Source organism: Candidatus Dactylopiibacterium carminicum, from assembly GCF_014736495.1.
Classification (GTDB): Bacteria; Pseudomonadota; Gammaproteobacteria; order Burkholderiales; family Rhodocyclaceae; genus Uliginosibacterium; species Uliginosibacterium carminicum.
Map to the genome: position 1 here is coordinate 1 of NZ_MDUX01000007.1, position 55,767 is coordinate 55,767.

57 protein-coding genes, 1 tRNA gene and 2 pseudogenes (1 of these 60 only partly in view) are annotated in these 55,767 nt (G+C 62.6%); 38 read left to right on the forward strand and 22 right to left on the reverse strand.

The annotated features are described in order from the left end of the window. Positions 1-179 precede the first annotated feature (179 nt). From BGI27_RS03220 to BGI27_RS03245, 6 genes are all read right to left on the reverse strand, one after another. Positions 180-485, reverse strand: coding sequence for an Ig-like domain-containing protein (locus tag BGI27_RS03220; protein ID WP_223871566.1), 306 nt, complete (start codon positions 483-485; stop codon positions 180-182). Between the two features lie 12 nt (positions 486-497). Continuing rightward, entirely contained in the window at positions 498-1,769 is a 1,272-nt protein-coding gene (locus BGI27_RS03225) for a TRAP transporter large permease (RefSeq protein ID WP_095523480.1), read from the reverse strand. Positions 1,770-1,788: 19 nt separating this feature from the next. After that, positions 1,789-2,337 carry a TRAP transporter small permease gene (locus BGI27_RS03230; RefSeq protein WP_095523481.1) on the reverse strand — a complete coding sequence of 183 codons (549 nt, stop codon included), beginning with the start codon at positions 2,335-2,337 and terminating at the stop codon, positions 1,789-1,791. Between the two features lie 147 nt (positions 2,338-2,484). After that, positions 2,485-3,456 carry a TRAP transporter substrate-binding protein gene (locus BGI27_RS03235; protein WP_223871567.1) on the reverse strand — a complete coding sequence of 324 codons (972 nt, stop codon included), beginning with the start codon at positions 3,454-3,456 and terminating at the stop codon, positions 2,485-2,487. 144 nt (positions 3,457-3,600) lie between these two features. After that, the gene (locus BGI27_RS03240) at positions 3,601-4,371 is read right to left on the reverse strand and encodes a FadR/GntR family transcriptional regulator (protein WP_095523482.1); all 771 of its coding nucleotides are present in this window, start codon (positions 4,369-4,371) and stop codon (positions 3,601-3,603) included. Positions 4,372-4,555: 184 nt separating this feature from the next. Beyond that, positions 4,556-5,800 carry an MFS transporter gene (locus BGI27_RS03245; RefSeq protein ID WP_095523483.1) on the reverse strand — a complete coding sequence of 415 codons (1,245 nt, stop codon included), beginning with the start codon at positions 5,798-5,800 and terminating at the stop codon, positions 4,556-4,558. A 106-nt stretch (positions 5,801-5,906) separates the two neighbouring features. On the opposite strand from BGI27_RS03245, the gene BGI27_RS03250 reads away from it, so the two are divergent. The 4 genes from BGI27_RS03250 (at position 5,907) to BGI27_RS03265 (ending at position 9,345) form a co-directional block, all read left to right on the forward strand. Continuing rightward, entirely contained in the window at positions 5,907-7,184 is a 1,278-nt protein-coding gene (locus tag BGI27_RS03250; RefSeq protein ID WP_095523484.1) for a glutamate-5-semialdehyde dehydrogenase, read from the forward strand. 194 nt (positions 7,185-7,378) lie between these two features. Further along, on the forward strand, positions 7,379-7,870 hold the full coding sequence (locus BGI27_RS03255) for a methylated-DNA--[protein]-cysteine S-methyltransferase (protein ID WP_095523546.1): 492 nt from the start codon (positions 7,379-7,381) through the stop codon (positions 7,868-7,870). Next, positions 7,867-8,772: a site-specific tyrosine recombinase XerD gene (xerD, locus tag BGI27_RS03260; RefSeq protein WP_095523485.1), complete on the forward strand. Its 906-nt coding sequence runs from the start codon at positions 7,867-7,869 to the stop codon at positions 8,770-8,772. Before BGI27_RS03255 ends, xerD begins: the two co-directional genes overlap by 4 nt. A gap of 201 nt (positions 8,773-8,973) precedes the next feature. Continuing rightward, positions 8,974-9,345, forward strand: a complete 372-nt coding sequence (locus BGI27_RS03265; RefSeq protein ID WP_095523486.1) for an H-NS histone family protein — start codon at positions 8,974-8,976, stop codon at positions 9,343-9,345. 77 nt (positions 9,346-9,422) lie between these two features. On the opposite strand, the gene BGI27_RS03270 is transcribed toward BGI27_RS03265, so the two are convergent. Then, positions 9,423-9,821 (reverse strand): dihydroneopterin aldolase, encoded by a 399-nt coding sequence (locus tag BGI27_RS03270; protein WP_095523487.1) that lies wholly within the window; start codon positions 9,819-9,821, stop codon positions 9,423-9,425. A gap of 36 nt (positions 9,822-9,857) precedes the next feature. Here BGI27_RS03270 and plsY point away from each other — a divergent pair, with 36 nt between their 5' ends. Continuing rightward, positions 9,858-10,466 (forward strand): glycerol-3-phosphate 1-O-acyltransferase PlsY, encoded by a 609-nt coding sequence (gene plsY / locus BGI27_RS03275; RefSeq protein ID WP_095523488.1) that lies wholly within the window; start codon positions 9,858-9,860, stop codon positions 10,464-10,466. A gap of 3 nt (positions 10,467-10,469) precedes the next feature. Here the strand turns inward: plsY and tsaD are convergent, their stop codons facing one another. Then, positions 10,470-11,498, reverse strand: coding sequence for a tRNA (adenosine(37)-N6)-threonylcarbamoyltransferase complex transferase subunit TsaD (tsaD, locus tag BGI27_RS03280; RefSeq protein WP_095523489.1), 1,029 nt, complete (start codon positions 11,496-11,498; stop codon positions 10,470-10,472). 102 nt (positions 11,499-11,600) lie between these two features. Here tsaD and rpsU point away from each other — a divergent pair, with 102 nt between their 5' ends. The 4 genes from rpsU (at position 11,601) to rpoD (ending at position 16,283) form a co-directional block, all read left to right on the forward strand. Further along, a complete protein-coding gene (rpsU, locus tag BGI27_RS03285; protein WP_095523490.1) occupies positions 11,601-11,813 on the forward strand; it encodes a 30S ribosomal protein S21 in 213 nt (70 codons plus the stop codon). Between the two features lie 103 nt (positions 11,814-11,916). Next, a complete protein-coding gene (locus BGI27_RS03290) occupies positions 11,917-12,363 on the forward strand; it encodes a GatB/YqeY domain-containing protein (RefSeq protein WP_095523491.1) in 447 nt (148 codons plus the stop codon). Between the two features lie 85 nt (positions 12,364-12,448). Continuing rightward, positions 12,449-14,236: a DNA primase gene (gene dnaG / locus BGI27_RS03295; protein ID WP_095523492.1), complete on the forward strand. Its 1,788-nt coding sequence runs from the start codon at positions 12,449-12,451 to the stop codon at positions 14,234-14,236. Positions 14,237-14,288: 52 nt separating this feature from the next. Further along, the gene (gene rpoD, locus BGI27_RS03300) at positions 14,289-16,283 is read left to right on the forward strand and encodes an RNA polymerase sigma factor RpoD (RefSeq protein WP_095523493.1); all 1,995 of its coding nucleotides are present in this window, start codon (positions 14,289-14,291) and stop codon (positions 16,281-16,283) included. 404 nt (positions 16,284-16,687) lie between these two features. On the opposite strand, the gene BGI27_RS03305 is transcribed toward rpoD, so the two are convergent. Beyond that, positions 16,688-17,695, reverse strand: coding sequence for a LacI family DNA-binding transcriptional regulator (locus tag BGI27_RS03305; protein WP_095523494.1), 1,008 nt, complete (start codon positions 17,693-17,695; stop codon positions 16,688-16,690). A gap of 472 nt (positions 17,696-18,167) precedes the next feature. On the opposite strand from BGI27_RS03305, the pseudogene BGI27_RS03310 reads away from it, so the two are divergent. The 9 genes and pseudogenes from BGI27_RS03310 to BGI27_RS03345 all read left to right on the forward strand — a co-directional run bounded on the left by BGI27_RS03310 (position 18,168) and on the right by BGI27_RS03345 (position 26,356). After that, a pseudogene (locus tag BGI27_RS03310) lies at positions 18,168-19,139 on the forward strand (TRAP transporter substrate-binding protein). A gap of 67 nt (positions 19,140-19,206) precedes the next feature. Beyond that, positions 19,207-19,701 (forward strand): TRAP transporter small permease, encoded by a 495-nt coding sequence (locus BGI27_RS03315; protein ID WP_095523495.1) that lies wholly within the window; start codon positions 19,207-19,209, stop codon positions 19,699-19,701. After that, positions 19,692-20,447, forward strand: coding sequence for a TRAP transporter large permease subunit (locus tag BGI27_RS18425; protein ID WP_263406597.1), 756 nt, complete (start codon positions 19,692-19,694; stop codon positions 20,445-20,447). The genes BGI27_RS03315 and BGI27_RS18425 overlap by 10 nt, the downstream gene beginning before the upstream one ends. After that, complete coding sequence (locus BGI27_RS18430) at positions 20,411-21,037, forward strand: TRAP transporter large permease subunit (RefSeq protein ID WP_263406598.1); 627 nt, start codon at positions 20,411-20,413, stop codon at positions 21,035-21,037. Before BGI27_RS18425 ends, BGI27_RS18430 begins: the two co-directional genes overlap by 37 nt. 70 nt (positions 21,038-21,107) lie before the next feature. Continuing rightward, the gene (locus tag BGI27_RS03325) at positions 21,108-22,340 is read left to right on the forward strand and encodes an oligogalacturonate lyase family protein (RefSeq protein WP_170942915.1); all 1,233 of its coding nucleotides are present in this window, start codon (positions 21,108-21,110) and stop codon (positions 22,338-22,340) included. Positions 22,341-22,384: 44 nt separating this feature from the next. Next, positions 22,385-23,893 carry a mannitol dehydrogenase family protein gene (locus tag BGI27_RS03330; RefSeq protein ID WP_095523497.1) on the forward strand — a complete coding sequence of 503 codons (1,509 nt, stop codon included), beginning with the start codon at positions 22,385-22,387 and terminating at the stop codon, positions 23,891-23,893. An 11-nt stretch (positions 23,894-23,904) separates the two neighbouring features. Continuing rightward, complete coding sequence (manD, locus tag BGI27_RS03335; protein ID WP_095523498.1) at positions 23,905-25,119, forward strand: D-mannonate dehydratase ManD; 1,215 nt, start codon at positions 23,905-23,907, stop codon at positions 25,117-25,119. Between the two features lie 76 nt (positions 25,120-25,195). Further along, positions 25,196-25,978 (forward strand): glutamine amidotransferase, encoded by a 783-nt coding sequence (locus BGI27_RS03340; protein WP_223871568.1) that lies wholly within the window; start codon positions 25,196-25,198, stop codon positions 25,976-25,978. 9 nt (positions 25,979-25,987) lie between these two features. Beyond that, positions 25,988-26,356 (forward strand): YbaN family protein, encoded by a 369-nt coding sequence (locus BGI27_RS03345; protein WP_095523499.1) that lies wholly within the window; start codon positions 25,988-25,990, stop codon positions 26,354-26,356. A gap of 133 nt (positions 26,357-26,489) precedes the next feature. On the opposite strand, the gene rsmI is transcribed toward BGI27_RS03345, so the two are convergent. Continuing rightward, positions 26,490-27,356, reverse strand: coding sequence for a 16S rRNA (cytidine(1402)-2'-O)-methyltransferase (gene rsmI / locus BGI27_RS03350; protein ID WP_095523500.1), 867 nt, complete (start codon positions 27,354-27,356; stop codon positions 26,490-26,492). Between rsmI and BGI27_RS03355 the strand changes: the two genes are divergently transcribed. The 6 genes from BGI27_RS03355 (at position 27,355) to cfa (ending at position 32,663) form a co-directional block, all read left to right on the forward strand. Beyond that, positions 27,355-27,774: a YraN family protein gene (locus BGI27_RS03355; RefSeq protein ID WP_095523548.1), complete on the forward strand. Its 420-nt coding sequence runs from the start codon at positions 27,355-27,357 to the stop codon at positions 27,772-27,774. The genes rsmI and BGI27_RS03355 overlap by 2 nt on opposite strands. A gap of 259 nt (positions 27,775-28,033) precedes the next feature. Continuing rightward, the gene (locus BGI27_RS03360; protein WP_095523501.1) at positions 28,034-28,807 is read left to right on the forward strand and encodes an SDR family oxidoreductase; all 774 of its coding nucleotides are present in this window, start codon (positions 28,034-28,036) and stop codon (positions 28,805-28,807) included. Positions 28,808-29,110: 303 nt separating this feature from the next. Then, a complete protein-coding gene (gene argC, locus BGI27_RS03365) occupies positions 29,111-30,061 on the forward strand; it encodes an N-acetyl-gamma-glutamyl-phosphate reductase (RefSeq protein WP_095523502.1) in 951 nt (316 codons plus the stop codon). 6 nt (positions 30,062-30,067) lie between these two features. Continuing rightward, complete coding sequence (locus tag BGI27_RS03370; RefSeq protein ID WP_095523503.1) at positions 30,068-30,661, forward strand: phosphoheptose isomerase; 594 nt, start codon at positions 30,068-30,070, stop codon at positions 30,659-30,661. Then, the gene (locus tag BGI27_RS03375; RefSeq protein ID WP_095523504.1) at positions 30,658-31,293 is read left to right on the forward strand and encodes a BON domain-containing protein; all 636 of its coding nucleotides are present in this window, start codon (positions 30,658-30,660) and stop codon (positions 31,291-31,293) included. Before BGI27_RS03370 ends, BGI27_RS03375 begins: the two co-directional genes overlap by 4 nt. A 200-nt stretch (positions 31,294-31,493) precedes the next feature. Continuing rightward, the gene (cfa, locus tag BGI27_RS03380; protein WP_095523505.1) at positions 31,494-32,663 is read left to right on the forward strand and encodes a cyclopropane fatty acyl phospholipid synthase; all 1,170 of its coding nucleotides are present in this window, start codon (positions 31,494-31,496) and stop codon (positions 32,661-32,663) included. A gap of 51 nt (positions 32,664-32,714) precedes the next feature. Here cfa and BGI27_RS03385 read toward each other — a convergent pair. After that, a tRNA-Met gene (locus BGI27_RS03385) sits at positions 32,715-32,791 on the reverse strand. Between the two features lie 158 nt (positions 32,792-32,949). On the opposite strand from BGI27_RS03385, the gene BGI27_RS03390 reads away from it, so the two are divergent. The 11 genes from BGI27_RS03390 (at position 32,950) to BGI27_RS03440 (ending at position 41,387) form a co-directional block, all read left to right on the forward strand. Continuing rightward, the gene (locus BGI27_RS03390) at positions 32,950-33,387 is read left to right on the forward strand and encodes a hypothetical protein (protein ID WP_095523506.1); all 438 of its coding nucleotides are present in this window, start codon (positions 32,950-32,952) and stop codon (positions 33,385-33,387) included. 26 nt (positions 33,388-33,413) lie between these two features. Then, on the forward strand, positions 33,414-34,748 hold the full coding sequence (gene miaB / locus BGI27_RS03395; protein ID WP_095523507.1) for a tRNA (N6-isopentenyl adenosine(37)-C2)-methylthiotransferase MiaB: 1,335 nt from the start codon (positions 33,414-33,416) through the stop codon (positions 34,746-34,748). Positions 34,749-34,904: 156 nt separating this feature from the next. Beyond that, positions 34,905-35,747: an amino acid ABC transporter substrate-binding protein gene (locus tag BGI27_RS03400; protein WP_223871569.1), complete on the forward strand. Its 843-nt coding sequence runs from the start codon at positions 34,905-34,907 to the stop codon at positions 35,745-35,747. 285 nt (positions 35,748-36,032) lie between these two features. Then, entirely contained in the window at positions 36,033-36,686 is a 654-nt protein-coding gene (locus BGI27_RS03405) for an amino acid ABC transporter permease (protein ID WP_095523509.1), read from the forward strand. Then, positions 36,679-37,443: an amino acid ABC transporter ATP-binding protein gene (locus BGI27_RS03410; protein ID WP_478210095.1), complete on the forward strand. Its 765-nt coding sequence runs from the start codon at positions 36,679-36,681 to the stop codon at positions 37,441-37,443. The genes BGI27_RS03405 and BGI27_RS03410 overlap by 8 nt, the downstream gene beginning before the upstream one ends. 23 nt (positions 37,444-37,466) lie before the next feature. Beyond that, positions 37,467-37,868, forward strand: a complete 402-nt coding sequence (locus tag BGI27_RS03415) for a VOC family protein (protein ID WP_095523510.1) — start codon at positions 37,467-37,469, stop codon at positions 37,866-37,868. A 21-nt stretch (positions 37,869-37,889) separates the two neighbouring features. Then, positions 37,890-38,921 carry a PhoH family protein gene (locus BGI27_RS03420; RefSeq protein WP_095523550.1) on the forward strand — a complete coding sequence of 344 codons (1,032 nt, stop codon included), beginning with the start codon at positions 37,890-37,892 and terminating at the stop codon, positions 38,919-38,921. A gap of 66 nt (positions 38,922-38,987) precedes the next feature. Then, a complete protein-coding gene (gene murU, locus BGI27_RS03425; RefSeq protein WP_272896528.1) occupies positions 38,988-39,668 on the forward strand; it encodes an N-acetylmuramate alpha-1-phosphate uridylyltransferase MurU in 681 nt (226 codons plus the stop codon). A gap of 13 nt (positions 39,669-39,681) precedes the next feature. Then, on the forward strand, positions 39,682-40,401 hold the full coding sequence (gene fabG / locus BGI27_RS03430) for a 3-oxoacyl-ACP reductase FabG (RefSeq protein ID WP_095523512.1): 720 nt from the start codon (positions 39,682-39,684) through the stop codon (positions 40,399-40,401). 188 nt (positions 40,402-40,589) lie between these two features. After that, positions 40,590-41,150, forward strand: coding sequence for a cell division protein FtsI (locus BGI27_RS03435; RefSeq protein WP_095523513.1), 561 nt, complete (start codon positions 40,590-40,592; stop codon positions 41,148-41,150). Positions 41,151-41,177: 27 nt separating this feature from the next. Further along, entirely contained in the window at positions 41,178-41,387 is a 210-nt protein-coding gene (locus tag BGI27_RS03440) for a hypothetical protein (protein WP_095523514.1), read from the forward strand. A 4-nt stretch (positions 41,388-41,391) separates the two neighbouring features. Here BGI27_RS03440 and BGI27_RS03445 read toward each other — a convergent pair whose 3' ends face one another. The 10 genes and pseudogenes from BGI27_RS03445 to eat all read right to left on the reverse strand — a co-directional run bounded on the left by BGI27_RS03445 (position 41,392) and on the right by eat (position 50,133). Further along, on the reverse strand, positions 41,392-42,105 hold the full coding sequence (locus tag BGI27_RS03445; protein ID WP_095523515.1) for a flagellar basal body L-ring protein FlgH: 714 nt from the start codon (positions 42,103-42,105) through the stop codon (positions 41,392-41,394). Positions 42,106-42,308: 203 nt separating this feature from the next. After that, the gene (gene mog, locus BGI27_RS03450) at positions 42,309-42,836 is read right to left on the reverse strand and encodes a molybdopterin adenylyltransferase (protein WP_095523516.1); all 528 of its coding nucleotides are present in this window, start codon (positions 42,834-42,836) and stop codon (positions 42,309-42,311) included. Beyond that, positions 42,833-44,095 carry a molybdopterin molybdotransferase MoeA gene (locus BGI27_RS03455; protein ID WP_095523517.1) on the reverse strand — a complete coding sequence of 421 codons (1,263 nt, stop codon included), beginning with the start codon at positions 44,093-44,095 and terminating at the stop codon, positions 42,833-42,835. The genes mog and BGI27_RS03455 overlap by 4 nt, the downstream gene beginning before the upstream one ends. A gap of 200 nt (positions 44,096-44,295) precedes the next feature. Then, a complete protein-coding gene (locus BGI27_RS03460) occupies positions 44,296-44,634 on the reverse strand; it encodes a molybdenum cofactor biosynthesis protein MoaE (RefSeq protein WP_141239699.1) in 339 nt (112 codons plus the stop codon). 2 nt (positions 44,635-44,636) lie between these two features. Continuing rightward, positions 44,637-44,885, reverse strand: a complete 249-nt coding sequence (locus tag BGI27_RS03465; RefSeq protein ID WP_095529721.1) for a MoaD/ThiS family protein — start codon at positions 44,883-44,885, stop codon at positions 44,637-44,639. After that, positions 44,882-45,385 (reverse strand): cyclic pyranopterin monophosphate synthase MoaC, encoded by a 504-nt coding sequence (gene moaC / locus BGI27_RS03470; protein ID WP_223871571.1) that lies wholly within the window; start codon positions 45,383-45,385, stop codon positions 44,882-44,884. Before moaC ends, BGI27_RS03465 begins: the two co-directional genes overlap by 4 nt. Positions 45,386-45,387: 2 nt before the next feature. Further along, positions 45,388-46,419 carry a GTP 3',8-cyclase MoaA gene (moaA, locus tag BGI27_RS03475; protein ID WP_095523551.1) on the reverse strand — a complete coding sequence of 344 codons (1,032 nt, stop codon included), beginning with the start codon at positions 46,417-46,419 and terminating at the stop codon, positions 45,388-45,390. Between the two features lie 161 nt (positions 46,420-46,580). After that, the gene (gene eutC, locus BGI27_RS03480; RefSeq protein WP_223871572.1) at positions 46,581-47,390 is read right to left on the reverse strand and encodes an ethanolamine ammonia-lyase subunit EutC; all 810 of its coding nucleotides are present in this window, start codon (positions 47,388-47,390) and stop codon (positions 46,581-46,583) included. Beyond that, positions 47,383-48,778: pseudogene (locus tag BGI27_RS18810) on the reverse strand (ethanolamine ammonia-lyase subunit EutB). Before BGI27_RS18810 ends, eutC begins: the two are co-directional and overlap by 8 nt. 14 nt (positions 48,779-48,792) lie before the next feature. Beyond that, a complete protein-coding gene (eat, locus tag BGI27_RS03490) occupies positions 48,793-50,133 on the reverse strand; it encodes an ethanolamine permease (protein ID WP_223871576.1) in 1,341 nt (446 codons plus the stop codon). A 637-nt stretch (positions 50,134-50,770) separates the two neighbouring features. Here eat and BGI27_RS03495 point away from each other — a divergent pair. Then, positions 50,771-51,736, forward strand: a complete 966-nt coding sequence (locus tag BGI27_RS03495) for a helix-turn-helix domain-containing protein (RefSeq protein WP_095523520.1) — start codon at positions 50,771-50,773, stop codon at positions 51,734-51,736. An 11-nt stretch (positions 51,737-51,747) separates the two neighbouring features. On the opposite strand, the gene BGI27_RS03500 is transcribed toward BGI27_RS03495, so the two are convergent. Beyond that, positions 51,748-53,613 (reverse strand): methyl-accepting chemotaxis protein, encoded by a 1,866-nt coding sequence (locus BGI27_RS03500; protein ID WP_170942914.1) that lies wholly within the window; start codon positions 53,611-53,613, stop codon positions 51,748-51,750. Between the two features lie 395 nt (positions 53,614-54,008). Between BGI27_RS03500 and frdA the strand changes: the two genes are divergently transcribed. Then, positions 54,009-55,754, forward strand: a complete 1,746-nt coding sequence (gene frdA, locus BGI27_RS03505; RefSeq protein ID WP_095523553.1) for a fumarate reductase (quinol) flavoprotein subunit — start codon at positions 54,009-54,011, stop codon at positions 55,752-55,754. After that, on the forward strand, positions 55,751-55,767 hold the start of the coding sequence (locus BGI27_RS03510) for a succinate dehydrogenase/fumarate reductase iron-sulfur subunit (RefSeq protein ID WP_095523522.1). Its footprint extends 739 nt past the window's final position; the window shows 17 of its 756 coding nt (coding positions 1-17); it begins with the start codon at positions 55,751-55,753; its stop codon lies off the right edge, out of view. The genes frdA and BGI27_RS03510 overlap by 4 nt, the downstream gene beginning before the upstream one ends.

The window sequence follows — 55,767 nt, forward strand, 5'->3', positions numbered from 1 at the left end:
GCGCCTTCTTGCATCTCGCATGCGCCTATATCTGGCTACTGTGAACACGCCCTAGTAGAGGCGAGGTTCACCAGCCTCGACCACTGCACAAGAAAACGCCCCGCTTGCGGGGCGTTTTGCTGTCGGCCAATGCTGGGGCTTGTCTCGTTTCCAGGGAAAATTAGACTCCGATGAAACGCTCAGGGCGTCACGGTCACTGTCACGTAGGACGAATCCGTATCGCCACGCGCATCCGCCACCACGTAGTGGATGATCGCAGTACCGGTAAAACCGGGTGCCGGCGTGTATTTGATGACGAACTTGTCATCCATGTAGTCCTGCGCGACCTCTCCCTGCTTCTCATCAGCGATCGTCACATTGCGGAAAGAGAGCGGATCCCCCTCCTTGTCCGTATCGTTGGCTAGCGCATCGATGAAGACAGCCGTATTGATCCTGGTCGTCGCCACATCGGCTACTGCCACCGGAGGATTGTTGAGTTGCCCCACCGCACGCGGCAATCACAGTGACAGGGCCGGAACGTAGGTCACCAGCATCAGCACGGAGAACAGGATCGCGAAAAACGGCAGCATGGCCTTCACGACGGCCTCGATCTTCAGCCCCGACACCGCGCTGGCCACGAACAGCACCGAGCCCACCGGCGGCGTGATCAACCCCATCCCCAGATTCACCAGCATGATCATGCCGAAATGCACCGGGTGCACTCCCAGCTCGACCACCACAGGCAACAAGATGGGCGTAAGGATTAGGATCAACGGCGCCATGTCCATCAGCGTGCCCAACAGCAACAACAGCACGTTGATCGTCATCAGGATGGCGTACCGGTTGTCCGAGATGCTGGTGAAGAAGCTCGAGATCTGGCGTGGCAGATCCAGCATGGTCAGGATGTGGCCGAAAGCCCCGGCAAAACCGATCAGGATCATCACGATGGTCACGGTCTTCACCGTACGGTGTACCAGAATCGGCAATTGCCTCCACTTGTAGTCCCGGTAATAAAACATCGTGACCAGAAAGCAATACACGCAGGCAATGGCAGCCGACTCGGTGGCAGTGAACCAGCCGCTCAGGATGCCTCCCATGATGATGACCACCGTAAACAGCCCGGGCAACGCATCGGCCATGATCCACAAGGCCTTCTTGACTGGAATCGGCTCGCCCTTCGGATACCCTCGCCGCTTGGCGAACCAGATGCACAGCAGCCCCAGCACGAAACTGAGCGTCAGCCCTGGCAGTATCCCGGCGACGAACAGCGCACCGATGCTGACCGTCCCGCCGGCCGCCAGCGAATAGATCACCGAATTGTGGCTGGGCGGCGTCAGGATGGCCTGCACGGAACCTGACGCGGTCACGGCAGCAGCGTAGTCACGCGGATAGCCACGCTTTTCCATCTGCGGAATCATCACCGAGCCTACGGAAGCGGTATCCGCCACCGAGGACCCCGAAATGGCGCCGAACAACGTGGACGCCAGGATGTTGACCAGCGATAGCCCCCCGCGGATGAAACCTACGAAGATCGAAGCAAAATTGATCAGCCGCGTGGCGATACCGCCTTCCGCCATGATCGCACCGGCAAGCACGAAAAACGGGATGGCCAACAGAGTGAACTTGTTGACGCTGTCACCGATGCGCAGCATGACGGTGGTCATCAGAGACAGATCGCCCCCTGCCACGTAGATGCCGCCAACCATCGCGGTCAGCCCCAGCGAATACGCCACGGGAACGCCCACCACCAGCAGCGCGAAGAAGGTCACGAGAATAACGAATGCATCCATGATTGCTTGCTCCTGAGGCTTAGTGCTGGGCGTCGGGCTGTGGCTCCACGCCACCGCCATGGCTACCGATCATCACGATGGGCCGTCTGGCCTGGCTGCCAAACAACACCGCCTCGATGATGAACAACAGGGTCGCCGCCGACCCCAAGGGCAAGGGCAGATAGGTCCAGCTCACCTGAATGGAAGTGAAATCTGCCAGCGTCTGGCCTGTCTTCATGAAAAACAGCACGCGGTCCGTTCCGTACCAGATGACGAATACGACCAACAACGTCATCAGCATATCGACGGCACGGGCGCAGATGGACTGCAGCCTGGGCGGCAAACGGTCGGTGACCATGTTCACCGCAATGTGGGCTCCCGCACGGTACGCTGCGGCAGCACCGACAAAGGTGAAGATGATCATGCACATCAGCGCCAGCGGCTCCGGCCAGGACAGCCCGGTATGCAGAAACTTACGTGCGACGACCTGAATAGGAATGACCACGGTCATCGTGACCAGCGAAAGGCCGGCGATCCAGATGCAGGCCCAATAGACCCCATCCATCACCTTCAGATACGCGTTCTTCATCGTGTGCTTCCTTTCTTTCAGGCAAACAAGCCCCTGCACCGATCGCTGACGCGACAGCGCAGCCCAAAAAGGGGACATTCTTTGTCTTGGGGCTGTCCGGCGAAAAAAAAGCGGGCACGCGAACGCGCCCGCCAGTTTTTCTGGCAGTTACTTCACGTCCTGGATGCGTTTGATCAAGCCGGCATAGTCTTTGCCGTACTTGTCGCGAACAGGCTGTGTTGCCTTGAAGAAAGCTTCCTTGTCGACATCAGCGATCACCGTCACGCCATCCTTCTTCATCTGGGCGCGTGAATCGGCCACCTTCTTGTCCCACAAGGCACGCTGCTCGAGCTGCGCCTCACGCGACAGCTTCTTGATCAGATCCTGGTCTTCCTTGGATAGGCGATTCCACTTCACCTTCGAATACACGAAGATTTCAGGCAGGATCAGGTGACCGGTGAGGTCGTAGAACTTGGCCAACGTATGGTGGTTCTGCGTAACGTAGGTCGGCTCATTGTTCTCGGCGCCATCGACCACACCGGTCTGCAGTGCGCTGAACAGCTCACCGAAGCCTATCGAGATTCCAGAGCCGCCCATGGCGTTCATGGTTTCGATGAACAACGGATTGCCGATCATGCGGATCTTCTGGCCCGCCAGATCAGCCGGCCTGCGGATGGGTTTCTTGGTATAGAGGTTACGCGTGCCGCCATCCATCCAGCCGAGCCCCACCAGACCAGCGGAGCTGGCTGTGATCTTGTCCAAAAGCTCCTGACCGATCGGACCGTCGATGATCTTGCGCATATGCGCTTCATCGCGAAACACGAATGGCATATTAAAGACATTGACATCCGGAACCACCGGCCCTATCGGGCCAAGCGAAATACGGATGATGTCGATGCCGCCAGCCTGGGCCTGCTCAATGACGGACTTTTCGTCACCGAGTACAGCATTCGGGAACATCTTCAGCTTCATGCGCCCCTTGGTTGACGCCTCCAGCTTCTTGCCAAGGTTTTGCATGGCAACGACATTCGGATACCCCTCGGGGTGAACATCGGCGGCTTTGAGTTCCTGCGCAACGACAGGGGTGGATGCGAACACTGCGGCTGCCAGGATTGCTGCCAGTTTTGATACTCGCATCATCGTGTGTCTCCTCGAGTGTAGCGAAAAAGCATACAAACCTGATCAAGGCCAGACGCAACGGGATCTACTGCCTGACAACGACCAGCACACATCCTGGAAGCCTTTCGGCCTCCAGGCAGCGAACAAGCATGCCGCGTTTACTTTTCATGCAGCCCGCTCGCCATCCAAAAGGGCAGCTGACGATTCAACCGCTCTTCTGACCGGGGCCCTCGAACAGACGACGCCGGGCGTTGCCCAGATGAAAGCGCATGCCTTCCGATGCATCCAGCCTTTCTCGATCGCCGTGAGGATTTCCTTGTGTTCGATCTGTACCATTTCGCGCCAGACGCGCTCACGCTCCAGCGATAAGTTCAGTGCCAACTTCATGCCCACACGCATCTGCTCGACGATCATGTCCAGCGCGGTCACGAAGAAAACATTCTGCGAGGCACGTGCCACCGCAAGGTGAAACTGCAGGTCGCCTTCCACGAAGCTTTCGTTGTCATCCTCGCAGCGGGCTCGCTCCATCTGCTCGAAACAACGCTGGATCTCATCTAGATCGCGCGGCGTACGCAGATCGGCGACCAACCCCGCACCGGTGGATTCGAGCGCGACACGAAAGGCAAAACAACGCTGTACGTCGGCAATGCTTTCGATGGGCGCAAAGCGTTTGATGTTGCGATCCGGGCGACGCAATACGAAGCTGCCGGATCCTCGCCGGGATGCAATCAGCCCATCCAGACGCAAGCGTGACAAGGCTTCGCGCACTGTCGGACGGGAAACACCATAACGTTCGGCCAGCTCGGTTTCGGTAGGCAGACGCCCACTCTCTGGGAACTCGCCACTGGACATCGCCTCGACGATCCCGTTGTAGACGGCATCAACCCGGTTGCCACTGCCATGCCTTACCTTGCGTTCAGCATCCGTCTGACTCATCTCCGCCTCATTCCAATCGATTGTTAGAACATTTTGCCTTACATGTCACCAATGTTGTCAAGCTGAGAGGCAGCCACACGGGAAATTTCCATTTAGTTTCTATTAATCAAAGAATTAGGGTAACCACCTACTTACAGAAACGGTATTCCGAAATTCTATAAGTCAGACAACAAACTCAGCTTATCTACAAAGCATTTTCAGCAGGAAGATAACGCGCCGCCAGTATCCCTACGATCAGGCATGACAGCTCGATCATCAGGAACGTAGTCTGCAATCCCCAGGCGTCCGCCATCCTGCCAAGCAGGATCGTGCCAATAGGGCCTGGCAGGATGGTCACGAAACGCATCGAAGTCACCATCCTCCCCAACAGACCATTAGGCGTCACGGCCAGGCGCAGACTCAGGTAATTGACAACATAAAGCGTACTGCCGATGCTGAACACGAACAGTGCGGCAGCAGCGGCAAGCGCCGCGTGAGGCCAATCTGCACGAGGCCACGCATAGAGCAGATAACCCAGTCCAGCCAGCATCACGCCCACCACCAGCGTGCTGCGCATGCCATGGCGTGCAGCCAACGTCCGTGCCAACGGAGCCCCAAGCAAGCCTCCCAGTGCTCCCAGGGTATTGATCAAGCCGATGCTTGCTTCACCCAGTCCGAGATTACGTGCTGCATGCAGGACATATAAAGCTTTGAAGCCATCCGACAGGATGATCCACATCGCGACCACTCCCACCAGCCCGCGCAACATCGGCGTATGCCACACCAGCAACAGCCCCTCGCGCACCTGCGCGAGCACGGAAGCCCCCGGATGCGACTCCACCCGTTCATGCAAACGGATGCTGCCTACAAGAAAACCTGCCAGCACGAAACTGAGGACATTCAGACTCACCGCCAGAGGGGCTCCCATGAGCGCGATTAGCAATGCCGCCAGCGCCGGGCCACACACTTGCGCCACCGAACTGGCCGCGGACAGGCGGGCATTCGCATCGACCAGACGTTCGCGTCCGACCAGCAAGGTCGTCATTACCTGCGTGGCCGAACCACCCACGGCCTCGGTGGTGGAAACCACGAACCCCACCAGATACAGCAGTCCCATCGACAGGAAACCCGCCTCATGCCCCAGCGGAACCAATGCCAGGCCGCCTGCCGCAACGAAATTGAACAGCACCGCCAGGCGCTGCTTGTTGGAGCGATCGATCCAGACACCGGCGGGCAGCCCGATGGTGATGAACGGCAATAGCTCGCAAGCGACCAGGATGCCCATCTCGGTTGCGCTGGCGTGCAGCAGATTGATCGCGGTGAGCGGCAAGGCCATCAGGGAGATGGCGGTACCGAAGGCTGAAAGCGTACTGGCGGCGAAAAGGCGCAGGAAACCAGGATCCCGCCACAAGGATTCGGCGGCGGGGTAGGAAAAGCGGGGATTCGGCATGGGGGCGCGAGTGTGACCGTGGGGTCTGGCCCGGTCAAGCGTGGCACAAAGCGACGGCGGGATGCTCTAATGCCGATCTCCCCATCTGACGTTTTTGTGTTCCCCCATGGACATCACTCATTACATGCAGGCGCTCGGGCAAGGGGCGCGCCAAGCCTCTCGCCAAATGGCCGCAGCCTCCACCGCAGCCAAGAATGACGCACTGAACGCCATCGCGACCAGGATTCGCTCCCGTGCGGAGGAACTGCTTGCAGCCAATGCCCGCGATCTCGACCAGGCCCGGGCCGACGGTCTGGAACCCGCCTTGCTTGATCGCCTGACCCTGACAGCCAAAGGCATAGAATCCATGGCGACCGGGCTTGAGCAGATCGCAGCCCTGCCCGACCCCGTCGGCGAAATCAGCGACGTCAAACGCCGCCCCTCGGGGATCCAGGTCGGCCACATGCGCGTGCCACTCGGCGTCGTTGGCATCATCTACGAAGCACGACCGAACGTGACGGCGGATGCGGCCGGTCTCTGCATCAAGAGCGGCAATGCGGCGATCCTGCGAGGCGGTAAGGAAGCACTGCACTGCAACCAGGCCATTGCCGCCTGTGTGCGTGAAGGCCTCGAGCATGCAGGCCTTCCTGCAGCCGGGGTGCAAGTTGTGGAAACCACGGACCGCGCAGCCGTTGGCGCTCTGATCACCATGCCGGAATTTGTGGACGTGATCGTGCCGCGCGGCGGCAAAGGCCTGATCGCACGTATCAGCCAGGAAGCCCGAGTGCCTGTGATCAAACACCTCGACGGTAACTGCCATGTTTATCTGGATGACGCGGCAGACATCCAGAAAGCGCTGCCAATCGTGGAGAACAGCAAGACCCAACGCTATGGCACCTGCAACACGGCGGAATCGCTACTGGTGGCACGCGCACGCGCAAACGAACTGCTGCCACAGGTAGGCGCCCTGCTGGCGGCCAAGGGGGTGGAACTGCGCTGCTGCCCGGAAAGCCTCGAAATCCTTGCCGCCGGCAACATCCCCGAAGAGCTGATCCGCATGGCAGACGAATCCGATTGGCGCGAGGAATACCTCGCACCGATCATCGCCATCAGGGTGGTCGCCGGGCTGGATGAAGCCATCGACCACATCAACCGCTACAGTTCCCAGCACACCGAAGCCATCGTCACCGAGAATCACAGCCATGCAATGCGCTTCCTGCGTGAGGTCGACTCATCTTCTGTGATGGTCAATGCCTCCACCCGCTTTGCCGATGGCTTCGAATACGGACTTGGCGCGGAAATAGGAATCTCCACCGACAAGATCCACGCTCGTGGCCCGGTCGGTCTGGAGGGGCTGACCTCGCAGAAATGGATTGTCTTCGGCAACGGAGAAGTCCGTCGTTGAAAGCCATAAGGCCCTTCTCAAGGCTTGAACAGCTGTAACCAAAGTCGTATAGTGCGTGCCGGGTCTGGGCGGGGGATCCCGTCCGAACCTGACAGCATCTTGGCCGCCGATTGCGCTATGTGACCGGCGGCCTTTTCATGCCAGTCACGACCCGCTCTATCATTCCGCATCATGCCTTCACGGAGCACCTATCCATGCGTGCCCGCCCTGCCGACGGATTCACTGCCATCGTCGCCCTGCCTACCTGCCGCCTTGGCATGCGGGAATCAATCGACGGAACGATGGCAAGAGAGATCGTTTTCCTGCCACCCGAGCATCCCCTGGTGATGACGGAATCCGCCCTGGCGAAATGCTTCGCACAGGAAATACAGCACTGGCTGAAAAACGCTCGCCATACGCCCACCATCCCCCTGGAAATTCATGGCACGCAATTCCAGCGTCGTGTATGGCAGCTCATAGATGCAATCCCCGCGGGCCAGACACGACGCTATGGTGAGCTGGCGCAAACACTAAACAGCGCAGCTCGTGCGGTCGGACAAGCTTGCGGCTCCAATCCGTTCCCCATCCTGACGCCATGCCATCGCGTAGTCGGTCAGCGCGATGTCGGCGGCTTCGCCCACAGTCGTGAAGACTGGCTGCTGAGCACCAAACATTGGCTGCTCACACGCGAAGCCACGCTGCCATGAATATCAGCGAATCACACCTGATCGAGATCGACAGCTTCATCGAAGAAATCTGGCTACGGGATGGCCTTGCCCGGAATTCGCTCGAAGCCTATCGCAGCGATCTGCAACAATTCTCCCGATGGCTGATCGATCGTTCGGCCACACACCCAATTTACCAGAGCAGCCAGGAAACACTGACCGATTATCTAGCCAGTATTTCCAGAATCAACAAACCTTCCAGTCAGCGTCGCCTGCTATCCAGCCTGAGGCGCTTTTTCCGCTACCACCTTCAGAACGACAACATCAAACAGGATCCCATGCTCCACATGGGGAATCCCGGAAACCTCGAGCGTTTTCCGAAAACGCTCAGCGAGACGCAGGTGGAAGCCCTGCTGGAAGCGCCGGATTGCGCCGACACATTCGGTCTACGTGATCGCGCCATGCTGGAAACCATTTACGCCAGCGGACTCCGGGTCTCAGAGCTGGTATCCCTGCAGATGCATGAAATGGATTTACATGCCGGCCTGCTCCGCATCACTGGCAAGGGTAGCAAGGAGCGCTTGGTCCCCCTTGGCGAATGGGCACTTGAATGGATTCAACGCTATCTTCAGGAAAGTCGCCCGCAGCTTCTCCGATTACCGGCCGATGCCGTTTTTATTACCCGATTTGGCTCCAGCATGACCCGACAGATGTTTTGGCACATCATTAAACGCCACGCTGCCAGTGCGGGAATTTCCAGCAATGCAATTTCGCCGCACACGCTGCGCCATGCCTTTGCCACCCATCTGCTCAATCACGGCGCTGATCTGCGCGCACTGCAGCTGCTACTGGGGCATGCAGATATTTCCACTACCCAGATATATACCCACGTGGCGCAGGAACGCCTGAAGCAGATTCATTCCACACACCATCCACGTGCCTGAAGAGAGACATCGACAACGTGCGCCGGAAATCGTTCTTTTCACATTCCTTGGCAAATCGAATTTGCCATTCTTAAATTAGTGGGGCAGAATCCACAGGCCAAAGGGCATGGCCTCCTTGTATATCCGTTGGCCGGCTGCCATAAAACAACCTGGATCACCCCTAGTATCTCCCGTTCGATTCGGAAAATAAAGGAACATCAAATGCTGCTGACCAAATCCCAGCTCGCCAAAGCCAACGAAAAGGAACTCAACCAGGCCGCAGAAGCCATCAAGGCTGAAATCACCAAGCGTGCCAGCAATGCCAAGGAGAAAGTTCTGAAGGAACTCAAGGCTGTTGCCGCCAAGCATGGCGTATCTCTCGAATCCCTGATCGGAAAGGCCCCGCGTACCGCAGCAAAACCGGTCCGTGGCGCAAAGAAGGCTGGCGGCAAGACTGGCGCTAAGGTGGCAGCGAAATATGCGAACCCGTCCAATCCCGCACAAACCTGGACCGGTCGCGGCCGTCAGCCGCTGTGGGTCGGCGAACAGCTGACTGCCGGCAAGAATCTCGAAGATCTCTTGATTGCCAAGTAATCGAGCCTCTCGGGAATACAAAAAAGCGGCCTTCCGGCCGCTTTTTTTCATCCTCGCACCATCCAAACACGGAAGATTCAGTTGCGCAGCATCCCCATGGGGATCGGCAATCCCGAAAGGCTCTCGCCATTTCTTCCTCGCTCGATATACACCCCGACACGACGCACATCCTTCATCACGCCAGGCTTTGAAATCGAAACCCGTACCCAGGGCGCCTTGAACTCCTCGAACATCAGCGCCACCACGAATTCTCCCAGCGTTTCAAGCAGGTTGAACTGGCGCTGCGCCAACACCTCCCGCACCCGCTCGACCACCTGGTCATAACCGATCGTATCCGCGATATCATCGCGCAGCGCTGCCGTGTCCGGCACGCCGAAAGTCATGTTGATCTCCAGCGGCTGAGGAGCACTACGCTCACGCGGAAATATTCCAACGTTGGCGTCGACCAGCATGCCTTCAATGAATATGAAGTCCATCCCATCCATTCATGAAGCCGCAAGGCTCTGTCAATAATGCTGCCGATTCTACTCCTGCTGCTTGCCTACCTCATTGGCTCGATTCCATTCGCTCTCATTGTTTCCCGTGCCATGGGACTGGCAGATCCGAGGAGTTTCGGCTCGGGGAATCCGGGGGCAACCAATGTGCTACGTAGCGGCAACAAGACAGCCGCCGCACTGACCTTGCTCGGTGACGCTGCGAAAGGTTGGCTGGTCGTCTGGCTGGTGCGCCATCATGGCGCGGACTGGGGGCTGGATGTCTGGACCCAGGCCGGCGCAGCTGTGGCGGTCTTTCTGGGGCATGTGTTTTCGTTTTTTCTGCGTGGCAAGGGCGGCAAGGGCGTGGCAACCGCCGCCGGCGTGCTTTTCGGCCTGAGCCCTGCCCTGGGAGGCCTAGTGCTCGCAGTCTGGCTCGCCACGGCAATCATCACGCGTTACTCATCACTCGCAGCCATTCTCGCAGCCGTTTCTGCGCCAGCCCTGACCCACTGGCAAATGGGCGCGGAACACTGGACCACGGCAGTCGCTGCGATGGTGGCTGTCCTCATCTGGCGTCATCAGGCCAATATCCAGCGCCTGCTACGCGGCGAGGAAAGCCGTATAGGCCGCAAGAAAAAAACCTGAGCATCAGCCGATCTCAGCCAATGGCCAGCGCGGGCGAACGGCAAAAGCGCCTTCGCCTCGCTCCACCTGATGACTTGCGCGCAAACGCATGGCACAGGCAAAGGCGATCATTGCACCATTATCCGAACAGTATTCCAGCTCAGGGAAATAGACCTTGCCGCCGCGCCGTCCAACTTCTTGATGCAGACGCTCACGCAGACGCGCATTGGCCCCCACGCCCCCCGCAACTACCAGTTGTTTCAGCCCGGTTTGCTTCAGCGCTTCGCGCGCCTTAACGCATAGCACCTCGACCACGACCTCCTGGAATTCCGCGGCCAGATCCGCCATTTGTTCCGGCCTGAAATCCGCCCTGCGGGTTGCCGTCAGCACGGCAGTCTTGAGTCCGCTAAAACTGAACATCAAATCACCGGAATGCTTCATCGGGCGCGGCAACCGGAATTTCCCCGGTACCCCCTGCGTCGCCAGACGAGATAACGCCGGCCCGCCTGGATAGGGCAGCCCCAGCAGTTTTGCCGTCTTGTCGAACGCCTCGCCGGCGGCATCATCCACACTCTCGCCCAGCAATGCATACTCGCCGACGCCACTGACACGCATCAGTTGAGTATGCCCACCAGACACCAGCAAGGCCACAAAAGGAAAGACGGGCGCATCGCTGGAGAGCATCGGGGAAAGCAGATGACCTTCCAGATGGTGGATGGGGACAGCTGGAATCTGCAATGCAAACCCCAGCGACTCCGCTACCGCGGCGCCAACCAGCAGAGCGCCTGCAAGCCCTGGCCCCGTTGTGTATCCGATGGCATCCAGTGCGGTCAGTTCGCACTCGCCTGCCGCCAGAGTCTCACGGATCAGTGGAACGATGCGACGCACATGGTCGCGCGAAGCCAGTTCGGGCACCACACCACCGTAGGCCGCATGCAGGTCGATCTGGGAAAATACGCGGTGTGCCAGCAGGCCCCGCTCGGTATCGACCAGACCGATACCGGTCTCGTCGCAGGAGGATTCGATGCCGAGAACGAGTAGGGACTTCTTCATGACTGCAATTCTACGCTGGGTGTTGACAAAGGGCTTGGAATTTCAAGCCGGAACGGATAGACTAGCGAGTTTTCCCATAGTCTGTCCAGCAAGGAATACAGAATGCCTGGTGTACGCGTCAAGGAAAACGAGCCGTTTGAAGTCGCCATCCGCCGCTTCAAGCGCACCATTGAGAAGGCCGGCACGCTGACCGAACTGCGTGCTCGCGAGTTCTACGAAAAGCCCACGGCCGAGCGCAAGCGCAAGAAGGCCGCCGCAGTGAAGCGCCTGCACAAGCGCCTGCGCAGCCAGACCCTGCCGCCGAAGCTGTACTGATCGGCCGGGGCCGCCCGTCGGCCCTCAGCACGATTTGCTGGATGCAAGACCCGGAGCCTAACCAGGCGGCCGGGTTTTTGTGTTTTGCCCTACCGGAGAAATCATGAGTCTCAAGGAACGCATCTCGGAAGACATAAAGGCCGCCATGCGCGCCAAGGAAAGCGCGAAACTCGGCACCATCCGCCTGTTGCTGGCCGCCATCAAGCAACGGGAAGTCGACGAAAGGATCACGTTGGATGATGCTGCAATCCAGGTCGTCATCGACAAGCTAATCAAACAGCGCCGCGATTCCGTAAGCCAGTATGAAGCTGCCGCCCGCCTAGGTCTGGCCGACGCAGAGCGCGCCGAGATCGAAGTGCTCAAAGCCTACATGCCTGCCGCACTTTCCGATGCGGAGATCGACGCCGAGATTGCCGCAGCCATTACAGCGACTGGTGCCGCCAGCCCGGCCGACATGGGCAAGCTGATGGGCGTGCTCAAACCGAAGCTTGCAGGCCGCGCGGACATGACTGCCGTATCGGCCAAGGTGAAGGTGGCGCTAGCAAAATAAACGCAGCGGTACATACAACAAGTGGATGGCGAGACCCCTTCGGCCTCACATACCGCTGGCTGTGCAGCCCGCATCACTCGCCGTCATGATCCCCGAATCCTTCATTCAGGAAGTTCTGGCCAGAACCGACATCGTCGGCCTGATCGAACGTTACGTGCCTCTCAAGAAAGGCGGAGCCAATTACATGGCCTGCTGCCCTTTCCACAACGAGAAGAGCCCGTCGTTCACGGTCAGCCCGACGAAGCAGTTCTACCACTGCTTCGGCTGCGGCGCGCACGGCACAGCCGTCGGCTTCCTGATGGAGTATTGCGGCATGTCCTTCCGCGATGCCATTACGGATCTCGCCCAGCAGGCCGGCCTGCAGCTGCCCGCAGAAAATGCGCCGCAGGTCGGCCGCAGCCAGCTGTCCTCGCTACACGAGGCCACGGAGCGCGCCACGCGCTATTTCCGTGACCAGCTGCGCCACGCACCGCAGGCCATCGAATACCTGCGCCAGCGCGGCCTGACCGGAGAGATCGCCAAACGCTTTGCCATCGGTTACGCACCGGACGACTGGAACGCCTTGCGCCAGACCTTCGGCAGCGATTACGACAGCCCCGCACTGCTCGAAGCCGGCCTGGTGATCCAGAACGACACAGGTCGCCGCTACGACCGTTTCCGCGACCGCATCATGTTCCCCATCCAGGATCAGCGCGGCAACATCATCGGCTTCGGTGGGCGCGTGCTCGGCCAAGGCGAGCCGAAGTACCTGAACTCTCCCGAAACTCCACTCTTCGACAAGGGCCGCGAGCTTTACGGCCTGTTCGGCGCACGTCAGGCCATTCGCGAAAGTGGCGTGGTCGTGGTGGTGGAAGGCTACATGGACGTCGTAGCGCTGGCGCAATACGGTTTTGGATCCGCAGTGGCTACACTCGGCACGGCCACTACGGCGACGCACATCCAGAAACTGTTCCGCCAGTCAGAAAAGGTGGTGTTCTGCTTCGATGGTGACAACGCTGGCCGCAAAGCCGCCCGTCGAGCACTGGAGAACAGCCTCGACCAACTCGCGGATGACCGCGAAGTGCGCTTCCTGTTTCTGCCACCCGAACACGATCCGGACAGCTACATCCGCGCGGAAGGGCTGGAAGCATTCCAACGCGCGGTACACGACGCCATGCCGCTGTCTGAATTCCTGCTGCGCGAGCTGCGCGGCGATCTGAATCTCAGCATCCCCGAGGATCGGGCCAAACTGGTTCACGAAGCCAAGGCCCTGATCCCGCGCATCAGCGCACCAATACTGCAACTGCAGACACTGCGCCTACTGGCCGACGACGCACAGATGGACCAGACAGAAGTCGCTCGCGCCCTGGGGTTACGCGCACCAGCCCGCGAGGGAGGCAAGAAACGCACGGCGCCACGCCCTAGCGGGCCCCGCAAGCCTCCCACCAGCCCGCAGCGCGGGCTGCTTCGCCTGCTCGCCAGCCGGCCACGACTGATGGACAGACTGCCTGGCGACATCGCCGAGCTCGTCGGCGAAGGCCTCGAAGGCGGCTTGCTGCAAGCGATGCGCGACATCCACGACCACCACGATCTCGACGGTGCTGCGCTGGCTGCGCTCTATCAATCCAGCGAAGACGAAAACCGACGCACGCTGCTTGCCGAGTTGCTGAGTGGCGAGGATCTGCTTCCTGAGCAAGAAGCAGACCCCCAACTGGAAGAGCAGGAACTACTTGGTTTCGTCACTAGTTTGCGTGTCGCAAGCCTGGATCAGCGCTTCGCCGCGCTGCAGCAGCGCCTGGCCGCCGGAGAGCGCCTGAGCACCGAGGAAATGCGCGATTACGCAACGCTTCCCGCGCAAAAACAGAAGCTTAGAGCTGGACAAAAACCCGTCTGAGAACCTAGAATTTACGGTTTTCCCGAATTAACGCCCTTGAACCGAGGAACAGATGGCCAAGGAAAAAGCAACAGAAGCGCGTAAAGACAGCCCCAAAGCCAAGGCGGCGCGGAGCAAGGAAAAAACCCGGGAATTGCCCATCGTTCTCTCCCCGGCTGACAACAGCAAGGATGCCGAAGTCCGCCGCACCCGCCTGAAAAACCTGATTGCCCTGGGCAAGGAGCGTGGCTACCTCACCTACGCCGAGATCAACGACCACCTGCCGGACGACCTCGTCGATGCGGAGCAGATCGAGTCGATCATCTCGACCTTCAATGACATGGGTATCCGTGTCTTTGACCAGGCTCCTGCGGCCGAGGAGCTGCTGCTGTCCGACAGCGTGCCGTCCGCTTCGGTCGACGAAGCGGCCGAGGAAGAAGCCGAACAGGCACTGTCCACCGTCGACTCCGAATTCGGCCGCACCACCGACCCCGTACGCATGTACATGCGCGAGATGGGCACCGTAGAGCTGCTCACGCGTGAAGGCGAAATCGAGATCGCCAAGCGTATCGAGGAAGGCCTGAAGCACATGGTGATCGCCATTTCGGCCTGCCCCTCGACCATGGCGGACATCCTTGCCATGGTCGACAAGGTTGGCAAGGACGAGATGCGTATCGACGAGCTCATCGATGGCCTGGTCGACCCGAACGCCGAAGAGGCCGCCGAAGCCGCCAGTGCCGATGCTGACGCGGATGGCGACGACGCGGACGGCGACGGTGGCGGCGATGACGACGAAGAAGAGGATGAAGACGACGATGGCAGCGGCAGCTCTGCCGCCGCCGCCTCGCTCGCCCAGCTCAAGGCCGAGGCCATGGAGCGGTTCGAAGCGATCCGTGCGCTCTACGACAAGATGATGCCCATCCTTGTCAAGAAAGGTCCGCACGACAAGGCCAGCCAGAAGCTGCACGAACAGATCAGCGCCGAGCTGATGAACATCCGTTTCACCGCCCGCCAGATCGAAAGCCTGTGCGACAACGTGCGCCACATGGTGGAAAACGTGCGCAAGCACGAACGCCAGATCCTCGACATGTGCGTCGAGCGCGCCGGCATGTCGCGCCAACACTTCATCAAGGTGTTCCCGGGCAACGAAACCAATCTCGACTGGCTGAAGGGCGAGATCGCCAGCGGCGCGAATTACGCGACCACGCTGATGCGCCTGCAGCCGGCCATCCTTGAAGAGCAGCAGAAACTCATCGCGCTGCAGGATCACATCCAAATCCCGCTCAAGGATCTCAAGGAGATCAACAAGCAGATGAGCACCGGCGAGGCCAAGATGCGCCGCGCCAAGCGCGAGATGACCGAAGCGAACCTGCGTCTCGTGATCTCGATCGCCAAGAAGTACACCAACCGCGGTCTGCAGTTCCTCGACCTCATCCAGGAAGGCAACATCGGCCTGATGAAGGCGGTGGACAAGTTCGAATATCGTCGCGGCTACAAGTTCTCGACCTACGCCACCTGGTGGATCCGCCAAGCCATCACCCGCTCCATTGCGGACCAGGCTCGCACCATCCGTATCCCGGTGCACATGATCGAGACGATCAACAAGATGAACCGCATCTCGCGCCAGATCCTGCAGGAAACGGGGGCAGAACCCGATCCCGCCACGCTGGCCGAGAAGATGGAGATGCCGGAAGACAAGATCCGCAAGATCATGAAGATCGCCAAAGAGCCGATCTCCATGGAAACGCCGATCGGTGACGACGACGACTCCCACCTGGGCGACTTCATCGAGAATACCGCCACGCTGGCTCCGGCCGAAGCGGCGCTGTACTCCTCGCGGAAAGACACCACCAAGAAAATTCTCGATTCGCTCACGCCACGGGAAGCCAAGGTGCTGCGCATGCGCTTCGGCATCGAAATGAACACCGACCACACGCTGGAAGAGGTTGGCAAGCAGTTCGACGTCACGCGCGAACGCATCCGTCAGATCGAAGCCAAGGCACTGCGCAAGCTGCGCCACCCCAGCCGCTCCGAGAAGCTGCGCAGCTTCCTCGACGGCGAAGGTTAAACCGTTCCACCGCCCGCGCCTGTGCGCGGGCGTCGGGCCTCTAGCTCATGCCTGGTTAGAGCAGCGGACTCATAAAATTTGTGCCGTACGTGTGGAAACTGCGTACGGGATGGCGTCAAATTCGGCGAAACCTAAGTGCGGCAACGCATACGGCAACACCGAGCCAAGCTTCGATGCGCAAGCATCGTTGAAGGTGTAGAGACTAGACGGCGCCCACCTACAGCGAAAGCCATGGTGAAGGCATAGTCCAGGGAGTGGCGAAAGCCACACAAACCGGAATCCGTTGGTGCCGAGTTCGACTCTCGGGGGGCCCACCAAAAACAAGTAGCAGAACGTATCAAAACCTCTCAAAAGCCTGCACAATGCGGGCTTTTTCTTTGTCAGCCACCGATAACGACCCACGCTCAGACCCTGCCCAGCTGCGTCGACGCACGCACAAGTAGGCGCGGCTCCAGGTATTCGACCGTCGGGCTGTAGTCCCCACTCTGGATGGCACGATGCAGGCGCTCCAGCGAATGGCCGCCCAGATCTTCGCTGCGCATGTCCACAGTAGTCAGCGATGGCGTGACGTAGCGCGACACCGGAATGTTGTCGAAGCCGGCGAGCAGGATGTCGTCAGGCACCCGTACGCCCAGCGCGCACAAACCGTGCAGCAGGCCGATGGCGATCATGTCGTTGTAGCAGACGATGGCGTCGGTCTTGTAGTCGTCGTAGACGAGGCTCGCAGCAATCGCCTCGCCGGCCTCCATTGTCTGCGTATCGACGCTGAGCTCGCGCACCTCCGCACCGTTCGCCAGCTCACGCAACGCATTGACACGGTCGGCATTCCAGATCGACTTGCCGTAACCCACATAGGTGATGCGCTGACGCCCTGCTTCCAGGACGTGGCGACCTAACAGCAACGCTGCTTCCCAGCCACGAATCTGGATCGAAGGCGAAGGCGGTGGCGCCCCCGGCTCGTGCAGGGTCTGGCCGAACAGCACCGCTGGTTTGCCCAGCTGCAGCGGCAGGTCGCGTGCTGCTTCCGGCAAACGCAGGCTGAGGATCAGCCCATCGACACGCCGGGCCAGATCATCGATGGTCTGCTGTGCGTGCGACACATCCTCCTTCAGATCCACCACGATCAGGTTGTAACCATGCGCCTGTGCCCTGATGCTGGCGCCGTGGACGATATTGGTGAAGTGCGGGTTGCGGATATCCAGCACCACCAGACCGATGGAGCCGAACAGGCCTGTGGCCATGCTGCGCGCCCCTGGATTCTGACGATAGTTCAGGGCCACGATGGCCTCGCGCACACGCGCCTCGACCTCCGGCTTGAACTGGTAGCGGCGGTTGAGAATCATCGAGACGGTGGCAGTCGACACGCCGGCAGCGGCAGCAACATCCTTCAAGGTAGCGGGTCGTTTTGACATGACGGATCCGTGGGTAAACCAAAGCCGAGAGGGTTACTGCACGGCTGACGAAGTTCGTACCGCATTTTGCCAGTCACCGATCCAAAACGGCGGACAGAAGGACGATTCACGGCAGGAAACTCTTGCTCCAAAAGATCGATTATTGATGGCCTTAAATAAATCAGGCGACACACTCTCCAGCCCCCTAAAAAGACAACCAGGGCTCTGGAAAAACATCACTACATGCAGCGAAACACTCATCTAACCAGATGATTTATATGACAGTACAGATACATAAAGCAAGTAAACACGCTTCACACAAACAGACCTAACGATGCCAAACACATTCGTTGATTCACATCAAGCAGGCTGAATCTTGTTGGTAAACCCTAGCTTTATCTCTGGAAATTGAAGCTCTTTAATTGCTCTCGACCAAGCTTCCAGATGCCCGGTATCGGCGAGGCGTGGCCATCCACCAAAAAGGAGAGCAGACATGAAGACGAAACAAGTGGCCGTCGTTGCGACGCTGTGCGCGACGATCTTCGCGGGCGCAGCCCAGGCACGCGATTTCCGTTCGGCGGACGTGCACCCGCGCGACTATCCGACCGTCCAGGCGGTCGAATACATGGGCAAGATCCTGCAGGAGAAGACCAAGGGCAAATACGGCGTGAAGGTCTTCGTCAACAGCACGCTGGGCTCGGAGAAAGATGTGGTCGAGCAGGTGAAGATCGGCACGCTGGATATGTCGCGCCTGAGCATCAGCACCTTCCATGGCATCGTGCCGGAAACGCAGGTCCCTTCCTTCCCGTTCATCTTCCGCGACAACGCGCACTTCCAGAAAGTGATCCGTGGCCCGGTCGGCGACGAACTGCTGGCCAGCTTCGAGAAGGCCGGCTTCATCGGCCTGGCGCTGTATGACGCCGGCGCCCGCTCGGTGTACGCGAAGAAACCCGTACGCACGCCCGCCGACATGAAGGGGCTGAAGATCCGCGTGATCTCGTCCGACCTCTTCGTGAGCATGATCCAGGCACTGGGTGGCTCGCCCATCCCCATCCCGACCGCCGAGGTCTACACCGCGCTGCGCACCGGTCTGGTCGAGGCCGCCGAAAACAACTATCCAACCTTCGAAACCGCACGCCACTACGAAGTGGCCACCTTCTTCAGCGAAATCCAGCACACCCGCATTCCGGAAGTGGTGGTGTTCTCCAAGAAGGTGTAGGACACGCTGCCCGCCGAGGAGCAGAAAATCATCCGTGAAGCCGCCAAGGCCTCGGTGGATTACTACCAGAAGCTGTGGGACGCCAAGATGGAAGCGTCCAAGAAGATCCTCACCGATGCCAAGGTCACCTTCGTCAATGACGTGGACCACAACGCCTTCGTGGCGCTCGAAAAGCCGGTGTGGGACAAGTTCTCCACCACTCCCCAGGCAAAGGAACTCGTGAAGAAGATCGTCGAGGTCAAGTAACGCGTCTTTGTGGGCCTCACGGCCCGGATGAAAGGGAGGTGCTCCGGCACCTCCCGGGGAGAAACGGATGAACTGGTTGACCCGCCTGAATGCAAGGTTGTCACGCTGGGCGATGTACGTCGCCGTGGCCGCCCTGCTCGGCATCACCGCCCTCGTGCTGTGGGGTGTGGTGATGCGCTACGTGTTTCACAACGCACCGCCCTACGTGGAGCAGCTTGCGCTGATCCTCGTGATCTCCGTGGCGATGTTCGCCGCTTCCGCCGGTGTGCGCGAGGCCGGGCACATCGGCATGGATTCGCTGGTGGTGATCCTGCCGAAGAAAGTGCAATTCATCATCGGCGTCATCGTCGGTCTGCTCAGCATCGCCTTTGGCGTCGTGCTGTTCGCCGGCAGTCTTCAGATGGCCCTCGCGGTCTATAGCAACATGATCCCGACACTCGATATCTCTGAAGCCGTGCGCTACGCGCCCTGCGTGATCGCCGGCGTGCTCATCGTGCTGTTCTCGATAGAGCATCTCATTGCCATGTTCACCGGCAAGGAAGTGGAGCCGTCATGGTACTGACCGTCCTTTCGCTGAGCTTCCTGCTCTTCCTGATGCTCGGCCTGCCGGTCGCCTTTGCGATCGCGCTGTCGTGCATCCTGGCCTTCCTCGTCGAGGGCCTGCCGCTGGCCACCGCCTTCCAGTCGATGGTCTCGGGCATGAACGTGTTCTCGTTCCTGGCCATTCCTTTCTTCATCTTCTCCGGCGAGATCATGCTGCACGGCGGCATCGCCGAGAAGATCGTCACCTTCGCGCGCAACATGGTCGGCCACTGGCGCGGCGGCCTGGGCATGGCCAACGTCATGGCCTGCACGCTGTTCGGCGGCGTCTCCGGTTCGCCGGGCGCCGACGTATCGGCGATGGGCGGGGTGATGATCCCGATGATGAAGAAGGAGGGCTACAGCGCCGACTACGCAGTCAACGTCACCACCCATGCGGCGCTGTGCGGCGCGCTGATGCCCACCTCGCACAACCTGATCATCTATGCCTTCGCTGCCCAGGGCGCGAGCGGCCTCGTGAATGGTCAGATGGTGCGCGGCGTGTCCATCGGCGATCTGATGTTCGCCGGCTTGCTGCCGGTGGTCTGCCTGATGATCTGCATGCTCTTCGCAGCCTACTGGGTCGCCGTCAAGAACGGTTTTCCCAAGCGTGCCGACGGCAGCACGGTGCTCGACCGCTTCCCGGGCTGGAATGCAGTGCTGCTGTCCTTCGTGGCCGCGGGCTCTTCGTGGTGGCCATCATCCTCGGCTGCATCATCGGCGGTGTGACCACTGCGACCGAGGCGGCAGGCATCGCGGTGTGCTACTCGCTGGCGCTGACCTTCCTGGTCTATCGCACGATGAACTGGAAGAAGCTGATGATGGCCTGCTCGAAGGCAGCCAAGACTACCGGCATCGTGCTGCTGCTGATCGGGGTGTCCAACATCCTGCAGTGGCAGATGGCCTACCTGGAGCTGCCGGACCTGACGGCCAAGCTGCTGCTGAGCGCAACGGACAACCCGCTGATCATGTTCGCGCTGATCAACATCATCCTGTTCGCGCTCGGCACCTTCATGGACATGGCCGCCACCATCCTGATCTGCACGCCGCTGTTCCTGCCGCTGGCGATGCAGATGGGCATGGGCCCGGTGCAGTTCGGCATGGTGCTGCTGCTCAACTGCGCGCTGGGGCTGAACACGCCGCCAGTGGGCACCGTGCAGTTCATCGGTTGCGCCATCGGTGGCGTATCGGTGGGGCAGGTCATGCGCACCATCCTGCCCTTCTACATGGCGTTGTTCGTGGCCATGGCGGTGGTCACCTATGTGCCCGGCTTCTCCACCTGGCTGCCCAGCCTGATCACGGGGCACCCCGTGATGTAACACAGGCCCGGCCCGCGCAGCGGCAGCGCGACGGGCCGGCGCCTTTCCACCTTTCATGAAGGAATACACCATGACCAGCCCGAGCCAGGCGACGCCCACGCTCGTCACGACGGGTGCGAACGCCAACGATCAGCTCCTGTATTTCACCAGCTCCAGCCTGTCCGGCAGCGACGACTGTCTGGTCTTCATCAGCGACCGCAGCGGCCACCCGAATCTTTACCTGAAGCGCCTGCCCGATGGCGAAGAGGTGCAACTGAGCGCCAACACCGAGGGCACGCTGAAGTCCTACGTCTATTTCAACGGCAATCCGCGGCGCGGCTTCGGCAAGGCCAGCGTCAGCTTCGATGCCGCCGGCCGCAAACTCTATTACTTGCAGGGCGATGACATCGTGTGCTGCGACCTGCAAGGCAATCGCCGCGTGCTCGGCCGGATTCCGGCCGACCAGGTCACCGCCTTCACCCATGTTTCGACCGACGGCCAGCGCCTGTGCATCCCCACCACCGATGCGCGTGCGCTGGAAGCGGAAAGCTTCGTCAACGATGCGCCGAACTACAGCGTGGGTGACGGCGAGAAAAAGAATGAAGTCATCGCGGACAAGCCCGATTACGACATCGATGCGCGCGTACAGGCGGAAAACCTCAACTCCTACCTCAACGTGTATGACACGGAAAGCGGCGGGCTGCTCAAGCGCGAACGGGTCAGCCGTGCGTGGATCACCCATGTTCAGTTCAGCCCGGTCGATGCAGATGTAATCCTCTATAACCACGAATGGCCTGGCGATTGCGGCATCCGCCGGATGTGGATCTGGAACGGGCGCGAACACATCCGCCTGCGTCAGGAGGGTGACGGCCGCTCCCGCGCCGATTGGACCTGCCACGAAATGTGGGAGGCCGACGGCAGCCACATCATCTATCACGGCAAGTACGCCAACGGCCTGGCTTACGTTGGCCGCGTCGATCCGCAAGGGCACGCCCCGGTGGAGATCGCCCTGCCGGCCGCCTACCACCGCTACGGCCACTTCACCGCTGGCAATCGGCATGGCAACTGGCTGGTGTCCGACGGCTACTACCACCCCGAGGGCGCGCCCGAAAACGAGAACTGGGGCGGAGAATGGATCTGCCTGCAGCAGGTCGACTGGGCCCGCCGCCAGATCGAATGGCGCCCGCTGTGCCAGCACCGATCGATCTGGGACTGCCAGGACAGCCACCCGCACCCGATCTTCAACCACGCCGACGGCGCCGTCTTCTTCACCTCCAACGCCAGCGGCCGGCGTGCCGTCTATCGCGTGGCGGTGCCTGACTGACTCCGCCCGGACAACCACCTCATTCCGAAAGAAAGACCCGCATCATGAAGCGCATCACGCAGTTCGACGCCCTGCCCGCCAGCGTCGCCCGGCCTGGCTATGACCGCCAGGCCCTCAAGACCCGCATCGTGCACATCGGCTTCGGCGCATTCCACCGCGCCCATCAGGCGGTGTTCGCAGAGCAGCTCGCGCAGTCGCACGGTAGCGATTGGGGCTATTGCGAGGTAAATCTCGTCGGTGGCGAACAGCAGATCGCCGATATCCGCGCCCAGGACCACCTCTTCACCGTCGCCGAGATGGCGCAAGACCACTGGCATTGCCGCGTCGTCGGCGTGGTCCGCCAGGCGCTGCACGCCGCCGTCGACGGACTGGCACCAGTGCTCGAAGCCCTGTGCGACCCTGCGGTCGCCATCGTCTCGATCACCGTCACCGAAAAAGGCTACTGCCACCATCCCGCCACCGGCGCGCTGAACGCCGATCACCCGATGATCCAGCACGATCTCGCTCACCCGGATACACCGCAATCGACGCCCGGTGTGATCGTTGCCGCACTACGACAACGCCGTGACCGGGGGCTGCCGGCGTTCAGCGTCATGTCTTGCGACAACATGCCGGAAAACGGCCACGTCACGCGTAACGTCGTGCTGGGCCTCGCCCGCGCGCAGGAACCCGCGCTGGCCGACTGGATCGAAACCCATGCGAGCTTCCCCTCCACCATGGTCGACCGCATCGTGCCGGCAGTGACCCCCGAAACGCTGGCCAAGGTGCGCGAACTGCTCGGCGGCATCGACGATCCGGCTGCGGTTGCCGGCGAGCCCTTCCGCCAGTGGGTCATCGAGGACAACTTCGTCGCCGGCCGGCCAGCCTGGGAAAAGGTCGGCGCCGAACTGGTCGCCGACGTGCTGCCCTACGAAGAAATGAAGCTGCGCATGCTCAACGGCAGCCACAGTTTCCTCGCTTATCTGGGCTATCTCGGCGGCTACGCGCACATCTGCGACTGCATGGAAGACCCCGATTACGCCACGGCCGCGCACGCGCTGATGCTTCAGGAACAGGCGCCCACGCTGCGAGTGACCGGTGTCGACCTGGCGGCCTATGCCGGCTCGCTGATCGACCGCTACCGCAACAAGGCCCTCAAGCACCGCACCTGGCAGATCGCCATGGATGGCAGCCAGAAGCTGCCGCAGCGCCTGCTCGACCCGATCCGCTGGCTGCTCGCCCACGGCAAGCGCTTCGACCACCTCGCGCTCGGCGTGGCGGCGTGGATGCGCTACGTCGGCGGCATGGACGAACAGGGTCATCCCATCGAGATCAGCGATCCGCAGCGCGAGGCCATCGCCGCCAAGGTCGCCGCCAGCGCCGAGGGCGATGCGCGCGTACGCGCCCTCCTCTCACTGGAAAGCATTTTCGGGCGCGACCTGATCGACAGCGAAACCTTCGTGCGGGCCGTAAGCACCGCCTACGCGGGTCTGCTGGCCGGTGGCGCTCGCGAAGCGGTCCGACAGCTCAACCGCCAATCCTGGAGCCAGCAGGCTTCCTTGAACCAGAACTGAAGGCAACGACCATGAAGATCCAGAAAGCCGAAGTATTCGTCAGCTGCCCGGGGCGCAATTTCGTGACCCTGAAGATCACCACCGAGAGCGGCCTCACCGGCCTGGGGGATGCCACCCTCAACGGCCGCGAGCTGCCAGTGGCCTCCTATCTGCGCGACCACCTGTGCCCGCAGTTGATCGGGCGTGACGCCCACCGGATCGAGGACATCTGGCAGTTCTTCTACAAGGGCGCCTACTGGCGCCGCGGCCCGGTCACCATGTCGGCGATATCGGCCATTGACCAGGCGCTGTGGGACATCAAGGGCAAGGCCGCCAACCTGCCGGTCTACCAGTTGCTCGGCGGTGCCTCGCGCAGCGGCGTGATGGTGTACTGCCACACCACCGGCCACACCATCGACGAGGTGCTCGACGACTACGCCAGGCACAAGGAGCAGGGCTTCAAGGCGATCCGTGTGCAATGCGGCGTCCCCGGCATGAAGACCACCTACGGCATGGCCAAGGGCAAAGGCCTGGCCTATGAACCGGCCACCAAGGGCCACTGGCCCGAAGAGCAGATCTGGTCCACCGAGAAATACCTGGATTTCACACCGAAGCTTTTCGAAGCGGTACGTGCGCGTTTCGGTTTCGATGAGCATCTGCTGCACGACATGCACCACCGCTGCACGCCGATCGAGGCCGCGCGCTTCGGCAAGGCCGTGGAAGATCACCGCCTGTTCTGGTTGGAAGACCCAACGCCAGCCGAAAACCAGGAATGCTTCCGCCTGATCCGCCAGCACACCGTCACGCCCATCGCGGTCGGTGAGGTGTTCAACAGTATCTGGGATTGCAAGCAGCTCATCGAGGAACAGCTCATCGACTACATCCGCACCACCATAACGCATGCCGGCGGCATCAGCGGCATGCGCCGCATCGCGGATTTCGCCTCGCTCTACCAGGTGCGCACCGGCTCGCACGGGCCGTCAGACCTGTCTCCCGTCTGCATGGCTGCGGCGCTGCACTTCGACCTGTGGGTACCCAACTTCGGCGTGCAGGAATACATGGGCTACTCCGAGCAGATGCTGGAAGTCTTCCCGCACAACTGGAGCTTCGAGGATGGCTACATGCACCCGGGCGACAAGCCGGGCCTGGGCATCGAATTCGACGAGAAGCTGGCGGCGAAATACCCCTATGAGCCCGCCTACCTGCCGGTGGCACGCCTGGAGGACGGTACGCTCTGGAAGTGGTGAGTCACCAACGGCACTGATTCCGGCGAAAGCCGGAATCCGGGACATCCAGATTTCCAGGGATCCCGGATGGCTTTTCATGCCCACGACCCGCGTGGCTGCGCTATCGTTGCAGGCCAGCCGCCCCAGAGGACACCTGCGCATGAACGCCGTCGCCATCCGCCATCTCGCCTTCGAAGATCTCGGCAGCCTCGCAGGTGTGCTGTCCGAACGCGGCATCGCGCATGAATACCGCGATGCCGGCGTCGATGATCTCGCCACGCTGGACCCGCTCGCGCCGGACCTTCTCGTGGTTCTGGGTGGCCCCATCGGGGCCAATGATGAAACCGACTATCCCTTCCTGCGGGATGAGCTCGACCTGCTGCGTGCTCGCCTGGCGGCAGACCTTCCCACGCTGGGCATCTGTCTCGGCGCCCAGTTGATGGCCAGGGCGCTCGGGGCACGCGTATTTCCCGGCCCAGCCAAGGAAATCGGCTGGGCGCCTCTGACGCTCACCGAAGCCGGACAACAATCGTCATTGAGCCACCTGGGTGAAGAACACACCAGCATGCTGCACTGGCATGGAGATACATTCGAATTGCCAGAGGGCGCACGCCTGCTGGCTTCCACGCCGCTCTGCGCACATCAGGCCTTCACTTGGGGACGGCATGCGCTGGCCTTCCAGTGCCATCCGGAAGGCAGCCAGCCTGCGCTGGAGCGCTGGCTCATCGGCCACGCAGGGGAGATCAGTGCGGCAGGCCTGTCGGTGACGCAACTGCGCACGGACAATCTGCGTTTCGCCCCAGTCCTGCAGCAACAGGCCCGTCAGGCCTTCAGCGCATGGCTGGACAGCGTCGGCCTGCGCACGCATCGGGCAGCCTGAAACCCCACCATGCGCCGCGCATTGATCGCCCTCGCCTGGCGCTGCCTTGCATTGCTGAGCCTGGCACTGGGCATCGTCGGCATCTTCCTGCCCGGCCTGCCGACCGTCCCATTCGTGCTGCTCGCAGCCTGGGCCGCCGGCCGGGGCTGGCCGCGGCTGGAGGCCTGGCTGCTGGACCATCCCCGCTGGGGGCCGGATATCCGGCGCTGGCGCGAGCGCAGGGCCATCCCGCGCAAGGCGAAATGGCTCGCCTGCGCCATGATGAGCGTGAGCCTTGCCTGGATGTGGCTGGCGCCAATGCCTCTATCCGCACAGATCGGCGTCAGCATCGTGCTGGCAGGTGTGGCCATCTGGATGTGGCAGCGGCCGGATGCCTGAGAATGGCTGTTTGTGATCTCTTGCCGTGCTTCGGACCCTTAGCCGGTACGCGTAGCGCACCCTACTGCCAAAATTCATGCCGATCGCACAGGGTGTGCCACGCGCATCGCGGGCCTGTATCTGACCGGTGGGATCATTTCTTCAGGCTCAAGCCATAGTCGTACAACGCGTTCTTCGCCGCCCCTGTGATCTCCGCCGCGAGCTTTGCCGCGGTCTTCAGCGGCAACTCGGCCAGCAGCAGTTCGAGCACCCTGCGCGCCTGCGCATCCAGTCCTTCGCCGGGCACGGGAGGCCCCACCAGCAACACGAATTCGCCGCGCTGGCGGTTGGCATCCGCCGCCAGCCATGAAGAAGCCTCGGTCAGCGGCATGCGCACGATCTGCTCGAAGAGTTTGGTCAACTCGCGTGCGAACACGATCTCGCGCGCGGGCTCCAGGACGGCCGCCAGATCCGCCACGGTTTCGGTCACGCGGTGAGGTGCCTCATAGAACACCAGCGTGGCTGGAATAGCCTTCAATGCCTCCAGCGCCGCGCGCCGCGCCGCCGTCTTCGGCGGCAGGAAACCATGAAAATGGAAATGCGGCGCCATCAAACCCGAAGCGCTGAGTGCAGCCACCGCCGCACAGGCACCCGGCACCGGCACCACGACATGCCCGGCCTCCTGCACGCGTGCCACCAGCCGTGCGCCGGGGTCCGACACCGCTGGCGTGCCGGCATCGGTGATCAACGCCACATGTTCGCCGGCATCCAGCCGTTCGATGATCCGTGTGGCGGCCTCCTGCTCGTTGTGCTCATGCACGGCCAGCATCCGCGTATCGACACCGTGCGCATCGAGCAGACGCTGCGAGTGGCGGGTGTCTTCGGCAGCGATCAGGTTCACCGCGCGCAGCACGGCAAGCGCGCGCAGACTGATGTCCTGCCGGTTACCCAGTGGCGTGGCCACCACATACAATGCCGGCGCGGCATGGAGCGGGCTTTCTTCTGACAACAGGATGGCCATGGCAAGCTGGACCGAAAGATTCAGGAAAGCGCTGGATTGTCTGCTGCGGCGCCCTGCGCTGCAAGCCGGCAACGCGGGGGCCAGGGCCGAGCGCCTGGCCGAAGCGCATCTGCACGCGCAAGGGTTGCGCATCCTGGCGCGTAATGCCCGCAGCAAAGGCGGCGAGATCGACCTCATCGCACTGGATGGCGCCGCATTGGTCTTCGTCGAGGTCCGTCTGCGTGCCGGGAGTCGCCATGGCGGAGCCGCCGCCAGCATCACACCGGCCAAGCAACGACGCATCCGGCGCGCAGCCGCTTACTGGCTGCAGACGGAGGGACGTACATGGCAAGGCCGGCCCTGCCGTTTCGATGCCGTACTGCTGGACAGCCACACGGCAGAAAACATCACCTGGCTGCGTGGGGCATTCACGAACTAAATATGTGCCGGAAACCAGAAAACACGCTCGCTTGATCCTGCGCAAATGGCTGGAACAACAAGTCCCACGCGTCCGACCGGTTGGATGCGAGGGGCGCGGGATTGGGGTAAACTCGTGCGGCTTGAAGCCCGAGCAGGCGCCAGCCGCGCACTGCGGGTTCGGTAGCCCCGCCTTCGCTGACGGTGGTACCGGAGTGACAGCCCTCATAGGCCTTTCCCCCTCGGACGGGCTTTTCGTTCAACAACGGGAGTAAAACAGAATGAGCAATCCTTTCGACCTGAGCGGCAAAGTTGCCCTCATCACCGGTGGAGCCCAGGGCATTGGCGCGGCCATCGCCGCCAAGGTGGCCGAAGCTGGCGCCAACGTGATCTGTGCCGACTTCACCCCGATGGCCGCTGAATCGACCGCCGCCATGGACGCTGCCGTTGCCAAGACCGGCGGCAAGTGGTGGTATCTGCAAGCCAACCTGACCGAGAAGGGTGCCCCCCAGAAGGTCATCGACCAAGCCGTGGAACTGGCTGGCAAGGTTGACCTCCTCGGCAACGTCGCCGGCACCATCCGCCGCGCCCCGTTCCTGGAGCACTCCGAAGCCGACTTCGACTTCGTCATGCAGATCAACCTGTATGCACCGATGTACCTGTCGCAAGCCTTCTGCCGCCACGTGGTTGGCCGCAACGGCACCGGCAAGATCATCAACATCTGCTCCATGCTGTCCTACCAAGGCGGCATCCTGGTCCCGGGCTACACCGCTTCCAAGCACGGCATCGCCGGCATCACCAAGCTGATCGCCAACGAAATGGGCACCAAGGGCATCAACTGCAACGGTATCGCCCCGGGCTACATCGCCACCGCGAACACCGCCCCGATCCGCGCTGATGCCGAACGCAACAAGGCCATCCTGGACCGCATCCCCGCGGGTCGCTGGGGCGAGCCGGAAGATCTGGCGGGCACCGCCGTGTTCCTGTTCGCACCGGCTTCGGACTACCTCAACGGCACCATCGTGAACGTCGACGGCGGCTGGCAAGCCCGCTAAGCCTGGCTTAGTTCCCGGCTTGACACAGGCCCTCGCCGGTAACCCGGCGGGGGCCTGTTCTCTTTTGTCGTCAGGCCCTGACAGCGTGCGCCTTCGGCAGGCTGCGTCACCACATCAGGGGCACGCGTCGTTCTTGGTCAGAACCAGAGGCTTTCCCGTGCCCGGCATGGCCGCCCGTCACCGGTTTGCGCAGCATCGGCGAACCCCTGACAGATTCGCCTGTCAGCATCCACACCGCCTGCAACCAATCCTTAGCATCGCGTGCCTTACAATCCGCACGCTCAAATTCCGACCGAGAGAATCATGACTTTCAAGGTATTCATCGATGGCCGTCACGGCACCACTGGCCTGAAAATCGACGAGCGGCTGGCCGCGCGCAAGGATGTGGAGATCCTCGCCATCCCCGAGGACAAACGCAAGGACCCCGCCGTCAAGGCCGAATACATCAATGCCGCCGACATCGTCTTCCTGTGCCTGCCCGATGCCGCCTCGAAGGAATCCGTCTCCCTGCTGGCGGCGGGCAACACGCGCACCCGTTTCCTGGATGCCAGTACTGCACACCGTACCAACCCCGACTGGGTCTATGGCCTGCCCGAACTGCACGGCCAGCGCGAAAAGATCCGCCACTCGCAACGCATTGCCGTGCCGGGCTGCCACGCCACTGGTTTCATCCTGCAGGTCACCCCGCTGGTGGCGGATGGCACGCTGCCGGCCGACCATCCGCTGACCTGCACCTCGCTGACCGGCTACAGTGGTGGTGGCAAGGAAATGATCGCGGATTACGAAACGCACGGCAGCCTGGGCCAGGACATGCTCAGCCCACGGATCTACGCATTGGGCCTGGGCCACAAGCATCTGCCGGAAATGGCCGCCATCAGCGGCCTTACCCACCGGCCGCTTTTCTCTCCGGTTGTCGGCCCCTTCGCGCAGGGCATGCTGGTTTCGGTCCCTCTGCTACCGCGTCTGCTGCCCGGCAAACCAAGCCCTCAGGACATCCACACCCGCCTTGCCGCCTACTATGCGAACGAAGCCTGCGTAAAGGTGATGCCACTGGGCGAAGTGCCGGCGGGCGGCTTCCTGCCGGCCACGGCCTGCAATGACACCAACCGCGCGGAGCTGTTCGTCTTTGGTCATGAGGAACAGATCCTGCTGGTCGCCCGGTTCGACAACCTGGGCAAGGGCGCTTCGGGCGCGGCGATCCAGTGCATGAACATCGCCCTGGGCTGCGACGAGCTCACGGGGCTGCAGGCCTGATCGACGATGGACCTTGCCTCCCGCATGGCTCAGTCCTTCCAGGACGCCGCCGACAACATCCTCACCGCCACCGAAGCGCTGGCAGTGCCGCTGGCGAACGCCACCGAACTGATGGTGGGCAGCCTGCTCTCCGGCAACAAGCTGCTGGCCTGCGGCAACGGCGGCTCGGCGGCCGACGCACAGCATTTCGCCTCGGAACTGATGGGCCGCTTCGACCGCGAACGCCCCGAACTGGCGGCTCTGGCGCTGAGTGCCGACAGTGCGGTACTCAGCGCCATCGCCAACGACTACGCCTGGGAAGAGGTATTTGCCAAACAGATCCGCGCACTGGGCCAGCCCGGTGACGTGCTGCTGGCGATATCCACCAGTGGCAACTCGGCCAACGTGGTGGCTGCGGTCGCCGCAGCCCACGAACGCGAAATGCGTGTAGTGGCGCTGGCTGGCCATGACGGCGGCCAGCTCGCCAGTGCGCTGCAGGAGCACGACATCTGCATCTGCGTACCGCACACACGCACCGCGCGCATCCAGGAATTGCACATCCTCGCCATCCACTGCCTGTGCGATGGCATTGACTGTTCCTTGCTGGGAGAAGAAGCATGAACAAATCCTTCCGTTTGTCCCTCCTCCTTGCCCTGTGCGTCGCGGGGCTTTTGCAGGCTTGCATTCCGCTGGTCGCCGTCGGCGTCGGCGGAGGTGTGGCAGCCACGATCGATCGCCGTACTTACGGCGAACAAGTCATGGATACCGAGATCCAGCATCGCTTCAACCGCCAGTTCCCATCCGCACTGGAAGCCAAGACCAACGCCTCGGCCACGGTCTTCAACCGCTGGGTGCTGCTCACCGGACAGGCCATGGACGAGCAATCGCGCGCCGAAGTAGAGGCCTTGGCGCGCAGCATTCCCAACGTGCGCGAGGTGTTCAACGAACTATCCATCGCCTACCCGGCCTCGTTCACCAGCCGATCCGGTGACACGCTGCTGACTTCCAAGGTCAAAGCCAGACTGTTCGACTCGCCACTGGTCGCAGGAACACAGGTCAAGGTCTCCAGCGAATCGGGCATCGTCTATCTGATGGGGCTCCTCACAGAGGCCGAGGCCAATGCCGCCGTTGATATCGCGCGCACCACTGCGGGCGCACGCAAGGTGGTCAACATGATCGAAATCATCACCCCGGAACAAGCGCAGGCCAGAACCGTCGCACAGCCCCCAGCTGCCGAGCAGAGCGCCGAATAAGCACGCGCCCCGGAATGAAAGGCCCGCCCGAGCGCGGGCCTTTTGCATTTCACTTTACGGAACAAAGGCGTATCTTTTTCCCCTCGGTATTGGCGCCCGTGCCCTCAATGGCACGAGGCAATCACGCCCATTGAGGAAATCAATTCCTGACGAAACGATAATCCCCAGGACGCTCTGATCGGTTGAACGGAGGTTGCTGCATGGCAAGTGAACTCACCTGGCCTTCATCACAGTCTGTTGACGACATCAGCGGAGGGCGCGCAGCGCAAACCCTCCTGGACCAAGCAAACATCAGGATCAATGGCTCCCGCCCATGGGATCTGCAGATCCGCCACCCCAGCGCCCTGAGACGGATCCTCGCGCAAGGCAGCATCGGCCTCGGCGAAAGCTACATGGATGGCTGGTGGGAATGCGAACAGATCGACGAACTCATCTCCCGCGTATTGCGTGCCCGGCTTGATGAACAAATTGCCCGCCCAGGGCTCTGGCTGGCGGCGTTGCGCGCCCGCCTGTTCAATCTGCAGTCGGTGGCGCGCGCCTGGCAGGTCGGCCGTGCGCACTACGATCTCGGCAATGACCTGTACGAAGCCATGCTCGATCCCTACATGGCCTATAGCTGTGGCTACTGGGCCAATGCTCAGACGCTAGAGCAGGCGCAGGAAGCGAAGCTGGATCTTGCCTGCCGCAAGCTCGGCCTACGACCCGGCATGCGCCTGCTGGATATCGGCTGTGGCTGGGGCAGCCTGATGCGCTTTGCCGCTGAACGTTACGGTGCGGAATGCGTGGGCCTCACGATCTCACGCGAACAGGCTCGCTGGGGCGCACAGAAGGCGGAGGGCTTGCCGGTACGCTTCGAGTTCGCGGACTACCGCCAGTTCAACGCAGACGGAGCCCGCAAGTTCGATCGCATTGCCTCGATCGGCATGTTCGAACACGTCGGCCACAAGAACTATCGCGCCTATTTCGCCATGGCCCGGCGCAGCCTGGCAGCGGACGGACTGTTCCTGCTGCACACCATCGGCAAGAACACCTCCACACTGGGCATCGACCCATGGATCGAGAAGTACATCTTCCCCAACGGTGCGTTGCCTTCGGTGGCCGAAATTGCCACCACCAGCGAGACGGATTTCGTGGTGGAGGACTGGCACAACTTCGGCCCCGACTATGACCGCACGCTGATGGCCTGGTACGCACGCTTCGAAGCCGCCTGGCCCCGCCTGAAGGCGCATTACGACGAGCGCTTCCGCCGCATGTGGCGTTACTACCTGCAGTGCTGCGCAGGCACCTTCCGGGCACGCAGCAACCAGTTGTGGCAGATCGTGCTGTCTCCGGCAGGCATCATGGGTGGCTATCGCCGGCCATTGGTGTAAGCCGGAAAAACAAAAGCCGCTGACAGGATCAGCGGCTCTGCGTTCTTCCGGTGGTGGTGATGGGCGGGATCGAACCGCCGACCTGCGGGTTATGAATCCGCCGCTCTAACCATCTGAGCTACATCACCCCGTAAAGAGCCCGGAATTATAGAAAGCCGCCACAACTCCGTCAATGATCTTCCGCTGCTTTTCTCATCCGCCGCCCGCGCGCCGGCAGATTGACTAGGCCCGGTGAATCGCGGACCATGCGGCCTTCCCGCCACCCTCCTGCTGCCCTGGAAGAGTCATGAAGATCCTGTCCTGCCTCGCACTGTGCCTGGGGATGCTGTGCTCGCTGCCGCTGGCGGCCCAGACCCTGTCTCTGCGCACCATTCCCGCCGATGCACCGCGCGCCGAGATGAGGCCGGTCAGCGAGCGCCAGATCAAGCTCAACACCCGGGTCTTCGCGTTGTCAGCCGGCGCCCAGATCCGCAGCGCGCTGAACACCCTGGTACTGACCTCGCAGCTGGGCAGTGGCCCCTTCATCGTCCGCGTGCAGTTCAACCAGCAAGGCCAGGTGCACCGCGTGTGGATACTCACCGAAGCTGAACAGAAGGTTAATGCGCCGAGGCTTTCGGACGATTCGATCTGGCGGCAACTGTTCCCCTGGCTGTACGACGATACAGCCTCTTCGCCCGCGGGCTCGTCGTCATCCTCGTCGTCCGCATCCAGCTCGGCCAACTGATCGCCCCTGAAACAAGAAGTGAATAGATGAAGAAGCTGTATATCCGCACCTTCGGGTGCCAGATGAACGAATACGATTCGGACAAGATGGCCGACGTACTCGGTGCCCACGAAGGTCTGGAAAAGACTGATCGCCCCGAAGACGCCGACGTGATCCTGTTCAACACCTGCTCGGTGCGCGAGAAAACGCAGGAGAAGGTGTTCCACGACCTGGGTCGGGTCAAGCATCTCAAGCAGGCCAAGCCTGGACTGATCATCGGCGTGGGCGGCTGCGTGGCCTCGCAGGAAGGCGAAGCGATCATCGCACGCGCCCCCTATGTAGACGTAGTGTTCGGCCCGCAGACCCTGCATCGCCTGCCAGAACTGATCGAAGCCAAGCGCGAAACCGGCAAATCACAGGTAGACATCAGCTTCCCCGAAAACGAGAAGTTCGATGCGCTGCCACCCGCGCGCGTCGAAGGCGCCACAGCCTTCGTTTCCATCATGGAAGGCTGCTCGAAGTTCTGTACCTACTGCATCATTCCCTACACCCGTGGCGACGAGCTTTACCGCCCGCTGGCCGACGTGCTCGCCGAGGTGGCCGAGCTCGCCGCCCAAGGCGTCACCGAGGTCACTCTGCTGGGGCAAAACGTGAACGCCTGGCGTGCGCCGATGGCGCTCGACTCCGACGAGATGGCGGACTTCGCCTTCCTGATCGAATGCGTGCATGATGTGCCCGGCATCGAGCGCATCCGCTATACCACCTCACACCCGCGCGAGATGACGGCCAGCGTGTTTGACGCCTACGCGCGCCTGCCGAAACTCGTTTCACACTTGCACCTGCCCGTGCAGTCTGGCTCGGATCGAGTACTGGCCGCCATGAAGCGCGGCTACACCGTGCTGGAATACAAATCCGTGGTGCGCAAGCTGCGCGCGGCACGCCCGGATCTATCCATTTCCACCGACTTCATCGTGGGATTCCCCGGTGAAACGGAAGCCGATTTCGAAGCCACGATGAAACTCATCGAGGATGTGAGATTCGATGCATCTTTCAGTTTCATTTTCAGCCCTCGCCCCGGCACGCCTGCCGCGGAGCTCAAGGATGAGACCCCGCCGGGGGTGAAGACCGCACGCTTGATGCGCCTGCAGAAACGCATCGAGGAACTGGCCGCGGAAGTCAGCCAGAGTATGGTGGGCAGCACCCAGCGCGTACTTGTCGAAGGATTTTCGAAGAAGGATCCGGGGGAGCTGGCAGGCCGCACCGACAACAACCGCATCGTGAATTTCAAGGGCAATCCGCGCCAAATCGGCCACTTCATCAATGTGAAGATCACCTCGGCCCTGCCTCACTCGCTGCGCGGCGAAGTCGCCATCGCGGAGTAAGCCCCGGCAAACGGAGGGCGCGCCATGCACCCTCTGCCCACCTCACCCGGCGCGCCCCACCATCCCAGCGCCGGCTTGCGTCAACTTCCGGCAAACCGATGCTTGCCGCCTGCTCGGGCGAAGTCCACAATTCGCCCCTTCAGCGGCGGCCCTAGCATGCTGCCCGCTCACCAGCCTTTCCACCCGCTCTCATTGATCGCCATGAACAAGCTCTCCGCTCTCATCGCCGCACCTTTGCTCGCCGGCCTGCTCCTGTCCGCCTGTGGCAAGAAGGAAGAAGCCCCCGTAGCAGCCGAGGCACCGGCTCCCGCCGCCAGCAAGATCGTCGTCGGTCTCGACGATCACTTTCCCCCCATGGGTTTCCGTGACGAAAGCAACCAGCTCGTCGGTTTCGACATCGACATGGCCCGCGAAGCAGCCAAGCGCCTGGGCGTGGAAGTCGAATTCAAGCCCATCGACTGGAGCGCCAAGGAGGCCGAACTCAATGGCAAGCGTATCGACGTGCTGTGGAACGGCCTGACCATCACCGAAGAGCGTAAGCAGAACATCGGTTTCACCGCACCCTATCTGGAAAACCACCAGATCGTGATCGTCGCCACCAATTCGCCGATCAAGACCAAGGCCGAACTGGCCGGCAAGATCGTGGGTGTGCAGGAAGGCTCGTCCGCTGTCGACGCCGTGAAAAAGGATCCGGCCGGCAACACGCTGAAGGAGCTCAAGCAGTTCGGTGACAATGTGACCGCGCTGATGGACCTTTCCGCCGGCCGCCTGGATGCCATCGTGGTCGACGAGGTCGTCGGCCGTTACTACGCAGCCAAGAAGCCGGGGGAGTACACCGTGCTCGAAGAGAACTTCGGCACCGAGGAGTACGGTGTGGGCGTGCGCCGCGACGACACCGAATTGCTGGCGAAGATCGACCGTGCCATGGCCGACATGAAGGCCGACGGCGCTGCAGCGAAGATCTCCGAACAATGGTTCGGTGCCAATATCGTCAAGTAATCCCATTCCCGGACCAGGTCTGCCTTTGTCGCCTGCGACTTCGTGGCAGCCTTGATTCGTCAATGGAAGAAGAACCTGTTCAAAGTCTGTAACGAGAAGCCGTCAGCGGAGTGAAGAGCAGCGCAGGAACCGGCGTGTATGGAGATACATGAGGATTCCGAGTCGCGCATGAACCCCGATCACGGCATCGCAGCAAGGCTATGAACGGATTCCAAGAAACACGGAACGCCAAAGCACCGGCACACGGCCGGCCCCACAGGGCCGGCCGTGTCTTGAAGGCCTCGCATGGATTACATCCTCAAGATTCTCCCCCAGCTCGTCGAAGGCGCAGGCGTCACGCTGCAGGTCTTCCTGATCACCATCGTGCTTTCCATGCCGCTGGGGCTGGCCCTGGCGCTGGGGCGCATCTCGCACTGGCGCCCACTGTCTACGGCCGTCAATGGCTACATCTGGCTGATGCGCGGCACGCCGCTGATGCTGCAGATGCTGTTCATCTATTTCGCGCTGCCCTTCGTGCCGGTGATCGGCATCCGGCTGCCTGACTTTCCGGCCGCCATCCTCGCCTTCGTGCTCAACTACGCAGCCTATTTCGCCGAGATTTTCCGCGCCGGCATCCAGTCCATCGATCGCGGTCAGTACGAAGGAGCCAAGGTGCTGGGCATGAACTACTCCCAGACCATGCGCCGCATCGTGCTGCCGCAGATGATCCGGCGCATCCTGCCCCCGGTCTCCAACGAGACGATCACACTGGTCAAGGACACCTCGCTGATCTATGTGCTGGCGATGAACGATCTGCTGCGCGCCGCGCGCGGCATCGTGCAGCGCGATTTCACCACCTCGCCCTTCGTCGTCGCGGCAGCCTTCTACCTGATCATGACGCTGCTGCTCACCTGGGGCTTCCAGTACCTCGAAAAACGTCAAGCCGTCTGCGATGAATGACAAGATGATCAAGGCCCACGCGCTGCACAAACGCTTTGGCCAACACGAAGTGCTCAAGAGTGTCTCGCTCGAGATGGGCAAGGGTGAGGTCATCGCCGTAATCGGCCCTTCGGGCTCCGGCAAGAGCACCTTCCTGCGTTGCCTCAACCATCTGGAAACCATCGATGCCGGACGCATCGAGATCGAGGGGGAAGTGCTGGCCGACACCGATGCCGCCGGCCACTGCCGCTATGCGCCCGACCCGGAACTGCGCCGCATCTGCCGGCGCATGGGCATGGTGTTCCAGCACTTCAACCTGTTCCCGCACATGACGGTGTTGCAGAACATCATCGAAGCGCCGATCACCGTGAAAGGCATGCGCCGCGAGGAGGTCATCCCGAAAGCCGAGGCCCTGCTCGCCAAGGTCGGCCTTTCCGCCAAGCGCGACGCCTATCCCGGCCGACTCTCTGGCGGCCAGAAACAGCGCGTGGCGATCGCCCGCGCACTGGCGATGGAGCCGGACATCATGCTCTTCGATGAGCCCACCTCGGCACTCGATCCGGAACTCACCGGCGAAGTGCTGCGCACCATGCGCGAGCTGGCCGAGGAACACATGACCATGCTGGTCGTCACGCACGAAATGGGTTTCGCGCGCGAAGTCGCCAACCGCGTGATCTTCATGGATCAGGGGCAGATCGTCGAAGAGCGTCCTGCTGCCGAATTCTTCGCATCCCCGGCGCATCCCCGCGCACGAGCGTTTCTCGATAACATGCTGTAGCACCGTCCTCTCCAGGCCAGACAATGATCGATCACACCGGTATCAACGTCAGCAGTTTCGTCATCAGCAAGGCGTTCTACGAAACGGTTCTGGCAATGCTGGGCTATACGCTCCGGCTGGGGCTCAAGAAAGCAGCGGGTTTCGGTGATGGCAACGGAGCCGACCCCGGCGGCGACTTCTGGATTTCGGAAGGCACGCCCTTCACTCCCAGAAGTCACATTGCGTTTCATGCCCGCAACGAAGCGGAAGTGAATGCCTTCTTTGAAGCCGCACTGGCTGCCGGCGGCAAGAGCAATGGGGCACCGGGGATTCGCCCCCATTACCATGCCAGCTACTACGCCACTTTCGTCCATGACCCGGATGGCTACAACATTGAAGCCGTCTTCCATGGGAACGGCGCACCCTCACATCCTCCCGAGATCTGATCCAGCCTTCCTACCGTGCCGATCGAACCCCAGAAACCCGCAGCCGCGCCCCGTACCCGCCGCCTCGAAGTCCAGCTCGCGCCACCCGACAACGCCCGCCTGGCGAACCTGTGCGGTGCGCTGGACGAAAATCTGCGCCAGATCGAAGCCGCCTACGACGTGGCGATCGCGCGGCGTGGCGAACAACTCACGCTGCACGGAGAGCCTGGCAAGCTGCATTCGGCACGTGCCGCGCTGCAAGAGTTCTACCGCCGCGCCGAGCAGCATCTGACGGTGGAAGACATCCAGCTCGGCCTGATCGAGCTCGCCAAACGGGACGACACCAGTCCGGCTGCACCTACGCTACTCACACGCCGCACGGATCTCCACGGCCGCACCCCACGGCAGAACGAATATCTGCGCAACATCCAGAGCCACGACATCACCTTCGGCCTCGGCCCGGCCGGGACAGGCAAGACCTACCTTGCCGTGGCCTGCGCCGTGGATGCCTTCGAGCGCGAGCAGGTACAGCGCATCATTCTCACCCGGCCGGCAGTGGAAGCCGGCGAGCGCCTGGGCTTCCTGCCCGGCGATCTCACGCAGAAGGTCGACCCCTATCTGCGTCCGCTGTATGACGCGCTCTACGATCTGATGGGCTTCGACCGCGTGGCCAAGATGTTCGAACGCCAGTGCATCGAGATCGCACCGCTGGCCTTCATGCGCGGCCGCACACTGTCCAACGCCTTCATCATCCTCGATGAGGCACAGAACACCACGCCGGAACAGATAAAGATGTTCCTCACACGCATCGGCATCGGCTCGCGTGCGGTGGTCACCGGCGACCTCACGCAGATTGACCTGCCTCGTGGCCACAAGAGCGGGCTACGCGACGCGGTCGGCACGCTTGCCGATGTGCGGGGCATCGCCATGACCCGTTTCAACCGTGAGGACGTGGTGCGCCATCCGCTGGTCGCCCGCATCGTCGAAGCCTATGAACGTGCGGCAGCGCAACGGGAAGCCGCCGAGGATGGGCGCACGGCTCCTGGCGAAGCAACGACGGGCGCCGCCAAATGACATATCCCCGGGGCTTGCCACGCACCGTGCATCCGTTATCGCGTCTCACGTAACGCCATGAAAGCCATGATCCTCGCCGCCGGTCGCGGTGAACGCATGCGACCGCTGACCGACCACTGCCCGAAGCCCATGCTTTTCGCCGGAGGCAAGCCTCTGATCGTCTGGCATATCGAACGACTGGTACGCGCGGGTTTCCGCGAACTGGTGATCAATCATGCCTACCTGGGTCACATGCTGGTCGAACGCCTGGGCAATGGCGAGGAATGGGGTGTGCATATCGACTACTCGCAGGAAGCAGAAGCACTGGAGACTGCCGGCGGCATCGCCAAGGCCCTGCCCTTGCTGGGCGATGCACCTTTCCTGGTCGTGAATGGCGATGTGTACTGCGAGTTCGATTTCGCCACCTTCAGTGCGCGGGCGCTAGCACGCATCACCCAGGGCAAGCAGGCGCACATCGCACTGGTGGGCAACCCCCCGCATCATCCGGCCGGAGATTTCGTGCTCGATGCCAGTGGTCAGGTCCGCTCCGAAGGTGGCAGCACCCTGACATTCAGCGGAATCGGCGTATATCGTCCGACGCTGTTTGCCGGCGTCGAGCGAGGCAGTAAGGCACGCCTTGCGCCCTTGTTGCGTGGCGCCATCCAGACAGGCCAACTATCCGGTGAACATTTCCGTGGCCGCTGGGAAGATGTCGGGACTCCGGAACGGCTGGCCGAGCTGGATACCGAACTGCGTCAGTTTTTCTGAACAGGCAATCACCATGAAACGAGCCCTTGTCACCGGCGCCAGCGGCGCCATCGGTGGAGCCATCGCACGCCGCCTGGCTGCCGCTGGCCACGAAGTCATCGTCCATGCCAATCGCCAGCTGGTTGCCGCCGAAGCCCTGGCGATGGAACTCGTCGCCGCAGGCTACAAGGCCCGTGCAGTGCAGTTCGACGTCACGGATGCTGCAACCTGCCAGACAGCGCTGGAAGCACTGCTTGCCGAAGGCCCCATCCAGATCCTGGTGAACAACGCCGGCATCCACGATGACGCCGTATTCCCCGGCATGAGTGCCACACAATGGCAACGCGTGATCGACGTCTCGCTCAATGGCTTCTTCCACGTCGCCCAGCCGCTCACGATGCCCATGATCCGCACACGCTGGGGTCGCATCATCACCATCAGCTCGGTGGCCGCCATCACTGGCAACCGGGGGCAGGTGAACTATGCCGCGGCCAAGGGCGCGTTGCATTCGGCCAGCAAATCATTGGCGCTTGAGCTGGCCAGCCGGGGCATCACAGTGAACGCAGTGGCACCTGGCATCATCCAGTCGGACATGACCAAGGATGTGTTCGACGCCGAGACGGTCAAGCAGATGGTACCGATGAAGCGCGCGGGCCAGCCGGACGAGGTGGCGGCGCTGGTCGCCTTCCTCGCCTCGGATGAGGCCGCGTACATCACCGGCCAGGTCATCTCCATCAACGGCGGCATGATCTAGGGGCTACTGACATTAATTCCAATGCTATTCATCTGTTGATCGGCTACGCCCCAGCCCACTCTTAACACCTGCAAAACGCGTTAAAGAGAACGCTGGAAACCCTTCCTCCACGCTAAGCTGCGAATGTGGTGGGGACTGTCGACCCCGTCCGTGGGCAGGGAGTTTGCATGAGGTTCGAAGGGGTGTGCATGAACGGCAGAACTGTCTGGTTGAGCGGCCTCGCCGCCTTCTGGCTGGGCGGCTGCATCATCACACCCAGTCCGGAACTCGTGGCCTTGCAACTGGCCGGCACCGCCGTGACCACCGTCGCCTCGGTGGCGCCGGACTCCCCGGACACTCCGATCGTCCACACCTACGAAAGGCCCAGGATGGTGTGCATCGAATACAACCCGGTGGTCAGCGTGGAAGACTTCGTACCCTCGCTGCAGGCCGAATTCAGCCGGTTCGGCGTGGAAACGCGCGTGTATGAGGGCGGAATGCCGGAGAGTTGCCGCTACACCCTGCACTACGTCGCCCAGCGAGAATGGAATCGGAGCACATTCGGTAGCGATTACAGCAGTTACATGAGCTCGGCGCGCCTGGAACTGCGCCTACGCGGCAGCATGTTGGCTGCGGCCAGCTACAGACCGGGCATGCTCGGCTATGACAAGTGGGCCAGCACCCGCAGCAAACTATCACCGTCGGTACGCGTGCTGGTGTACGGCAACGCGGAAGGGAAACCACCAGTGACCAGCAGCAGTACCCCTTGAATCCAAACCCCATCAGGAGTCTAGAACATGAGCAGCATACGTCCAGTCAATCATCCCGCCCTATCGAGGAGCTACGTTCAGGAGTTTGCCAATGGCACCGAAAACCGGATAAAGCAGTTCGGCAATGCGTTGGGCAACGCCATAGGGAGTGGCGCATCAGCCGTAGTCGGCACCGTCAGTGACGGAGTCGGTATTGGCGTGCGCGCAGCGGGGAAGATCATCGACATCTGGGTGTGAGACATCACCAGAGCGTCAGCGAATCTGTAAGCATGCGCTGCAGCCAGCTGCGGTCGGTGGTATCCGTGATCAAACCCACACCAACCTGCTCCAGCCGCGCATCCATCACATCACCCGAAGCCACGATTCGCCCGGACTTTATGTCGATAGGATCGACCACACCCGAAAAGCGCAGGGTGTTGACCGAACCGTTGAAGGCAATGCTCTTTTCACCGGCTACGACCAGATTTCCGTTGGGCAGCACATTGATCACCGAGGCCGCCAGCTTGCCCGAAAGCTTGTTGGTGGTTTCGGTCGTGCCGGAACCATCGAAGGAATCGCTGCCACTGGCCGAATAATCCGCATTGATGATCCGGTTGATCAGGCTGCTCATGGTATCGGCGCCGCCCGGCCCCTTGGTGGCCACCTGATTGTCGCGCGAGGTATTCGTCTTGACCTTCTGACTGGCGGTCAGGCTCTCGGAGATCTCGATCTTCAGCGAATCTCCGACATAGCGCGGCTTGGTATCCCCCTGCAGCATCTGCATGCCGCCAGGGCTGGCTGCCTGAAAGATCGCACCTGGATTCGTCTGACGTTCGACACTGGCACGCGACATCACGGGACGATTGTCGGTAGGTAGTTGCACCAGGCTGGGCTTTCCGGCGCACGCTTGCAGACAGGCCAGCAGCACCAGCCCTGCTCCCTGCCGCACACCCCGGTATTCCCCCTTGCGCAACATCACACCTGCCCCCGCAAGCCATGTCAGACGGAGCTTATTATCCCGAGACAGGTGCAAAACGACCTTTATGGCAGATTAACTCTCCTCAAGATGCGCAAAACTTTAACAAGAACACACCCGACCATCGACCTAGAAGGCAAGCACGACATGCCGGGACACCGCACATGCCGACACACGGCGGTCACCCTGCCGCGAAGCAGGACTCAAGACCCGGGGCGGAATGCCTTGCACACGGCGGGATCGGTCTCCAGGCGGGCACCTTCGATGAGATCGATGCAATAGGGCACCGCTGGGAATACCGCGTCCAGGCAGTCCGCGATCGCCGAGGGCTTCCCCGGCAGATTGATGATCAGGCAACGGCTGCGAATGCCAGCAGTCTGCCGTGACAGAATTGCGGTGGGCACCACTTTCAGGGATGCCGCGCGCATCAGCTCGCCAAAACCCGGCAGCATCTTGTCGCACACAGCTTCGGTGGCTTCGGGGGTCACATCGCGCGGTGCGGGGCCAGTATCGCCGGTGGTCACGATGAGACAGCAACCCGCCTCATCGACAAGCTCGCGCAGGGCAGCCTCGATCCCCGCACGGTCATCCGGGATCAGGCGCGGCACGCCCTCCCAGGGAGAGCTCAGCGCACGTGCCAGCCAGGCCTGGATCGCCGGGCCGCCCTTGTCTTCGTAGATCCCGGTGCTGGCGCGATCGGAAACGGTCAGAATGCCGATGCGGGCGCTCATGTGTGCTCTCCAAAAGTATCCGCAACCCGGAAGACAGCCTGATCCAGCAGATGGACCCGGACCTCGTCGCCTGCCGCAAGCCCGCCGGCCCCGACAGGCGCCCGCAGCAGACCATCGGCCAGCATCATCGATTGCAACAGGGCACTGCCCTGTGCGCCGGTCGGCCGCGCGAGCCATCGGCCCTCGTCATCCCGGGTCAGCCGCACGCGCACGAACTCGGTCCGCTGTGGATGGGTACGTATGGGCTCCAGCAGACGTGCACGTACCTCCGTACGGCATACACGACGATGCCCCATCAGCCTGCGCAACGCAGGCAGTACGAACAGTTCGAAACACACCATGCTGGAGACGGGATTGCCGGGCAGACCGAAGACATGTCCGCCGGCATGGCTGCCGAACATCAGCGGATGACCGGGTCGCATCGCGATGCGACCAAAATGCTGCTTCACACCCAGCGCCTGCAGGGTCTGCTGCACATAATCATGTTCGCCGACCGAAAAGCCTCCGGAAACCAGCAGCACATCCGCGATCTCCAGTCCGCGCGCCAGCGCAGCCTGCAGCGCCACCGGCTCGTCCGGTGCGATACCCAGCAAGTCCGGCTCGATGCCCAGTGCCTGCACCTGCGCCATCAGCGCGTAGCTGTTGGCATCCGGAATCTTCAGAGGATCCACGGGGGCATCCAGCGCTTCCAGTTCATCGCCGGTCGACAGGATGGCCACACGCGGCAGCCGGTGCACACGAACCTGCACCACCTTGAGCGTGGCGAGCACGCCAATGGCGCCCGGCACCAGTTCGCAGCCGGCCTGCATCACCACGTCACCAGCACGCATGCTGTCCCCCTGGGGACGCACGTGATGCCCGATCGATGCACTCTCCAGCAATTCGACCTGATCACCGGACAGACGCCGCGAGCCTTCCACGCGCACCACCCCGTCTGCGCCGGCAGGCAGGGGCGCGCCGGTCATGATGCGGGCGCATTGCCCGGCCGCCAGTGCAAACCGGGGCTGCCGGCCGGCGCAGATCTCTTCCGTCACCGCGAGCCCGACCGGCACCGTCGCCACATCGGTACTGCGCACGGCATAGCCATCCATCATCGACACTGCGCTCGGTGGCAGGTCACGGCTGGCACACAGATCCTCCGCCAGCACCCGTCCCCGGGCCCGCGTGAGCGGCACCCGTTCGATGCCCAGAGGGCTCACCGTCTCCAGCACGCAGCGCAGCGCAGCATCCACCGGCCAGCCGTGTTCGTCGAAAACCATCGTTTCAATCCCTCAGAGGCCGTTCACGATCTCGAAAAATGTAGTTCGGGCGCCCATTCATGCTTCGATACCTCAGCACGAACGGGGTTTAGACACGGGCTAGGTTCATGGAAACCGTTCGCCCCCGGATCGGGTCCAGGGCTGGCTCTGAGCTTGTCGAAGGGCGAATAAATGACAAAAAAATGACCATGAACAGCTTCTCAGGGTCTGGGGCTCACCCAGTACTTACCGCCCGGCGTGCTTTCCTTCTTCCAGATCGGCACCCGTTCCTTGAGCGCATCGATCAGCCATTGGCAAGCTTGCAGCGCAGGCGCACGATGCTCCGCACCGGTGACGATCAGCACGATGTTTTCGCCCGCCAGGATGCGTCCCACGCGATGCACGATACGCGCGCCAAGCAGGCCGTATTGCACGCGGGCCTCGTCGCACAGGACCCGCATCTCGGCGAGCGCCATGCGCTCGTAGGCCTCGAAATTCAGTTCGCTGACCACTTGCCCCTGCGAAAAATCCTCCGTCTGCAGCCGTATCGCATCAGCCATGCTCAGCCTCCGGAAAACATCGCCATGAAGACCAGCTCGCAATCTGCTGGCAGCTCGCAACCGGCTTGTGCCGCAGGTGTCATGCGTTCGCCATCCAGCGCCACCACGGTGACCAGTCGCCTCGCCTCGGGCTGGCGCTCGGCCATCAGCGCCAGCACGTCCGCCACCCTCAGCCCGGGCCGGTGTTCCAGCGTGAAGCCTCGCAGGCCGGCGGCATCCGCCACCGGGCCGAAGAGCAGCACGTTGATCATGCATTACCCCCGGATCGCCGCCACACGCCGTGCTTGCCACCGTGTTTCTCGTCGAGCTGGATACCCTCGACGCGCATTTCCGGGTCGATCGCCTTGCACATGTCGTAGATCGTCAGCAGCGCCGCGCTGACAGCGCACAGCGCCTCCATTTCCACGCCCGTGGGGCCGAAGCAGTTCACCGCCACGCATGCTCGCACGCCCGGCTGACCATCCGCATCGGCGGGCACGTCCGTGAATGCCACCTCCACACCGGTCAGTGGCAGGCTGTGGCACATCGGAATGGTCTCCGGTGTGCGCTTGGCCGCCATCACGGCGGCCACATCCGCCACGGCCAGCACATTACCCTTGACCACGCGGCCTTCATGGATGCGCGCCAGCGTGGCCGCCTGCATGCGCAACACGCCGCTGGCGATGGCCATGCGCGCGGTGGCCGGCTTGGCGGAAACATCCACCATGCGTGCCCGGCCCTCGGCGGAAAAATGGGTGAGATCTTCGCTCAAGCTCAGCCTCCGATGTAGGACATCTCGATCTTGCGCCCCGGCTGCCGGCGCTGGATGTGGCGCAACTCGGAATACTGGTCGTCGCGCAGCTGCCAGCATGACGCGATGCGGGCCGCCAGTGCGGCATCCACCTCACCGGCACGCAAGGGGGCACGCAGATCCAGCCCCTGACGTGCGAACAGGCAGGTATAGAGCTTCCCGTCGGTGGCCAGCCGCAGCCGGTTGCAGTCGCCGCAGAAGGGCTGGCTTACCGAGGCGACCACGCCGATCTCGGCACTGCCGTCGACCAGCGCCCAGCGCTGCGAGACTTCTCCCGGATAGGCCGCTTCCAGCGGCCGCAAGGGGTATTCGGCGCCGATCCGGTCGAGGATCTCGCGGGCGCTGATCACATCCTGCGGCCGCCATTCATTGCAGCCGCCCACGTCCATGTATTCGATGAAACGCAGCACCACGCCGGAATGCCGGAAATGGCGCAGCAGCGGCAGGATTTCGTCTTCGTTGACCTGTCGGCGCACCACGCAATTGACCTTCATCGGCCCGAGGCCGACCGCTTGCGCCCGGGCGATGCCTTCGAGCACACGGGCGGGGGAAAAGCGAGAATCGCTCATGCGACGGAAACCCTGCTCGCTGAGCGCGTCCAGACTCACGGTGACGCGATCGAGCCCGGCCTCGCGCAACGCACGGGCCTTGTCGGCCAGCAGCACGCCATTGGTGGTCAGTGCCAGTTCGAGGTCGGAGCCATCCAGACAGCGCAGGCGGGCCAGGCGCTCCACCAGCCGCTCGATGTTCCGCCGCAGCAGCGGCTCGCCCCCGCTCAGCCGGATCTTGCGAACTCCCAGATTCACGAAGATGCCGGCCAGACGGACGATCTCCTCGAAGCTCAGGATTTCGGCGCGAGCCAGGAACTGGTGATCGTCGAAGGTTTCGCGCGGCATGCAGTAAGGGCAGCGCAGATTGCAGCGATCGGTCACCGAAATGCGCAGATCGCGCAGCGGACGATGCAAGGCGTCGCGCAGGGTCGGCGCCTTGTCCATGCTGAAAGGAAGATCAAATTTGTCTGAAAACACGCACCAATCTAGCGAAAACCCGGCATGCAGGAAAGCGCCGGATCACGCATGGCCGCTATCACGGTCTGCAACATCGCCCATGGGGCGGTGCACGCAGGAGACGTAGAGGTGCGCCATGCGCACCACGCTCAAAACGCAGCAGAGAGCAGAAAAGGCTCAGGACGCTCGCCGGGCAGGCGTTCGTCGCTGTCGTCCTTAAGGTCGACGCCCGTGCGGCCCAGCTGGCGGGCCCCCGCAATCAGGAAGGCAAGCTTGCGCGCGGCCTCCGCATACGGCAGCCCCTCGGGGCGCACGTTGGAGATGCAGTTGCGCGCGGCGTCCGTGAGGCCGACACGGGGCTGGCCAGTGAGATAGATCCCCAGGCTGTCCGGCGAGGAAAGCCCCGGCCGTTCGCCGATCAGCACCACCACCATGTCGGCGCCCAGCAACTGCCCCACCTCATCGCCCAATGCCACCCGCGCCTGGGTGGCGATCACCACCGGGCACGCATGCAGATCCGGGAAATACGCGGCCAGCGCCTCCAGCAGAGGCAGGCTGTGACGCTGCGTGGCCAGTGAAGACAGCCCATCGCCGATCACGAAGACGAGCCGGCCCGGCGGCGCAGGCCAGGTCTGGAGCTGCTGTGCCGAGGCTTCGGCCAAGCGCCGGCCCCAATCCGGCCGGCGCAGATAGACGCCGCGATCTGCCGCCTGGCTCGTCACCGTGCGGGTGAGGTAGCCCGCCGCATGGAATCCGCACGCCAGCGCGGCAACATCCAGCGGTTGATGGACCGCGTCACGTGCCTGCGCATGCGAGAGGCCGAAGGCCAGCACTTCGCGCGTGGGCAGACTGGCGCCTCTGCGCCCGAGTGCGATGCGCGCCCGGGTGAGCGACTGCAGGCGCGTCCAGGGGTCCGGCGTGATCAGGCCTGCGCCACGCGCGAGGGGTTTCTCAGCCACGCCTCGTATCCTCCAGCCCCGCCAGCGCCAGCAAGGGCTGCTGCTCGGTCTGCGCGATCAGCTCGCCGCGATAGTCGGCAATCCCCATGCGCTCCAGCCACTCCTCGAACTCAGGCGCACGCCGGCGGTTCAGCACCCGGCGCAGATAAAGCGCGTCATGAAAGGAGGTGCTCTGGTAGTTGAGCATGATGTCGTCCGCCCCCGGCACGCCGATGATGAAATTGATGCCGGCCACGCCCAGCAGCGTGAGCAGCGTATCCATGTCGTCCTGATCGGCCTCGGCATGGTTGGTGTAGCAGATGTCGCAGCCCATCGGCAGGCCCAGCAGCTTGCCGCAGAAATGGTCCTCCAGGCCGGCGCGGATGATCTGCTTGCCGTCGTAGAGATATTCCGGGCCGATGAAGCCGACCACGGTATTCACCAACAGGGGCTGGTAACGCCGGGCCAGCCCGTAGGCACGGGCTTCCAGCGTCTGCTGGTCGGCACCGTGATGGCCGTTGGCGGAAAGGGCGCTGCCCTGCCCGGTCTCGAAATACATCACGTTGTCCCCCACCGTGCCGCGCGCCAGGCCGCGCGCGGCCTGCATGGCTTCCTCCAGAATCGCGGCAGTGACGCCGAAACTGGCATTCACGGCTTCGGTGCCGCCGATGGACTGGAACACCAGATCCACCGGAGCGCCCTTCTCGATGGCCCGCAGCGTGTTGGTCACATGCGTGAGCACGCAACTCTGCGTGGGCACTTCGTATTGCTGACGGAAGCCGTCGATGAGCTGCAGCAGCGCGGTGATGGCGGGCAGGCTGTCGCTGGCCGGGTTGATGCCGATCACTGCGTCACCCGCGCCATACAGCAGGCCGTCGAGCATGGAGCGCGATGCCCTGCGGATCGTCGGTGGGGTGGTTGGGCTGCAGACGCAACGCGAGCCGTCCGTGCAGCCCGAGCGTGTTGCGGAAGCGGGTCACCACCTCGCACTTGGCGGCCACCAGGATCAGATCCTGGTTGCGCATCAGCTTGCTCACCGCCGCCACCATCTCCGGCGTCAGCCCCGGCGCCAGATCAGCCAGCGTGAAGCGCGAAGCGGCATCCGAGAGCAGCCAGTCGCGGAACTCGCCGACGGTGAGGCCAGCCACCGGTGCGAAGGCGGTGGCATCGTGGTGATCGATGATCAGCCGCGTCACCTCGTCCGTTTCGTAGGGCACCACCATTTCCTGCAGGAAACGCGCCAGCGGCACCTCCGCCAGCGCGATCCGCGCAGCCATGCGTTCCTCTTCCGAGGCGGCGGCGACCCCGGCCAGCATGTCGCCCGAGCGCGCCGGGCTGGCCTTGGCCAGCAGCGTCTTCAGGTCGGCAAAGACATGCCGCCGCATACCGATGGAAGCTGCATAGGGCATCGACCGGCCCTGACTCAACGGGTTTCCACGGCCGCGCCGACCAGCTCGGCCATGGGCCGCGCGCTGCGCTTGGCATGGGTGGCGCGGAAGTAGGCATAACCGGCAGCCAGGATGCCCACGAAGACCCCGGCCAGCAGCGGGTTGAACCACACCACGGTGACCAGGCAGACCACCGCGCCCGTCAATGCAATGGCTGGAAACACGGGGAAGAAGGGGGCCCTGTAACTGCGTGGCAGGTCCGGCTGGCTGCGGCGCAGCTTGAACAGCGAGGCCATGCTCAGGATGTACATCAGCAGCGCACCGAACACCGACATCGTCACGATGTTGGCCGTCAGCGTCTGGCCGCCGAAGGACAGCACCTCATCCGAGAAGATCGCCGCGATGCCGACCACGCCACCGGCCAGGATGGCGCGGTGCGGCGTCTTGAACTTCGGATGCACGGCGCCGAGCCAGCCCGGCAGGTAGCCCGCACGCGCCTGGGCGAAGATCTGGCGCGAGTAACCCAGGATGATGCCGTGGAAGGAGGCGACCAGGCCGAACAGCCCCAGCCACACCAGCATGTGCAGCCAGCCACTGGATTCGCCCACGATCATCTTCATGGCCTGCGGCAACGGATCGTTGATGTTGGCAAGCTTGGTCCAGTCACCCGCGCCACCGGCGAACAGCATCACGCCGAGCGCCAGCACCACCAGCGTGAGGATGCCGCAGGTGTAGGCGATCGGGATGGAGCGCTTCGGGTCACGCGCCTCTTCCGCAGCCATGGCCACGCCTTCGATGGCGAGGAAGAACCAGATCGCGAACGGGATCGCCGCGAAGATGCCGGACAGTGACGCCAGCGAGAAGCTATCCGCTCCGGCCCAGCCGCCCTTGGCGAAATTGGCGAAGGAGAAACCGGGAGCGACCACGCCCATGAACACCAGCAGCTCGAAGATCGCCAGCAGGGTCACGCAGAGCTCGAAAGTGGCCGCGATCGTCACCCCCAGAATGTTCAGCCCCATGAACACGCCATAGGCCGCCACGGCGGCGAGCTTGGGGTCCAGCGCGGGAAACTGCACGTTCAGATACGCGCCGATGGCCAGCGAGATGGCTGGCGGCGCGAACACGAATTCGATCAGCGTGGCCATGCCGGCCAGATAGCCGCCCGTGGGGCCGAAGGCGTGGTAGCTGTAGGCGAACGGACCGCCGGCATGGGGAATGCTGGTGGTCAGCTCGGTGAAGCTGAAGATGAAGGTGCCGTACATCAACGCCACCGCCACGGTGGTGACAAGAAAACCCAGGGTGCCTGCGGAAGCCCAGCCGAAACTCCAGCCGAAATACTCCCCCGAGATCACGAGGCCGACGGCGATGCCCCACAGCTGCTAGGTTCCCAGCGTGGCGGCAAGCTTGCCACCGGACGATTCAGACATGCCCATGATCGATGCTCCAGAATGAGATGGTGGCATCGTCGCGTGAAGCGCCCGCCACGATCTATCGGCTTTCGGCACGCCGATATCAGGAATCGGCACGAATGGCACCACCGCCACATGAAGGCTGTCCGTTGCCCGCGCGGCATGCCCCTCATCTCCCCGGCAATACCGTCATTCGGGCGCATGCCGGGATAACGCGGATTTGAAAGAGGCGGGCTCAAGTAAACGGAATACCCCTCTCCCCCGCCCTCTCCCACGATGAGAGAGAAAACCCCACGCCACGCGCAGCGACGCGCCTCTCCCCTTGCGGGAGAGAGACTGGGGGAGAAGGGTCCAGTCGAGCTGGAAACCTCGCCACAACATCCACGCGACCAATCAGGGACAAGGCTGGCACAAGACCCGCGCGCCGCCACTGTGCATGCCGACGCCAGACGCACCGATGCAGGGCCGATCGGTGGGCGACGGAAGAAGCAGGCACGGAACGAAAGTGCCGGCGCCGCGCGCATCAGCGCCATCACATCCCTTCGCCGCACAGGGAATGATGCTTGCTTGGAGTCAAGCATCGACATCCAGCCCATGATGCGCAATGAACGCCACGCCCTCCCCTGCGGCCTTCTCGCCCGGCATGCTGCGGCGGCGGACGCGCGCATCCGATGCGGATGAACACGCGCACAACCTCTCGCAGTGGGATCAGCGCTACGACCAGCTTTCCGCCGGCAGTTTCGAGGGCTGTGTGACCGAGCTCTGGCTGCCCTGCACGCAGGTATTCGTCGAGCGCGCCAACCGGCGCCTGCGCCAGACCTGTGCGGCGTGGAAGGACTCCGTATGGTTCGGCATCCCGGCCGCCGAGGAAGGCAGCATGATGCTGGGCCACAAGCGGATCCCCGAGGCCGCCGTGTGCATCCGTGACGGCGGCGCCGAGTTCGATCTGATCACCGCGCCGGATTTCGATCTGTACGGCGTGGTGGTGGATCGCGCCACCTTCGCCAGCTACCTCGAAACGCACCACCGCACAGCGCTCGATCAGGCGATCCAGCAACGCGACGTGATCGTACTGCCGCCTCTACAGAAGGCCGGCCTGTGTGCCGCCCTGGCCACCATTCTCGATGACGCCCGCGATCTGAGCCAGGACAGCCCGGCCGGCCTGCAGGAACGCATCTTCGCGCAGCTCGCGCGCCTATTGCAGCAGGGGCAAGGCAGCCAGCCCGCACGGCGCAGCCAGCTCACGCATCAGCAGGTGGTCAGCCGCCTGCACGCCCAGGTACTGCAGGATCCCGCCTGCGTACCCACCATCCCCGAACTGTGCGAGCGCCTGCATCTGAGCCGGCGGGCCCTGCAGAACTGCGTGGAAGAAATCACCGGACTGTCGCCGCTGGCCTACATGCGCAACATCCGGCTCAACGCCGTGCGCCGCGAGCTGCGCCGGGGCGACCCCTGCACGCCGATTTCCAGCATCGCCTATGCCTGGGGCTTCGGCCACCTCAGCCAGTTCGCGCAGGATTATCGACAGCAGTTCGGCGAGCTGCCATCCGCCACGCGCCGGAGCGCCTGATCAAAAGCTGCTCAGAGGCGGAAACCGCCGATCAGCTCGCGCAGGCGCCGCGACATATCGCCCAGCATGCCCAGCGTTTCGCGCACGGTCTGCAGATCCTGATCGTTTTCCTGCATGCGTGTGGTCACCTGCTCGGCCGCCTGCGCCATCTGCGTGGTGGCCAGCTGCTGTTCGCCAGTGGATGCAGCGATATCCTCCAGGCGCTGCAGCGCCTCGCCCATCCGCGTCTGGATCTCCTGCATCTGGCGCGCGGCTTCCTCGCTGGCGCGCGCCCCCTGGTTCACGCATTCGATGCTGTTTTCCATGCTGGCATAGGCGCTGCCGGTGTCTTGGGTCATGCCCTGGATCATCACACCGATCTCCACCGTCGCACGCGCGGTGCGCTCGGCAAGCTTGCGCACCTCATCGGCCACCACGGCGAAGCCGCGCCCCTGTTCGCCAGCGCGTGCCGCCTCGATGGCCGCATTCAGCGCCAGCAGATTGGTCTGGTCGGCGATCTCCTTGATCACGTTCACGATGCCGCTGATCTCGCCGGCGCGGTTGTTCAGCGTCTGCATCGTGCCGGCCAGTTGCTGCACGGAATCAGCTGAGCGGCCGAATTCGCGCGAGACTTCGGCAATCGCCACGGCACCGGTTTCCGACATGCGCCCGGTCTCCCGCATCAGCGCATTGGCTTCGTCCGCGTTCTCGGCGATATGAGCGATAGATACGGTGATCTGCTCGATGGGGGCGGCATTGGCCGCCGCCGTGTCGGAAAGCTGTGCGGAATGCTCGGCCAGCACGCGCACGCGTTCGCCCATGGATTCGACGCCGTCCGAAAGCTTGCCGGAATCGCCCCGCACCTCGAGCATCATGCTGCGCAGCCCGTCCAGAAAGCGGTTGAAGGCCGAGGAGGTCTGCGCGATTTCGTCATGCCCATGCACCGTAAGCTTGCGTGTCAGATCGCCACCGCCCCCCGAGATGTCCTGCATCAAGTCACGCAGCACGCCCAGACGGCCAAGCAATCGGGCAAACAGCAACGCCATCAGTGGCAAGGCGATGCCGAGCGCCAGCACGGTCACGCCCAGCGCCGTCCACAGCAGGCGATCCAGCGGAGCCAGCGCGCTCTGGCGATCGATCACCACCCCCAGCCGCAATTCGGTGCCCGGCACCTCGAACAAACCCGCATAGCTGCGCTTGCCACGCACCCGCGTATCGCCGAGCCCACCGACGAAGGCCCCGCCACCGGCCAGATCCGGGCTCAGCTCGGTGAGCGGCTTGCCCAGCAATGCACTGTCCGGATGCACGGGGATCTCGCCCTTGCCGGAGGCCAGGAAGGCATAGCCCTCAGCCGAGAACTTCACACCCAGCACCTGCTCGACGATGTGCTTGAGCGTGACATCGGCGGCCACCACACCCTTCACCTCGCCCCCCTCGCGATGGGCCTGGGCAAAGGAGACCACCAGCGCCTTGCTGGAAGCATCGATGTAGGGCGACGTCATGATCGGCCCCTGGCTGGCGGTAGCCGAGAGATACCAGGGGCGTTGCGTCGGATCGTAGCCTGCGGGCAGCGCCTGAGCATCGGTGAAAAGCGTGCGCTTGTCCGCATAGCCCACATACACCAGATCGAATCCCCCGGAGCGCTTGGCCTGCTGGAGCACATCGTCCGGCGACTCCAGCGCAGCCGCCTGCTGGGCCGCCTGCACCACGTTCAGGCTGGTCTTCACCCAGTCTCCCGTAGCCGCAGCGGTGACGCGCGCCACCTCATGGATCTCGCTGCCCAGGCGCTCGACCAGCGCGCTGCGCGTACTCAGATAGACCCCCAGTGAGACGGACAACAGAGAGATCAACATCAACAGCGCCGTGACGACGATCAGGCGCGTGCGTATGGATTGCATGCAAAAAACCTCGAATGAAGGGCGGAATCCGCCCGGATGCTCCCCGCCGCACCCATTGCCGGATACGGGTTTATAGGGATTGTTTTCAGATAGTGGGTATACGGCTGGCCGAGCGCCACGCTGAAGCCCCGGCACACGACCAACGCACAAATTTCCTTCAGCTTCAGCAGCATCCAGGTAATGCCCAGAACGTATGGATGACGGGTACTCAGCCCGCGCGGGCAGGCCGGAAACCCTTTGCAGGCAAGGTCTTGATGTCAGGCAAGCCATGCTGACGGCAAAACCGGTAGGCTGCTTCGGTCTGCTGCGTCAGTCGGGCAAGAGGGTGTGCAATCGGGCACACCCTTTGTTCTTTTCGCCCGGCTCGAAAGTAGCGAGACGAACGGGATATGAAAGTGAGGGTTTTCAAAGCGGATGTGGTCATCGTCGGCGCAGGTAGCGCCGGGCTGCGCGCAGCGATCGCGGCAGCCGAAACAGATGCCACGCAGACAGTGGCCTTGGTCTCCAAGGTCTATCCGATGCGCAGCCACACCTGCGCGGCAGAAGGCGGCGCCGCAGGAGTGGTCGACGCCAAGGACAGCCTGGACGCGCATTTCTACGACACGGTGGCCGGGGGCGACTGGCTGTGCGAGCAGGACGTGGGCGAGCTCACGCGCATCGAGCACTGGGGCTGCCCCTGGAGCCGCCGCGATGATGGCCGTGTGAACGTGCGCCCCTTCGGTGGCATGAAGAACGAGCGCACCTGGTTCGCCGCCGACCGCACCGGCATGCACCTGCTGCACACCCTGTTCCAGACTTCGCTCAAGTACCCGGCGATCCGCCGTTTCGACGAATATTTCCTGATCGACCTGGTCGTGGTCGATGGGCACGCGCGCGGCGTGCTGGTGGTGGAGATCGCCAGCGGCGAATACACGCTGATCGAGGCTGGCGCAGTGATCCTGGCCACCGGCGGCGCGACGCGGGTGTTCCGCGAGAACACCAACGGCGGCATCGTCACCGGCGACGGCATGGCCGTGGCCTATCGCCACGGCGTGGCGCTGCGCGATATGGAATTCGTGCAATACCACCCGACCTGCATGCCTGGCACGGGCCTGCTGTTCACCGAAGCCTGTCGCGGCGAAGGCGGCCTGCTCACGAACCGCGACGGCTACCGCTATCTGCAGGACTACGGCCTCGGCCCGGTGCAGGACGCACCGCGCAACAAGTTCATGGAACTCGGCCCGCGCGACCGCCTCTCTCAGGCCTTCTGGCACGAGATGCAGAAAGGCCGCACCCTCGATGGCCCCTACGGCCCCGTCGTACACCTCGATCTGCGTCACCTCGGCGCCGCTCGGCTGGCCGAGCGCCTGCCGCAGATCTGCGAACTGGCGCGTGAGTTCATGGGCATCGATCCGGTGACTGCACCGATTCCAGTACGCCCGGCCGTGCATTACACGATGGGCGGCATCAACGCCGACGCCGATGGCGCCACAACCCTGCCCGGCCTCTTCGCCATCGGCGAATGCTCCAGCGTGGGCATCCATGGCGCCAACCGCCTGGGGTCGAATTCGCTCTCCGAGCTGCTGGTGTTCGGCCGCCGTGCCGGCGAAGCGGCCACCCGACTTGCGCGTGAAGCCACGCCGGCCTCGGCCGAAGCCCTGCTCGCACAGGCGGAAGCCGCCGCGCACCCTTCACGGGCACTGCTGCGCGAGGATGACCGCGAACGCATCGCCGATCTGCGCCGCGCCATGGCGCAGACCATGGAAGACGGCTGCGGCATCTACCGCACGGAAGCCAGCATGCAGGCCACCTGCGACACGCTCGCCGAATTGCGCGAGCGCTTCCGGCGGGTGACAGTCACGGATCGCTCCTCGGTGTGGAACAGCGAATGGTTCACCGCCATCGAGCTGGGCTACCAGCTGGAAGTGGCCGAGGCCATGGCGCATTCGGCGCTCAACCGGCGCGAATCCCGCGGTGCTCACCAGCGCCTCGATTTCGAGGCCCGAGACGATGCGCAGTTCCTGCGCCATTCGCTGGCGTACCGCCAGGCCGACGGCGCACCGCAGATCCGCTACCAGGATGTGAACATCACCCGCCTGCCGCCTGCCGTACGCGCCTATGGCGCCGCCGGGCTGGCCGCGGAAGCAGGAGAGAAGGCATGAAGCCGCAGACCAA

Excerpts from the sequence above, each read along its gene's own strand:
- BGI27_RS03230 (WP_095523481.1), bottom strand. The coding sequence starts at position 2,337 with ATGAAGAACGCGTATCTGAAGGTGATGGATGGGGTCTATTGGGCCTGC.
- BGI27_RS03315 (WP_095523495.1), top strand. The coding sequence starts at position 19,207 with ATGAACTGGTTGACCCGCCTGAATGCAAGGTTGTCACGCTGGGCGATG.
- argC (WP_095523502.1), top strand. The coding sequence starts at position 29,111 with ATGACTTTCAAGGTATTCATCGATGGCCGTCACGGCACCACTGGCCTG.
- cfa (WP_095523505.1), top strand. The coding sequence starts at position 31,494 with ATGGCAAGTGAACTCACCTGGCCTTCATCACAGTCTGTTGACGACATC.
- BGI27_RS03410 (WP_478210095.1), top strand. The coding sequence starts at position 36,679 with ATGAATGACAAGATGATCAAGGCCCACGCGCTGCACAAACGCTTTGGC.
- miaB (WP_095523507.1), top strand. The coding sequence starts at position 33,414 with ATGAAGAAGCTGTATATCCGCACCTTCGGGTGCCAGATGAACGAATAC.
- BGI27_RS03360 (WP_095523501.1), top strand. The coding sequence starts at position 28,034 with ATGAGCAATCCTTTCGACCTGAGCGGCAAAGTTGCCCTCATCACCGGT.
- murU (WP_272896528.1), top strand. The coding sequence starts at position 38,988 with ATGATCCTCGCCGCCGGTCGCGGTGAACGCATGCGACCGCTGACCGAC.
- BGI27_RS03235 (WP_223871567.1), bottom strand. The coding sequence starts at position 3,456 with ATGATGCGAGTATCAAAACTGGCAGCAATCCTGGCAGCCGCAGTGTTC.
- BGI27_RS03305 (WP_095523494.1), bottom strand. The coding sequence starts at position 17,695 with ATGTCAAAACGACCCGCTACCTTGAAGGATGTTGCTGCCGCTGCCGGC.
- BGI27_RS03330 (WP_095523497.1), top strand. The coding sequence starts at position 22,385 with ATGAAGCGCATCACGCAGTTCGACGCCCTGCCCGCCAGCGTCGCCCGG.
- BGI27_RS18425 (WP_263406597.1), top strand. The coding sequence starts at position 19,692 with ATGGTACTGACCGTCCTTTCGCTGAGCTTCCTGCTCTTCCTGATGCTC.
- BGI27_RS03345 (WP_095523499.1), top strand. The coding sequence starts at position 25,988 with ATGCGCCGCGCATTGATCGCCCTCGCCTGGCGCTGCCTTGCATTGCTG.
- plsY (WP_095523488.1), top strand. The coding sequence starts at position 9,858 with ATGCTGCCGATTCTACTCCTGCTGCTTGCCTACCTCATTGGCTCGATT.
- dnaG (WP_095523492.1), top strand. The coding sequence starts at position 12,449 with ATGATCCCCGAATCCTTCATTCAGGAAGTTCTGGCCAGAACCGACATC.
- BGI27_RS03325 (WP_170942915.1), top strand. The coding sequence starts at position 21,108 with ATGACCAGCCCGAGCCAGGCGACGCCCACGCTCGTCACGACGGGTGCG.
- BGI27_RS03340 (WP_223871568.1), top strand. The coding sequence starts at position 25,196 with ATGCCCACGACCCGCGTGGCTGCGCTATCGTTGCAGGCCAGCCGCCCC.
- BGI27_RS03290 (WP_095523491.1), top strand. The coding sequence starts at position 11,917 with ATGAGTCTCAAGGAACGCATCTCGGAAGACATAAAGGCCGCCATGCGC.
- BGI27_RS03355 (WP_095523548.1), top strand. The coding sequence starts at position 27,355 with ATGGCAAGCTGGACCGAAAGATTCAGGAAAGCGCTGGATTGTCTGCTG.
- BGI27_RS03500 (WP_170942914.1), bottom strand. The coding sequence starts at position 53,613 with ATGCAATCCATACGCACGCGCCTGATCGTCGTCACGGCGCTGTTGATG.
- rpsU (WP_095523490.1), top strand. The coding sequence starts at position 11,601 with ATGCCTGGTGTACGCGTCAAGGAAAACGAGCCGTTTGAAGTCGCCATC.
- BGI27_RS03435 (WP_095523513.1), top strand. The coding sequence starts at position 40,590 with ATGAACGGCAGAACTGTCTGGTTGAGCGGCCTCGCCGCCTTCTGGCTG.
- BGI27_RS03415 (WP_095523510.1), top strand. The coding sequence starts at position 37,467 with ATGATCGATCACACCGGTATCAACGTCAGCAGTTTCGTCATCAGCAAG.
- rsmI (WP_095523500.1), bottom strand. The coding sequence starts at position 27,356 with ATGGCCATCCTGTTGTCAGAAGAAAGCCCGCTCCATGCCGCGCCGGCA.
- BGI27_RS03495 (WP_095523520.1), top strand. The coding sequence starts at position 50,771 with ATGAACGCCACGCCCTCCCCTGCGGCCTTCTCGCCCGGCATGCTGCGG.
- BGI27_RS03405 (WP_095523509.1), top strand. The coding sequence starts at position 36,033 with ATGGATTACATCCTCAAGATTCTCCCCCAGCTCGTCGAAGGCGCAGGC.
- BGI27_RS03370 (WP_095523503.1), top strand. The coding sequence starts at position 30,068 with ATGGACCTTGCCTCCCGCATGGCTCAGTCCTTCCAGGACGCCGCCGAC.
- BGI27_RS03245 (WP_095523483.1), bottom strand. The coding sequence starts at position 5,800 with ATGCCGAATCCCCGCTTTTCCTACCCCGCCGCCGAATCCTTGTGGCGG.
- BGI27_RS03375 (WP_095523504.1), top strand. The coding sequence starts at position 30,658 with ATGAACAAATCCTTCCGTTTGTCCCTCCTCCTTGCCCTGTGCGTCGCG.
- BGI27_RS03270 (WP_095523487.1), bottom strand. The coding sequence starts at position 9,821 with ATGGACTTCATATTCATTGAAGGCATGCTGGTCGACGCCAACGTTGGA.
- BGI27_RS03390 (WP_095523506.1), top strand. The coding sequence starts at position 32,950 with ATGAAGATCCTGTCCTGCCTCGCACTGTGCCTGGGGATGCTGTGCTCG.
- BGI27_RS03240 (WP_095523482.1), bottom strand. The coding sequence starts at position 4,371 with ATGAGTCAGACGGATGCTGAACGCAAGGTAAGGCATGGCAGTGGCAAC.
- BGI27_RS03265 (WP_095523486.1), top strand. The coding sequence starts at position 8,974 with ATGCTGCTGACCAAATCCCAGCTCGCCAAAGCCAACGAAAAGGAACTC.
- xerD (WP_095523485.1), top strand. The coding sequence starts at position 7,867 with ATGAATATCAGCGAATCACACCTGATCGAGATCGACAGCTTCATCGAA.
- BGI27_RS03440 (WP_095523514.1), top strand. The coding sequence starts at position 41,178 with ATGAGCAGCATACGTCCAGTCAATCATCCCGCCCTATCGAGGAGCTAC.
- manD (WP_095523498.1), top strand. The coding sequence starts at position 23,905 with ATGAAGATCCAGAAAGCCGAAGTATTCGTCAGCTGCCCGGGGCGCAAT.
- BGI27_RS03465 (WP_095529721.1), bottom strand. The coding sequence starts at position 44,885 with ATGATCAACGTGCTGCTCTTCGGCCCGGTGGCGGATGCCGCCGGCCTG.
- rpoD (WP_095523493.1), top strand. The coding sequence starts at position 14,289 with ATGGCCAAGGAAAAAGCAACAGAAGCGCGTAAAGACAGCCCCAAAGCC.
- BGI27_RS03455 (WP_095523517.1), bottom strand. The coding sequence starts at position 44,095 with ATGGTTTTCGACGAACACGGCTGGCCGGTGGATGCTGCGCTGCGCTGC.
- BGI27_RS03250 (WP_095523484.1), top strand. The coding sequence starts at position 5,907 with ATGGACATCACTCATTACATGCAGGCGCTCGGGCAAGGGGCGCGCCAA.
- fabG (WP_095523512.1), top strand. The coding sequence starts at position 39,682 with ATGAAACGAGCCCTTGTCACCGGCGCCAGCGGCGCCATCGGTGGAGCC.
- BGI27_RS03400 (WP_223871569.1), top strand. The coding sequence starts at position 34,905 with ATGCTGCCCGCTCACCAGCCTTTCCACCCGCTCTCATTGATCGCCATG.
- BGI27_RS03445 (WP_095523515.1), bottom strand. The coding sequence starts at position 42,105 with ATGTTGCGCAAGGGGGAATACCGGGGTGTGCGGCAGGGAGCAGGGCTG.
- BGI27_RS03460 (WP_141239699.1), bottom strand. The coding sequence starts at position 44,634 with ATGGCTGATGCGATACGGCTGCAGACGGAGGATTTTTCGCAGGGGCAA.
- tsaD (WP_095523489.1), bottom strand. The coding sequence starts at position 11,498 with ATGAAGAAGTCCCTACTCGTTCTCGGCATCGAATCCTCCTGCGACGAG.
- BGI27_RS03225 (WP_095523480.1), bottom strand. The coding sequence starts at position 1,769 with ATGGATGCATTCGTTATTCTCGTGACCTTCTTCGCGCTGCTGGTGGTG.
- BGI27_RS03255 (WP_095523546.1), top strand. The coding sequence starts at position 7,379 with ATGCGTGCCCGCCCTGCCGACGGATTCACTGCCATCGTCGCCCTGCCT.
- moaA (WP_095523551.1), bottom strand. The coding sequence starts at position 46,419 with ATGGACAAGGCGCCGACCCTGCGCGACGCCTTGCATCGTCCGCTGCGC.
- mog (WP_095523516.1), bottom strand. The coding sequence starts at position 42,836 with ATGAGCGCCCGCATCGGCATTCTGACCGTTTCCGATCGCGCCAGCACC.